This is a genomic window from Streptomyces sp. NBC_01750, assembly GCF_035918095.1.
Lineage (GTDB): Bacteria > Actinomycetota > Actinomycetes > Streptomycetales > Streptomycetaceae > Streptomyces.
The window spans coordinates 8,748,501-8,806,171 of sequence record NZ_CP109137.1 but is presented as its reverse complement, the minus strand read 5'-3'; the positions used below and the strand labels follow the sequence as shown (position 1 = coordinate 8,806,171).

Here is a 57,671-nt window from a genome sequence, read left to right as displayed (position 1 = left end):
GCCCATCTTGTCGGTGAAGAGCTGGGCACACTGGTCCCCGTTGGTGACCTGGTTGACGCCGCCGGGGAAGCCGCCGCTCTCGTGGGTGGAGGCCATGGCGTACTCGTCGCAGTCCACCGAGCCCACGGAAGCGTCAGAAGGATGCGCGGTCCAGTTGCCGCACACCTTGTTGCGGCTGTTGTCCGACGTCCACGGCTTGCCGGTATTGGGGTTGGTGACCGTGGTGTCCGGGCCGAGGTAGTGCAGGAGGGAGTCCCACTTCACCGAGCCGGCGTGGTCGGGCATCTTCTCCTGCATCAGCCAGTAGTACGCGCCGGCCGCCGGGTACAGGTTGGTGTCGACGGTGTACGTCGGCTTGAAGAACGGCAGCACACAGCCGGGCGCCACACCCTTGAGGATGTCGTCGCAGCGGGGGGCGAGTTCGCGGACGCGCACGTCACCGCTGGTGCCGAAGTTCGCTGTTGCGGGGTTTCCGCCGGCGTCCACGGTGGCGGTGATGGACCATCCGAGGTCGATGGTCTCCTTGCCCGTGCCGGACCAGGTGGTCTGGATGGTGCCCCACCGGCCGCCGTACCGGCCGTCCATCTCGATGGGCCAGTACGCATCAACACCCGCAGGGTTGTTCTGGTCGTCCGCCCACCTGGTGTTCGACGTCACACAGGACTTGCACGTCGATCCGACGTTCCACTTCATGTGGACGCCTTTGAGTTCGGGGTCGATGTGCGTCGGGGCCAGCATGATCTGCTGGTCGAACTCGGCGAAGTCGGAGCCGCTTCCTCCCTTGTTCGGGTAGGTCTTGACGCGCTGCTCGATGTTGAAGGTGGCGGCGGTGTCGGTGAAGATCAGTGTGCCGCTGCCAATGAGCCGACGCTGACGGCGCAAGCGCATCGGGGTGAACTCTCCCGCCCCTCCACGTATCCGCGTCCCCGCGGCCGTGGGCACCCTCGACGCGAGCGGGATGTCTGTGAGCGGTGAGCATGTGAGCGCTGACGGCCATGGGGCTGGCCGACCCGTCGTCTGCTTCCTCAGTGCCCTGGCGTAAGACGTGGTGATTCAGACCGTCAACCACCGTGCCTGAACGAGGCGTCCCGTACCGCTGGTCGTGACACCCGCGAGGCTCGTGAGCGGCGCGCTGACGGTTTTCAGTGGCGTGGTCGGGGCGACGATCATGCGGAATCCGCCGATTCACCGTGCAGCATGCAGGAGTGCGGGCCGCCTTGTCGCTTGTGGTCCGCACCCGGCCCGCTCGGCACCGGATGACGAACCGCATCCCGTCCACCGGGGCGGCCCCATGCCTGGGCGAGGCGGATGGATGCCCGGGCTCTGGATCAGCGTGGCGTTTGTTCGGCTCCCCCGCGCAGTGTTCCGGGCCGGCGGTGGTGGTCGGTCGGCCCGGAGACATGGTGGCGGTGGGGTCAGCTGTCCTTCTTGTTGGTGTGGGTGTTGTCGAAGCGGGCGTTGGACTTGTGGAAGCCCTTGCTGCGTTCGATGGTCTTTGTCTTCTCCTTGATGATGATGGTGCCGTCGGGGCGGATGATCGTGGTGCGCTTGGTGACGGTGGTCTTCTTGGTGCTCTTGCTGGGCTTGTCTTTCTTCTTGAACCGGTCCTTGTGGTGGTCGTCGTGCTGGTTGCTGATCTTGGTGGTGTGGGGGGCCGGGGCGGCGTGGGCGGTGGAGGAGAGCATGGCCCCTCCGGCGGCGAGGGCGGTGGTGGCGGTGATGACGGCCAGGCGCTGGGTCCGAGTGGTGCGGATCATGGCGGGCTCCTTGAGGTGAGGGGGTGGGGGGTTCCAGGTGGTCCGGCTGCTCCGGTGAACCCGTGCATCCAGTAAGCCCTGAACCGGGCGGACCGGTCATGACCCTGCATTTCGGGACTTGACGGACGAGAGGGGCCCTGATAGCGGCCAGACTCCGTCGGCACGGCCGCAGAGCGGCGAGCACCCCGCGCGGCTCCCCGTACGTGCCGGAGGCTGCGGTGCGGGTGGTGTGCGTCGCGGTGGGAGCGGGTCTACGAGCGGCACGGGCCGCACGGGCGGTACGGGCGGTACGGGGCCCCGGCAACCCGGGCCCGCACGGCCTGGGCAAGACCCTGGCCAGCGAGGTCGGCCACTGGGTCGGCCTTACAACACCTTCCAAGGCGGGTGCAACGCACCGGGCGACTACGTAGACGACACCCCGTACGAGAGCAGCCCCGCCTCGGGACGCCCGGCGGGGAGGGACACCTGCCCCGCACCCGTGCTGGACCCCATCCACAACTACATGGACTACAGCGACGACGCCTGCAAGACCGAGTTCACACCCGGCCAGAGCCAGCACCTGCGGCAGGCGTCCGCACCTTCCGCGGCATCACCACCTGACCTCCCCCCGGCCGGACGCGTCGGTGATCTTCTCAAGATTGCCGGCCCGGTCGTAGGCGTAGGTGGCGACTGTGCGGCTTTGGCCGGTGTCCTGGTCGCGGCGTGGCGGGAGGCCATGGCCATTACCGAGGCCGAGCGGGCCGTGCTGGAGCCGGCCGCCCACCGTCAGTGCGATGGCCGCGGGTGCCGGGTCAGCGCCCCTCGTACGACTCAGTGGCGCGGGCGGCTCCGTGCGTGGCCTCCTGGTTGGCCAGGACTGACAGCAGGTCGGCGACAGTGGCGCCCGTATCTGCCGGATGACGCAGAAACGTGCCGGGGGCGATGCGGTAGACGTTCGACCGACCGTGCCGGACGTGGGTGAGGTATCCGCCCTCTTCAAGGTCGGCGATGATCTTCTGCACGGCGCGTTCAGTGAGCTGACAGCGGACGGCGATGTCACGGACGCGGATGGCGCGATTCTCGAAGATCGCAGCCAGCACCCGGGCGTGGTTGGTCAGGAACGTCCAGCCTGCATGCGGTTCCGGCGCTCGATCCATGCCCCCACGATACGACATCTAGTTCACGCATTCAAAAGGGCGAATTGTATTTCGTGTAACGGTTGACGTGAAAGCGGGGTCGGGTGATGCTGAAAGCCCAGAGACGACGGAATGCGCCGGGAGCTCCCATGTCCCACCACGCGACACTCCCCCGACACGAGGGACCCTGCACCGAGTGCGGCACCGCCCTCAAGCAATCGCAGACGCCGGTACCTGTGACACTGAGCGTCGACACGGCCGGCGACCGGCTTGTCGTGACCGTGTCCGGTGAGCTCGACCTGGAGAGCGACCAGGTACTGCAGCAGACACTGAGCAACGCGCTGGACCACGCTGCGGGCGGCCTGGAACTGGATCTCGCAGGGGTCGACTTCTGTGACTGCTCCGCCCTCAACGCCCTGCTGCGAGTGCGCCACCGCGCCCTCCAGACATCCAAGAGCCTCATCCTGCGTGCCACCAGCCCGGCCGTGGAACGCCTGCTCGACCTGACCAGCACCCTTCCACTCTTCACCACCGGAGACGGGGCAGCCGAGCATCTGGCCGCCCCATCCAATCCCGCGTACACCAGACGGCAGACCCGGCAGACTCCGCCGTAGATGAAAAGACGGCCGATACCGCCACAGCCGGACACCACACGCCGCCCTCGGAACAGCCGCCACGAACAGCACCGCCGTGAGCGGTCCTGCCCGCCGCGGCTCCGGCAGCGGCTCGGTGACGATCGCCACCAACGTGGACCACGCGGACGTGCGGCAGAACGGCGAAGTGCCCTCCACGGCCGCGTACAGCGTCATGCCGAGCGACCAGATGTCCGACGCGGGACCGGGCTCCCTGCCCTGCGCGCGCTCCGGCGGCAGATAGTCGAGGGAGCCGACGATCTGACCGCTCTGGGTCAGCTTGGTCATGACGTCGTCGCCGGAGGCTTCCATGCTGGCGATGCCGAAATCGGTGAGCACGACACGCCCACCGTGAACAGCACCCCCCGGTGCCCGGCGCCCGCCGGGTCGGCGATCCGGTCCTGTGCCTCAGCGATCTGATCCCGCAACAGCGTGACCGCTCCGCCAGGTCCATCCACTCCTGATCCGAACCGCTTGCGTTGCCCACCACAATCCCCCTCTTCTCCACCCTGCCTGCTGCCGTACTCAGCAGGCATAGCCGGCTACACGAATTCTCTCGGCACGAACCAGCGGAAACCATGCCGAGGTCGTCGTATTTCCGAGAACCTGACACGCCCCGGCCCGGCGCCGCCGCGGATCGAGGGGTAAGAGGTGATCTCAATTGGTGCTGCAGTGCCTAATGCTGCGTGTATCCGGTTGGTAGGCGCGAGGCGCTGACTGAGCTTCAGGGAGGCGTGGCGTTACCGACGGACGGGGGTTAGGGCGGTTCAGTCGCCAGACCACGTCGATCCCGCTGTCTGAAGGCGCCGCGGGCGGTGTGATGATTTCACGCCTGACCTCGGAGAATCCCAGGCGGCGCGGTATGGCGCCGCTGGCGGTGTTGGCCTGGTCGTGCGCTATTTCCAAGAACTGCACGTCCGGCAAGGCGAATGCCTCAGATGCCGTTGCAGCCGTCGCCCGGGTTGCGATGCCCTGGCCGGTGGCGCCGGGGTGCAGCCAGTACCCCATGACCAGACCCTGCGGCTTGATCGCGCGGCGCATCGTGCAGCTGCCTATGAGCGTGCCCTGCCGGGTGATTGCGTAGTTGTACGCCTCGCCGCTCTGCCACTTCGGGTCGCAGCCGGCGAGGAAGGTGCGGGTGGCCTCCCGGCTGTGGCGGGCGACCCAGGGCATCCACGGCGCCAGGTGGTCGAGTGATTCCTCGATCAACCGGAACAGGGGCTCGAAGTCGTTCTCCGCCTGCCAGCGCCGCAGGGCGAAGTCTCCGCAGTCAATGGTCTGCAGCGGCCGCTCCATGGCGGTCATGGTCGCCTGACGGAATGGATCACCGCAATGGGATATCGAGCGATCGGCTATGCCGCCTACCTGGCAAGACGGCGGTAGCAGATCAGGGTGGCGGCGATCCCGGCGAACGCGAGGAAGTGCTCGGCCTTGCGCTCGTAGCGGCGGTGCAGGCGGCGGCACCCGGCCAGCCATGCCATGGTCCGCTCGATCGTCCACCGGTGGCGGCCCAGCCGTTGGGAGGACTCGACTCCCCTGCGGGCGATGCGGTGGAGGATGCCTCGTTCACGGAGCCATCGGCGCAGGTGGTCGTAGTCGTAGCCCTTGTCGGCGTGGAGTTTGGCAGGCCTGCGCCGACGTGGGCCGCGGTGGGACCGGACTGGCGGGATACCGCGGACGAGGGGTTCGAGAACCTGGCTGTCGTGCAGGTTTGCACCGGAGATGCCGATTGAGAGGGGCAGAGCGGTCCGCTCGGTGATCAAGTGTATCTTTGAGCCCTTCTTGCCCCGATCCACCGGATTCGGACCCGTCAGATCCCCCCTTTGAGCGCGCGCATGTTGACCGAGTCGATCGCGCATCGCGACCAGTCCAGCCCGCCCTGGGAGCCGAGTTCGTCCAGGAGCAGGCGGTTCAGCTTGGCCCATACCCCTGCCCGGCTCCATTCGGTGAATCGACGGTGCGCGGTCGGCCCAGACGGACCGAAGACCGTGGCAGCTGCCGCCAGGTGCAGCCTGTCGTGGCCACGAACATTATCGCCGCCAGCACCTCCCGGTCCCCATGCCGCCGTCAGCCCCCCCTTGAGGCCGCACCGGCGCAGCTGGAACATCACACGCTGGAACAACTCCCACAACCCGTCCGGAACCAGACGCCCCACCATCGCCATCACGGCAAACAGCCTAGGGCTTGTCCGGCGGATCTTGTGACCGTCGTGGCTTGGGGTCGTTGGCATGAGCATGGGGCGGGGAGATTTAACGCATGCGGAGTGGGCCCGGCTGAAGCCGCATCTGCCGAAGTCCGGGCAGCGCGGCGGCCGCTGGGCCGGCCACCGCAGGGTCATCAACGGGATCCTGTACCGACTGCGCACGGGGGTGCCGTGGCGGGATCTAGCTGCGCGTTTCGGTCCTTGGAAGACGGTGTACGAACGGCACAGACACTGGTCGGCGGACGGCACCGGGGACAGGATCTTCGCGGCCGTCCTGGCCGACGCCGACGCGGAAGGCCGGATCGACTGGTCGATGGTGAGCGTCGATTCGACCTCCTGCCGGGCCCATCAGCACGCCGCCGGGGCTCGTAGGAAACCGCCACGAGTGCCGGGAAAAGACGCACGCCCCGGCAGCACCGCCCCGACAAGGGACTCGGACGCTCCCGGGGCGGTCTGACCTGCAAGATCCACCTCGCCGGTGAGGGTGGACGCCGCCCCCTGGCCCTGCTGATCACTCCGGGCCAGTGGGGCGACGCTCCGCAGCTCATCCCGGTCATGGAACGCATCCGTGTCGCACGCCTCGGCGGCGGGCACCCGCGCACGCGGCCCGACCATCTCGGCGGCGACAAGGCGTACTCCTCCCGCCGCAACCGCCGCTACCTGCGACGACGCCAGATCAAGCACACCATTCCCGAACCGAAGAACCAGCGGGCCAACCGCCAACGAAGGGGCAGCAAGGGCGGCCGGCCCGCAGGCTTCGACAAGGCGATCTACAAGCGCAGGAACGAAGTCGAGCGGACGATCAACGCGTTGAAGAACTTCCGGGCCGTGGCGACGAGGTTCGACAAGCGCGGCTACGTCTTCCACGGCACCGTCACCGTCGCCTCGATCCGACTCTGGCTTCGCCCGTGATCTCTGCCGGATCTAGTCGCCGGTCGTGCCGTCGAGCATCTCGCGCAGGATGTCCAGGTGGCCGTTGTGGCGGGCTGTCTCCTCGGTGAGGTGGAGGAGGATCCAGCGCAGGTCGACATGGAGGCCGTCGCGGATGGCTCGCTGGGCCTGCTTGTCCAGGCCGTTCCCGGCGACCAGTTCGCGGTAGTGGGCGCTCTGTTCGGCGTATTCGTCGAGCAACTGCGTGAGCGGGAAGTCGACGGCGATACGCATCTCGCGGTCGGGGTCCTCCTCGGTCCAGGGGCCCTGGTCTTCCTCGCCGAGGAAGACCACCTGGAACCAGCAGCGGAGGTGGTTGATCACTCCGCTCATGGTCATCAGCGGTGAGCCCGGCAGGAGCGCCTTGTGGGCGTTCTCCGCAGAGACGCCATCGCACTTGGCGCGGGCGGTGTCACGTGCGTAGTCGAGAAACGTGGTGAGCTGGGTGCGCTCGTCCCACGCGGGCGGCGTGTCGTCGATTCTTGTCATCGCGCGAAGCGTCCCCGATCACCGCGCCCGATGTCGAGGCATTTAACGGCGGGCCTAACCTGCCCCACCAGCTCCTTGTCCGGTGGGTCGCCACAGCCAGTCAGCGCCGGTGGGCCGCCCGGCAAGATCCGCCGGACAGGCCCTAGTGATCAAGCCAGTTGAGATGACCTCTAAGCCGTTGTTCCTACACGTCGTCCTCCGTATCCGCGTCGGCATCAGCCGGGTCGCGCAGGGCCCACAGCATCCCGCCGCCGGGGACGGCCGGGAGGAAGCTGTACCGGCCCAGGACGTTGAGGTGTTTGGCCTTCAGCGGGGACAGCCGGGCCAGGTCCTCGTCCTTCACCTCCGTGCCGACCTCGCGCAGCGCGGTGACCGCGGCGTCGAGGTAGGAGGCGAGCTCGGGGCGCGGCTTCTTGATCTGGTTGAGGCCGTCCTCGAGCTGCGCCATCGTCAACGAGCTCGTTGTCGTAGAGCACCGATCCGTCCCGGCATAGGACGGTGATGCGGTCGGCAACCTGCTCCGTCTCGATGACCGCCAGCGTCCGAAGCATCTGCTTCGCACACGTGTCGTGGTTCTCCCACGACACGTACCGGCCGCCGCGGTCGACGGCTTCGGACAGGAAACGATCCAGGATGCCGAGCTGGCTCAGCGCCTCCGGCGTCGCCACCGCGACCACCTCGAGCCGAGAGCCGGCCTGCCGGTAGGTCGCAGCAGACGCACGGAACCACCGGTGCCGGGACTGATCGCGGATCACAAGCCGCCCGTGACACTGGCCCCAGTGCTCTGGACCGGCTCCAGCCCCTACCGGCCCCCGGCTGACCAGCGACAACGAACCTGTCCCGACGAGCACCCACCAACCGAGCAGTGAAACCCGGCGCCCGCCCGACGCGGATGTCGGCGACCAGCCCGCCCGAACAAGCAGAAAAGGGTCCGGCAGCAAGCTGACGGACCCTCATGCAAGATCGAGGCTAGAAGCCGACAATCCAGCGTTGTGCGAGGCTCCCGTTGCAGCCGAAGATCTGCACGGGCAGCCCTTCGGTCGACTGCCCGCCCGGTACGTCGATGCACAAATTGGTGGGGCGGTGGCCGGCCCTTGACTTCAGTGTCACGACCTCAGGGGGAGGCGCGGAGCTGATCCAGTCCTCATTGCTGACGTCTGTGCACTCCACCTGCGCGATCGGGGAGCCGGGTGCGACGGGGCCGTTCATGTACATGCACAGGCCGCTGAGCTGATTGATGAGGTGGTAGGCGCCTGTGTTTCCTGGGATCAGGAAGAACTGCCATTGCTGAGTGAGGCTGCCGTTGCAGGTCATCTGCACGATCGTCGCCTCGCCCGTGGATCCGCCTTCGGGCTGGAGGCACTTGCTGGTGCCGACGTTCTTGATGGGGTGGAAGACAGCGCGGAGAGAGGCGGGGGGTGCAGGCTGGGCGTTTGCCGGTGTGGCAGTCGCGGCCAGAACGGCGCCCGCCAGCAGGATTGCGGCGGCGCCACCAGCGAGTTTGTTGCGCGAGGTTAATCGCATGACCGGGAGACACTCCTTCGTGAGTTGGCTTTCCGGGAACTGGGTGCCTTGGCGCGATACCACGTGATCCTTGTTGCGATGGATGCCAAGGACTGTGATCGACGGTATTTCGGCATGTCCGAGCCGGACACGAGCGTCTTCCAAGCCCGTCTATGGTGGGCTGGGTTGGTGGCATTCGAGCTGTGACCGACAGTAGGCCGGGGCGGTGTGCCCTTCTAGTACTGGATCTGTACCGAGGCTCGCGCGGAGGAGAGCGCAGTCCTAATCTGCTTTCATGGGGGCTTCTTATTACCAGTTCTGTCCGGTGGCCAAGGCGATGGAGCTGCTCGACGAACGATGGACGCTTCTGATCGTGCGGGAACTCCTCAGCGGGAGCGTGCACTTCAACGAGATACGCCGCGGCGTGCCGCGCATGTCGCCGACACTGCTGTCCAAGCGGCTCAGCCAGTTGATACGGGCGGGCGTCCTGATGAGGAGCGACGATGACCAGGGGGTGCGGTATGTGCTGACACCCGCCGGGCAGGAGCTGCGGCCGGTGGCAGAGGCTCTCGCCGTCTGGGGCATCCGATGGATTGGCGAGCTCGGTGACAAGGATCTCGATCCCAAGCTGCTGCTGTGGGACATGTGCCGCAGCATCGACCGCGACACGATTCCCCGCGGGCGGACGGTGGTCCACTTCACCTTTTCCGACGTGTCCGCCTCTGTCCGTGACTGGTGGGTGGTGGCCAGCTCGCATTCCCGTACCGCCGACCTCTGCGATTCGGACCCCGGCTACCCGGTCGCGGTCACGGTGAGCGCGACCCTTCGGGCCATGACCGGAATCTGGCGGGGCGACGTGCGCTGGGCTGACACTCTGCGCTCCGGGGACGTGGCGCTGCAGGGGCCGTCCGAGTCGCGCCGGGCGGTGTCCGGTTGGTTCACACTGCCGCCGTTCGCGTCGGTTCCCCGGCCCGGGTGAGGGCCTCGGCCCAGCCGAGCATCCCCCATCGAGAGCCCAGGGGCGGCCATGCACATCCGCACCACACCCTCGCTGCCGTGAGGGTTCTCGCGCTCACCAGCTGCGCATCACTGCGCGCGGAAGGCCGAGGCGAGGACCGCGGGGGCATTCGGGCCGCGCGGAGCGCAGGGCATTGTGTACGTGCGGCTGGCTTTGTCGCGGGCTTGCGTCATCGGCCCTTGTCGCCGGCCGAATCGAGATCCTCAGCGCGTCCGGAGCTCGCGCCCATCGGCTATCTCAGACCTGCGGACATCGCCAGGGAGACCGTCGGCGGGCCGCGAGCACCGCGTACCGCGTATCCCATCGCCCACCGGCCAGGGAGTGCCCTGCAACCCCAGCGGACTCACGCCGTACACCCCAGATGCTGGGACGCCCTGCTCATCCGGCCCTCGCTCTCCGGGGGGCGTGACGCCACGTCATCGCGCAGCGGCCGGTCGGCGAGCGGTGCCAGGTGCTCCGACTAAGACGGTGTCCTACATGGTGAGGTTGCGGAAGCGTTTGTAGCAGCAGATGGCGGCTGCCAAGCCGAGAAAGGCCAGGTAGTTGCCAGGGTGTCGTTCGTATCGGTGGTTGAGTCTGCGGTAGCCAGTCAGCCAGGACATGGTGCGCTCGATGACCCAGCGACGCCGGCCGAGCCGTTCACTGGATTCGATGCCCTTGCGGGCGATCCGGACTCCGATGTGCTTGCCCCATAACCATTTTCGCAGATGAGGGACGTCGTAGGCCTTGTCAGCATGGAGCCGTTGGGGCTTCGATTCGGCCGCGTGGGATTCGTGTCCCACGCGGCATCGTGCTCCCGCTCGGCCTCCGCAAGACGCCTCAGCCGTCGCAGCAGGCCACCGAAGCTGCTGCGACTGCTGAGGGTGTCGGGGTGTTCGGGACCAAGGAGGCGCGTGCGGGTATCGAGCGCAGCGCGGTGCTGTTCTTCGGCTTCGTTCAGGCGGCCGAGTTCGCACAGTACGAGGGCGAGATCGGCGTGGCTGCTGAGGGTGTCGGGGTGCTCGGACCCCAGCACGTTGCAGACGGGCCTCGAGCACTGAGCGGTGGAGAGATTCTGCCTGGTCCAGTCGGCCAGGTCGAACAGACATGTGGCGTAGTGATTGCCTGCTGTCAGGGTTTGGGGGTGTTCAGCTCCGAGGATGCCAGCCATGCCTTCCATCGCCATGCGCGCCGAGGCTTCGGCTTCGTTCAGCCGGCCGAGTTGCCGCAGAATTACGGCGTAGCTGCTTTGGCTGACAAGGGTTTTGGGGTGCTGGGCGCCGAGGCGGGTGAGGTGCTTTTGGTGGGCCCGGCCATAGGCCTGGGCACCGATGGCGTAGAGGCTTTGGTTGTGCGCGGTCGACGCAAGTCGCTCGGCCTCGCTCGCGTCCGTGTAGGCCAGCGCGGTGGACAGGGCTGCGGAGTCGGCTCAACGGTCGCGGGGGCAACACCGGCCCTGGTCGACGTCCGCGGTGACGCTGGCGCCGCCGCCGGCGAGGTACAGGGATACGGATGCCCGGCTTTAGCGCAGTTGTGGTGTCCGTGAGGCGATGTCCACTTCGACGTGGCTTGTTGTGCCCTTCCGGGGGAGCTGGGCAGTGGGGAACGGTATGGGGACCTCGCAGGGCATGGAAGACGGCTGCGTAATTCGGAGAATTCGCATGAATGCCTGCACATCCGTCGCCATGGCCACCGCCGGCCTGGATGGGGGCTGGCTCTGCTCCTCTGATCGGAGGGCACCATGAACCACCGCTCCAGAGCCGCCGGGTTCCTCCTGGCCGGCGCGTTGTCCGGCACGGCGCTGCTGCTGACCGGGCAGCCCGCCCAGGCGGCCGTCCCGAACTACTTCTCCTTCACCAATTACGGCAGTGGGAAGTGTGCCGGGCTGTCCCCGGCCGAGTACTACGACAACGGGGCCCGGGTCATCCAGCAGACCTGCAACGGGCAGCCCGAGCAGCAGTGGGCGCCGGTCGGCCTGGGCGGCGGCAACTACCAGTGGGTGAACGCGCGCAGCGGTAAGTGCATGGACGTCAAGGACGGCAGGAACGCCGACCGGACCCCGATCCAGCAGTGGGACTGCACGAACACCGCGGGCATGGCGTGGAATGTTCCCGGAGCGATCCCGACGCCCCTCCCGGTCGCGGTGGTTTCCAAGATCGGCGGGCGGTGCCTCGACGTCGCCGCCGGATCGTGGCAGGACGGCGCAGCCATCCAGACCTACCACTGCACCAGCGGCAATCCCGCGCAAGCGTGGGTGATCCACCAGTAGTGACCGCGCTCCGGGGCCTGCGGCCACTCCGCCGCAGGTCCGGAACAAGGTCGGCCCGGCACAGACCGGTTTGCCGTGCCGCCAGGACACCAGGCGTGGTCTGCATGCGAGTTCGCGGCATCGCTGCATAGCTGGCGCCGCACCTGTTCGTCGCCGATGGCGAGTCGTCGGGCGGACTGGCCGTGAAGGGGCGTGACAGACCGCTCCCCGGAGAGGACGCTGTCTCTCGACGGTCTGTGGGTACTCGGGTATGGAGCCTGGGGCTGTCGTGGCTGGGCAGACCGTGCCTGCGGTCTTGGCCGTCTGCTCGGATCGAGGGAGATGCCATGGCCTGGTCGGCCGACGGCGCAATGAGCGGCGGGGCAGCTCGCCGGCGCCGCAGTGCGGCCTCCTATCGGCACGACCCTTTGGCCTTTCTCGCCGCGGAGTTCGACGGCACCCGTGATATGTGGCGCTCCGCATCGGGCCGTCTGTGCGTGGCCGGCCCTGCGGCCGCCCGCGAGGTGATGGGCAACCGGCGCGGCGCATTCATGGAGACCTCCGACTTCTTCCACGTGCGTAACGGGGTCTTGGGCCCCAGATCCGCACAGATCGAGATCGGCCGCGCGGCACGCTCCCTGATACGCCACCGGCTCGATGCGCACCGGGCGGACCTGCCCCGCCTGGTGGCCGGGCGGCTTGTGCCCACGAGCACCTGGCCGGATGCGGGCAACCTGCTTGTCCGCGAGCACCTGCGTGACGTGCTGCTGTGTCCAGATGCCCCGGCAGAACTCCACAAGGCAGTCGACGGCATCATCACCCGCGCGGTGCTGGCCGGTGCGCGACAGCGCCATTCGGTGATGTCGCGGCTCCTGTTCCGCCGCCGGGCGATGAGCGCCCTCGTCCAGGAGGTCCAGGCGCGCCGCCGTGCCGGTGTTGCTGAGCCACGGGATCTGCTCGATGTGGCCGTGGCCGGGGTCGGGTTGGCGGTGGATCCCGGCGAGGTGGCCGAGGTCTATCTGTCGTTCCTGTTCGCCACGGTCGGCTCGCTCGGCTTTGCCCTCGGCTGGTCGGTCTATCTCGTCGGCACGCACCCCGACACCAGCACAGACGAGCCGTCGTGGATTGTCCGGGAGGCGCTGCGACTGTGGCCGGTGGCCTGGCTGTTCGCCCGTAGGCCGAGCCGCGAGCACGAACTGGCCGGAGTCACAGTCGGTCCGCACGACGAGGTGAATGTGTGCCTGTACCTCGTGCACCGCCACCCACGGCACTGGGAGCGCCCCGACGAGTTCGAGCCGCGCCGCTGGGCGGCACCTCTCCACGATCCGGCTTTCATGCCTTTCGGATTCGGGCCGCACACCTGCGCTGGGGCGACCGTGACGATGACGCTCCTCGAGGACCTGATCAGCATCATTACCCGCGATTGGCACCTGTCGGTCACCGCCACAGGCAACGGACCCCATCTGGGCCCAGCGCTGGCACCGCCGCGTTTCACCGCGGAGTTGCACGCCCGGGGCGCCCACTGCGAGAGGAGGTGAATGACATGAGGAAGCTCTTCCGCACGGCCAAGTCGGCCCTCAACATCCGGTCCGGCTACGGCTCGCACCACTTCTGGTATCTGTACCACCACATCTGATCGGTACCGGCGTGGGGAGCCGCAGCTCTCCACGCCGGCCGTGAGAGGCAGTGCCATGACCACTCCACACCACGGCGACGATTTCCTGCACGATCTGCGGCTGCGCAGCGCAGCCGAGGGCGGTGTCTTCTGGCTGGACAACGAGCAGCTCGCCGTCTTCGAACCGGCCGCGGCACGCATGGTGAGCAGTGCGAACTGGAACGGCCTCGTCATGAGCGATCGCCTCGTCGACATGGTCCGGCGCCGTCGCAGCACGCCGATGCGGTGGTCCCGTATCCGCACCGCCTGGCTCACCCAACTGCACACGCTCACGACCGGCGAGCACAACGCCGATCTGATCACGCGGATGCGGCAGATCATTGATGCCCGGCTCGGCGACGACGTCGATCTCGTCCTGCTCGCTCAGGATGTCGCCGTGCAGTCCATCCTGCCGGTCGCACTCTCAGGTCTCACAGCTGGCGAATCGGCGCGGATCACACAGGACTTGAACCAGAAGCTGCTACGCCTGATCGATCGCCACCCCGGCCGCGGGCTACGCCATCACGCGCATTTCGCCGCCGTGCAGATCAGGGCCGGACTTGTCGTACGACGGGTGCTGAGCGAGCGCGCCTCCGGACGCCGCGCGCGGGAACTGGACCTCACCGACCCGATCGTCGACCTGCTGCCCGAGTTGGGCATGGACCGAGCGCTCGACGTCGTCACTGCGGTACTCACCGCGATCGGCGGACCGCCCGGCTCTGCGGCCGCGAGCGTGCTGTACGAGTTCGTCCGCAACCCGCAGTGGGCGCACCGGCTTACCCGCGAGCTGGGGAGCGTGGACCCGGTCGAGTTCTGCGCCGCACCAGCCAAGTCAGCGCCGGTCACCCACCGGTTCGTCAAGGAAGTGCTGCGTATGTGGAGCCCACCGCTGCTGCTGGTGCGGCGTGCCCGCGCCTCGTTCGACCTCGGCGCCACCCGGCTGGAGAAAGGGCAGAGCTACCTGGTGAGCCCGCACATGATCCACCGCCATCCCCGGTTCTGGCAGGAGGCCGACACCTTCGATCCCGACCGGTTCTTGCCCGGCGCGCCGCACGGGCCAGCCGACCGGGCGTGTTACGTACCGTTCGGCTGGGCTCCGAAGAAGTGCATCGGCGCCGACATCGGCACCATCCAGCTGATGGCGCTGTGCTACCTGATGTGCACCCGCTACCGCCTCAGCGTCCCGAACGCCGACACGATCACCATGGCCTGCCGCTTCGCCCCCGTACCCCAGCAATTCCGTGGACACCTCGCCCTTGCATGACTGGCGCCTGTCCCCTCCCGGAGACACCGCTGACGTGATGATCAACGCGCTGGGGCTGTCACCCATGCCCACTCCCGGCGGCTGTGAGCGCGCTGAGTAACTCTCGCGCAGGTGCTGGGTGACGCGGTCGTCGGTGGCCTCGTAGTTCAGCTGGCGCTGGAAGAACAACAGTTTCTTCTCAGCCGTGCCCAGGATCTCGCCCCACTCTTGACCCAGACCTCGTTGTCGTGACGGTCGTCGGCAAGGCCTTCCGGCACCGCCGCCGTTGCTCCGCCGGACGGGAGCAACCCCCCCGATGACGAGCTCCAGAGCGCGTTCGAGCTGACCGGCGCCCTCACCACCACCTCCCACGATGGGGCGACCGCGCTCGCCGTGATGAGCGAGCTGGAGAAGTGGTGGGCCACCTCCGGCGTCGGCACCCTCCGGCGGGCACCCGGGCAGCCGGGGGTGAAGGCCCGCGTCTATGCGGACATCCGACGCTCCGGCACCCAGGCGACCCAGCGCACGGATGACGGACCCGACGTAGTGCAGGTCGGCCTGGGTCACGGTGCCCGGTGGAACTTGGACTTGAACTTGGTGCGCAGCATCGAGGCACTCCCCGATCCTGGCTCCCTGCCTGCGTTCTTGCAGGTCAAGGGCGGTTTCCATACCCTACAACGACTTGTCTGCGCGGTCAGCACTCCGTGGTGTTATTCACGACTCAGTACCCCCGGACCCGGGGTGGCGGGGCGCGCCGCGCGGCCGTACTCCCCTCTACGCCAAACGTCATACGGCGCCACGGGCCGACTTCACGGCCGCACGCCGTACAAGCCGGCCGCCCCGCTTGACGGCGTCATATCCCCGCCGTTGCATGGGCGGAGAGTAAATGTCGGGGGCTTCGTCCCGAACTGCCCGGCAGTGGGGGACAATTCAGGGGGGATTAATGTCGCGCGCCGTCGCCGAACTCCAGCAGATTCCGTTCTCGCAACTCATCGGAGCACCACTCAAGGCCGCTGTCGAAGCCCAGGACCTGGCCGCCCAGTCGACGATCGAATTTATTCACAAGGTCGGCTTCCAGCAGGAGGCGCAGCCCGACGACCTGGTGTTCGGCGATGTCACCAAGGACGCGTCGGCGGGCAAAGTGCGGTCGGTCACCTTCAGCTACACGAAGAAGGACGAGAACGACGCAAAGAAGGAATTCTCGCTCACCGTTCCGTTTCTCGCGATTACCCCGATTCCTTTCATCAGGTCGACGAGGTGACGATCGACTTCAACGCCAAACTCACCGACTCGATCGAGCGCAAGACCAGTTCCGAATTCAATCTCGACTCGGAGGTCAAGGGCAGCTACGCCGCATTCTGGAGCCCGATCAAGATCGAGGCGCGGGTTTCGGCGACCTACAACCAGAAGTCGAGCAGCAGCGAGCGCCAGCAGCGCGAGTACACCCTCCAGATCCATGTCCGAGCGGTCCAGGACGAGATGCCCGCAGGGCTGTCACGGGATGCTCGACATACTCGAGCAGGCCATCCAGGAACAGCCGACCTCCGCCACGTCGTGACGGGGCTGGGGGATGTCCTGGGGGCGCTGCTGACCGATGTGGTGCGGGCACGGCTCGCGGCCGACGCGCTGACCGCGAGCGCCGTGGCGGCGTACCGGGACGATCCCGTGCTCGCGTCGCTGTCCGTGCCCCGGGTCACCGTCACGGGCATGACGGTACGGCTGGCGTTCTCGGCAGCCGAGGTCGCGGTTCCCGATCCGCAGCCGCTGGATGTCGCCCGGGCCGCCCGGGAGTGGAACATCACCCTGCGGGACCGTCTGCTGCCGGGGTTGCTGCCGGGGCGGGAGGAACTTGGCATGGACGAGGCGGTGCGGCTGTGGCGCGGCGCGCTGCGGCGCGCTCCGGTTGTGCTCGACGCCGTTGCCCTCCAGCGGGCCGTTGCCGGGGACCCCGGCAATGTGGTGGCGTCGACGCTCGATCAGCTCCTGGAGCGCGTACGGACACTGCCGCAGCACGCGCAGGCCCGGCTCCAGCAGATCCGGCTGAAGGAGGAGTTGCAGCGGGAGGTGCCACGGGAGGTGCCGCCGCTCGCGGAGCGGGCGCGGCAGTGGCAGGCGGCTGAACAGGCGCTGCGCTCTCGGGTCAAGGTGGAGGTGACCGCCGACGAGCTGGAGCGGCGGCGCCCGGAGACGCTTCAGCACATCGAACTGGCCGTCTCCCTCGCCGACATCGAGGAGTTCATCGGTCCGGCCACCGACACAGAGAGCTGAGCCATGCCCATACGCGACGTCTCCACGCTAGGGCTCGATGAGCTCCTCGGTGCCCTGCTGTCGGCCGTCATCGGCGGCCAGCGCGAGGCCACGGCCGGAACGCTCGCCCTCGTCGAGCAGATCGGTCTGCTCCGCGATGCCGAGGGCCATGAGCGCTTCCGCACGGTGACCATCCGGTACACCAAGCTCGACGAGAATCAGCAGCCCGCCGAGTTCGCCCTCGAAGTGCCGCTGCTGGCCATGGTGGCGATCCCCACCCTGACCGTGCGTGAGGCCCCTTCACGCCTGACCGTGCGTGAGGCCAAGATCTCCTTCACGTACGACGTGACGCAGACGGCCGTCGAGCGTCCGGCCGAGCAGATCCGCGGGGCCCGGGCCCCGGTGCCGCGGGCGCTCACCGGGGCCGAGCTCCGCCCGGTCGTCCTCAAGGGCTTCGTGCCGCGGGCCCGCACGGTCAGCAGCAGCGAGACCCGAGAGACGGCGGGCATCAACATCGAGGTCACGGTCGAGAGCGTGCCGCTGCCGGTGGGCCTGGAGCGGCTGCTCGACCTGACGGAGCTGACGGTGTCCCGGCCCGTCGCGGCTAAGCAGACCGGGCGGGACGAGCAGACCGAGCGGGACGAGCGGGACGAGCCGAGATGACGGAAAGTCATGTGGCGAGCAGCGTGGAGGCGGCGGCGCTGGCGCTGGACCGGCTCGAACAGTCGCTGCGGGTGGGCGGCTTCGCCGAAGGCACGACCGCGTATCAGCGCATGGCCGATGTGCTGCTCGCCCAACGGCTGTTCCCCGGCGACGACTCCGCCGGACCCGAAACCGATCCGTCGGTGCTGCGCGGTTTCGAGCACATCGGCGAGACCTCCGGGCGCATCTACGGGCTGCTGGAGCCGTACGCCGCCGTGATGCGGCGCCTGGCGGCCCTGGCTCCGGCCGCTCCCGGCGACGCGGGCCCGACCGCCCGGTCCGTGGGGCCGGCCGCCCCCGCGGAGCCCGGTGTCACCGCCGCGCCCGCGGTCACCGAGGCCGCATGCGCCACCGTCCTCGCGGCCCTGCGCCGACGCGGCCGGCGCGGCGCGTCGGTGTCCGTGCTCTGCCGTACGACGGGCCTGCCGTCCGGTATGGCCGAGGCGGCGCTCGACGCCCTGGTCGGCGACGGCACCGCCTGCACCCGGGACGCCGGCGGCGTCCGCTCCTTCCTTCTCCGCGACACCAGGGGAGCCAGAGGATGACCGCATCCACCACCGTCCCGCGCATCTCCGCCACGGTCGGCGCCGGTGGCACCAACACCGCCGCCGATGTCCGGGTCGTCCAGGACCTGCTCAACCGCGCCGCCGCGCGGAGCTCGCGGTCGACGGCGACTGCGGCCCGGCCACCTGCGGGGCCATCAGGTCCTACCAGTCCGGCTTCCTCAAGGCCCCCGACGGCCGCGTCGACCCGGACGGCCTGACGCTGCGCCGCCTCGCGGCGGACGCCGGGGAGCGCTCCGAGGCGCCCCGCAGTGACCCCGCGACTGCGTCGGGGCCTGCGGACGGCGCCCGCCTGACCCAGTTCGCCCGCCAGGGCCCGGGCCACTACGCGTACGCGGACAGCGAGCGCCAGTACGGCACCGACGCCATGCTGCAACTCCTCACCGGCACGGCCGCGGCCCTGCACCGCGCCGGTCTGGAGATGGGGGTCGGCGACATCAGCTTCGTACAGGGCGGCCTGATGCCCCCGCACAAGACCCACCAGGGCGGGCGCCACGTCGATCTGCGTCCGCTGCGCACGGACCACGCCCGCGGGCCGGTCTCGATCGGTGACCCGGTCTACAGCCGGGACGGAACCCGCGCCCTGGTGGAGAGTCTGCTGTCCCATTCGGCGCGGCGCTGCAACGCCTCAAACGATAACCCGTCCCCCGACCACGAGGAGGAGGACAGCGGCCGGCCTCCGCGACAGGAACGGAGCGGACGGGCTACCCCGGACGCAGCCTTCCGGCGGCTGCCGGCAGGGCGGCGTGAACGACCGCGCAACCGGTCAGACACACCCCGCCGGGAGACCGGCGGGCGGTCAGCCGGCGCGTGGGCGCTCGTGTTCGCGCCGAGCGCCCTCCAGCACGCTGCGCCAGGAGGTGACACCAGGCTTGCGGCGCAGCAGCGTGCGGCGTTCCCGCTCCGTCATGCCGCCCCACACCCCGAACGCGACCCGGCTGTCCAGCGCTTCGGCCAGACAGTCGATCCGTACCGGACACGCGACACAGACCGCTTTGGCCTTCTTCTGCTGCGGTGCCTTGGCGAACAACTCCTCCGGATCCGCACTACGACAGGCCGCCCGTTCACTCCACCGCAGCATCATCGCGTCCTCCCCCGTCAAGGCCCTGTGCGGCGAGCTCCTGCCGCTGTCCAGGTAATACGGACCCACAGCGCTGCCGGTTCAACCCCCGGCAAATCCGGCCGACAACACCACGCAGGCCAGAGCCGACCACGCTCGGCCAGGCGTTCAACCACTGGTCGATCCGTGCACTCGACGCCCGACTGCGCCGCGTGCTCGGCCGCGTCCGCGGCGAAGCCGCAGGCGTGGCGGGTCGCAGATCGTACGCAGGAGGGTGCCCAGGTCCGGGCCATAGTCGCCCCAGCACGTCACGTCCCCGCCGTCGGAGACCCCATCACCGAGTACCAGTGGCCGGTGCCGGCCCGCACCACGCAGATGCCGTCCAGGTCGATCCCGACATCGGTCCGGACAGGCTCGCCGTGCAGAGTGACGGTCCCGACGGCGGGCATCAGACGGGCCTCGGGACAGCCCGTGACGCGCTGGACCTCCGCGAGAGTCCAGGGCTCGGGCAGGTGGCCGTCCCGCCGCTCGCTGGCGGGGAGCAGCTCGACAACGGCGTGCCCGAGCCTCGGGCTAATCCACCTGTCCTGTGCGTCGATGCCCAGGACACCGCCCAGGAAGGCCATGTCGAAGGTGCCCACCAGGGTCTCCCAGCGGAACGGGACGCGGGAGACGTGGCAGGAGTGGCAGAACGCCCCATGGGGGCGCCCCAACACCGCAGGATCACGGCCTCGCCGTCGATGACGACGTCCTCGCCCAGCGCCGCGGCGGCCGAGGCTATCTAGCCGGTCGTGGCCTGGGGCATGGAGGGCAGTTGTCCTGACGCGACGGACCCGGGCCGGGTGCGGCAGCTGGGACAGGGCGTACTGCCGGTCCGACAACACCGTCGGCGGTGAGCCCATAGGTCTGCTGCCACCGTTTGGTTGCCGCTTCGGTTATCGGCCCGAACTGGCAGTCGGTCCGCGAGCGCACGCTGCGCGCAATGGCCACCTGATGGGAGCCTCGGCGTCACGAATCGGCGCCATGAGTATCGAGAGTCCCGGACCGATCGTGGCCACGTCCTGTCATTTCGCAGCCGGTCCGCGCGCCATCCGCTGGTGCCGCGGTCAGGCGCGCGGGGGCGACCAGGCAGTGGGCGTCCAGAACGAGGTCCTTCACGCCGGTCCAGTCGACGGCGACGTCGAGGTAGACGCCGATCCAGCCCCGGTGGCCGACGTAGGGCGGGCGGAAGAAGTGCACCGGGTCGGTGGCGACGAGGTGCTCCTGGACTCCTGCCGGTGCCGCGCACCAGAAAGCGAGCCGGTCGTCGTGGTGGTGGTCGGAGAGGGTGAGGAACATCTTCTTCGCGGCGAACCAGCTGGGCTCCCCGTGGCTGAGCCGCTCGTCCGCCTACGGGAGTGCCAGGCAGATCGACCGGAGCCGGGCGGGCGCTGAAAGTGTCATGGCGGGATCAGCTCGGATCCGCGGCCTTGCTGGGCTCCCCGCGATAGGTGCCGAACGACCACCGGTTGCCTTCGGGATCGAGGGCGGCGAAATCTCTGGAGCCGTAGTCGGTTTCGCGCAGCTCGGAGGTGATCTCAGCCCCTGCGGCCTTCGCGCGGGCGTACAACCTGTCGGGGTCGGCAGTGACCGCATAGGCGCCGAAGCTTCCGGGGCACAGCGGCCAGGCGTCGTCCTCGCCGTCCTGCTTCGCCGAGCCAAGCATGATCCCGCCGCCTTCCGGCCAGGACAGCTGGGCATGGTCGACACGGTCACCCTCCCCGTGGACCACAGTCTCCTCGAATCCGAACGCGTCGATCAGAAACCGGATCAGCGCGCGGGCGTCGTGGGCACGCAAGGTGGGCCACACCTGCGGTGCCGGTGTCGTGTCGGCCATGTCCACCAGGCCTCCTCGGCCAGTCCTTCAGCAGTGGTTGGGCTCTTACTGCATCCAGCCTTCCGCTGGTTCGCCGCTGGGGGCTTGGACGTTTCGGAACTCCTCGGCCAGCCACGTGCTGGGGGCGCAGCCGGCCAGGGACCGGAACTCGCGCGCGAGGTGTGCCTGGTCGAAGTAGCCGCACTGCGCAGCCACGTCGGCGAGCCGGGGAAGCTCCGACCGGCCAGTACCGGCGGCCAGCAGTCTGCGGGCGCGGTCGAATCGGACCACCCTCGCGGCGGCCTTGGGCGTGAGCCCGGTCTCTCGGCGGAAGCGGTCCGCCAGATGGCGTCCGCTCCAGCCGACTTCGTCCGCCAGTGCCGACACCGGCAAGGCACCGCCGGTACGGATCAGCAGTTGCCAGGCGCGGGCGACCTCGGGCGGAACGCCTGCGTAGGGGGAGGTCGCCCGGAGCAGCAGCTTGTTCAGCACGGCGAAGCGCTCCGGCCAGCTGTCGGCCGCCTGCAGCCGTGCCTGGAGCTCACCGCACAGGCGGCCCAGGACGGCGTCTGCGGGGAGGTCGGTGTTGGCCAGTTCGCCGGCCGGCAGGCCGAGCAGCGCCCGCGCACCGAGCGGGTGGAGCGCGATCTGGATACCCGACTGCCGGCCTTGGTGGGTGATCAGCGCCGGCGACGTGTGCAGGCCGCCGAGCAGGGTGTCGTAATTTCCCGGTGCCTGTCGGGGATCAGGGTGGCCGGCCATGGTGAGCACATCGTCGAGCGTGAAGATCAGCGTCAGGTAGGGCGAGGGCATCCCCCGGTGCTGTGTGGCCGGGAAGCCGTCCTGGCGGTAGCCGGTATACCAGGCCACGAAGGGCCGCAGCGCGGCGGCGGCGCGAACGCGGACGGACTCGTTGATCACTCCGGGGTGCGGGAAGACCGTAGGGACCGCGGCGACCCGCCCGCGCGGCGCTGAGCCGGCAAACGGCCCCCGGATGTCCACTCGCGGCGCGTTGTCCACGCCACCAGTATCAGCCCGCCAGGACCAAGGAGTCGCACAGGTCCAGCCAGCTCGGCAACAGGCCAGGGAGTCGTTCTGAGGTGCCTTACCGTTGGCGGTCTCGTGACAGCATGCCCTGCTCGTATAGGCAGGCAAAGTCGAACACGTACGGCGGCGCTGTGTGCGGCTTCTTCCTCGTGGAAGCCGTCGTTCGGGGGCCGGAGCAGAAGAGAGGTGCAGGTTGTCGATCCACATGGTGCCGGAGTGACGCTGCGGCTACTGCTGCGCGTCGAGTAGGCGGGTGGCGGTCTCCCCGCAGGAGTACGAACAGCAGCACCACGAGCAGGCTAGGCTCTCACTCGCAGCATGAACCCCTGTGTCCACACTCCGGGGGTCACCTCAACGCGCCCGTGCCCCTTGTCCGGCCCCGCCCTGACGAACCACCGCCAGAGGATGCGGCAGGGGCGTCGGAGAGTCCGATCCCCTGTCGTTCTCAAGCCGGCATCCCGGCCGAGATCGTCGAGACGACGTCCGCAGCGTGCGTCTCCAGATAGAAGTGCCCGCCCGGCCAGATCTGCAACTCGAAAGTGCCGTCGGTGTACTCGCTCCATGCGACGGCTTCCTCGGCCGACACCATCGGGTCCGTGTCGCCGACCAAGGCCGTCACCGGGCAGGTAAGTTTCGGCCCCGGCGCGTACACGTACGTCTCCGCGGCCTTGTAGTCACTGCGGATCGCGGGGAGCACCATCGCGGTCATCTCGGGGTCGTCGAAGACGTCGAGCGCAGTGCCGGTCAGCGACCGGATCTGCTTGATGAGCTCTTGGTCGCTGCGCTCGTAGACACGCTGGTTACGGTTGAGGCCGGGGGCCCGGCGCGCCGACACGAACATATGGGCGAGCTTGACGTCGGCGGCCTCCAGGCGCCGCGCGACCTCGAAGGCCACGGTTGCGCCGAGACTGTGGCCGAACAGATACAGCGGTTGGTCCGCCAGCGGACGGATCACCTCGGTGATCTCGTCGGCCAGTTCGGCGACCGTCTCCCGGCGCCGTTCCAGCTGCCGTTCCTGTCGGCCCGGATACTGGATCGCGAGCACTTCGACACCCGGCGAGAGCGCCCTCGACAAGGGAAAGTAGTAGCTTGCCGCACCACCGGCGTGTGGCAGGCAGACGAGTCGGGCTGACGCGGGACCCGCCGGATGGAAGCGGCGAATCCACAGGTCGGGGTCGACGGCTTGCATGGGAAACGGGTCTCCTTGCCAGGTATGTCAGAGAGGGTGATACACGGCGATGCCATGTGCGCCCCGCAGGATCGGATGGCCCGGTGACAACACCGGCACCGCGCGCCGGCTCGACAGGCCCGCCTGCGGGCCGGCTGTCGGGCGCGTCGACTTCGACGTGATCAACTCCCCTCGCCTCGGGTCCGGTTGACTGCGCCCTCCCGCCTGGCTCTCACCGTGCATGAAGAGCCCACTTGCTGCCATCGACAGGCACCGCTCCGGGCAGTGCTATGAGTTCGGGTTTGAACAGCGGTGCCGAGTCCATCGCGGGCTCCCAGGTTGCCAGCTTCTCGTCCTGCGGCACCTCGATCCGCCTGCCCTCGGCCAGGTCGGCGACCACCCGCAGCAGCAACCGCACACCGAGCGGGGCCAGATGCTCGCGCCACAGGGTCTTCACAGTCGATCCCGGGGGTACGAGCAGGTGCTCCTGTGCGGCGATCGGGCCGGCGTCGGTACGCTCGGTGAGGTGGTAGATGCTCCCGCCCGTCGCCTTGTCACCGTCGCGGATCGTCCATCGGATCGCGTCCCGGCCACGGTGCAACGGCAGCAGGCTGGGGTGATAGCCGATAGTGGCGACGGCTGCCTTGGCACGCGTGTGACGGCCGATGAAGGCGTGTGAATGCGCGGCGACGATGATGTCCACCCCGTCCGGGATATGCATCGCGCGCAGCTCGGCCGAGGCCGTCCACGGGATGTCCCTGGGGTACGCCCAGGCACGCAGGCGGTCCCAGGACATCGCGTTGCTCTCGTCGGAATGCCCTTTGCGCAGACGGGGGGCGGCTGCGCCAACTATCTTGTGGCCTTCGTCCAGCAGGGCATCCGCGACCTCCACCGCGAATCCCCCTTGTCCTGACAAATAGATGTTCACTTGAACTCCCGGCGGTCGCTGTTCGGTACGGGTAAGAGCGCTTGTCCAAGGCACAGGACTGGCAGAGAGCGGCTCCGGTACCGGGCTCCGGTGCATTGATGCTCGGCTCGGCCGACTTGTCGTGCGACAGATGGCCCACATCCACCGGCGGGTCCTGCTGGAAGACAGTCCGGACAGGGCCATGGCGCCGTCGGCGGCAAGCAGGTGCAATGCGGCGCTCTGTCGTGCGGCTCCGGCGTCGTCGCGCACCGGCCGAACACCGGACGGCAGTGCACCGTGCGCGTCCAATGGGTAGGCATGCGGCTCCAGATCCAGGCTGTCACTCGACCGTTGTGCGTGTTCCAGGCACATGTCCGCGCCTGGCATCGCCGTGTCCGGAGCAACGGATCAGCCGGTGACCACAAGCGTGATCGATCCCGCCTTCTCCTCGCCGGTCGGATCGTCTCGCCGCTCCGGGCGGGCACATGGCCGTTGCGGTGGTCGTGATCCGCTCTGTCGTCCTCGGAAACGGCCCCCGGCAGGCGGATGGCGGTCGTCGTCGGCGCCTGCCCGCCACCGGCACAGCGACACGCGCCAACGGCGTTTGTCGCGGGTGGTGAGAGGAAGCAGGTTCGAATCCCGGGCGTTTCCATCATCAGGGTGGGGTTCTGCTCGACTTGGCCGACGGAACCGCCACGGTCAGGGCAGGAGCGGACGGTGTGCCGACCCTTCCGCACGTCCGTGTGCTGCCGCCGCAGCGCATGCTGTCCGCTGGTGCTCATGGCGACCGGTCGGTCGCCCTCGCCGCCGTCGAAGGGATTGCCGCTCATCAGTCGATCTCTTTCATTCCGAAGTGGTCGGGCCGGAACCGCACCGGCAGCACGGCAGACCCTGTGATGAAGTCGGATCGGATGCACAGCGGCTCAGCGGTGGTGCCGAAGCCCCGAAACGCCATGAGCGGCGAGGCGATCTCCGCCTCGGCGGGGTGTGGCCGAGGTCGAACGCCCTGAGCCGGTCAAGGATCCGCTCCTCCCGGTTTCCGAAGGCGCGCCAGAGCATGCGTCCTCGGCGAGAGCACCGGATCTCGTGCGACTCGTGATGCAGGTGCCCGTCAGCGGCGGCCTGCGGCGTGACGAGCACGTTGCCGTGCTCGGACGGCGGCCCAAGTCCAAGGCCTCCACCGCCGGTGTGCTCATGGTTACCAGTCCGTCCGCCAGAACCGGCGTGGCTGGAACGGGTACGTGGGCAGGGGCACACGGTGGCTGGCCTCCCCCAGGTGCAGGGAGTCGAAGTCCACCCGCTGGCCGGTCACCCAGGCGGCAGCCAGATCGGACAGCGCCTGCCCGTCGTTTCCGGACGGCACTATCCCGTTGCTGTTGCGCTGCAGGGAATCCGCGTCCACCTGCGGCGCGGCAGCGGTCTGGGTGGTCAGGCCAAGCAGTGCCGCGATCAGCTCCGCACGGCTGCGGACCACGGCTGCCCAGCGGCGGTCCATCACCTTGCGGCCCAGGTTGAGGCTGAAGCAGACGTCGTCGAGACGCAGGTCGGGGTTGGCGACCAGCCAGTCCTTCAGCCTCGCGCGCTGACGGGCCAGCGCTTCGTCGTCCAGGGCGGACAGCGTCGCCAGTCGCGGCCTGCCCGCTGCCTCGGGGGCGCGCTCGGCGGCGGTCGGCGCCTCCTCCAGCACCAGGTGCGCGTTGTAGCCACCCCCGCCGATCGAGGTGATGCCCGCACGGCGGATGCCTGCCTCCGTCTCCCAGTCCGCCGTCTCCAGCTGTGGCACGAACGGGGTGCTGGAGAAGCCGAGGTCCTCGTTGATCTCGGTCAGGTTGATCGTCGCCGGCAGCTTCTTGTGGTACAGGGCCAGCGCGGCCTTCACCGCGCCGAAGCCGCTCGACACCACACCGCCGTGGCCCACGTTGCCCTTGACCCCGCCGATCGAGGTGGTGCCGGACTGCTTGCCGAACGCCATGCTCGCCGCGTGGATCTCCAGATCGTCGGTGATCGGCAGACCGAGGCTGTTGGCCTCGTACATGGACACGGTGTCCGGGGTGACGCCGCTGACCTCCATGGCGTTGGCGATGCACGCGCTCAGCCGCTCGGGTTGTGCCAGACCGTAGGCCACCGCGCTGACGCCGTTGTTGTTGATGGCCGAGCCCTTGACCACGGCGTAGATGTGGTCGCGGTCCGCGACGGCGTGTGCCAGCGGCTTGAGCAGCACGGTGACGACGCCGCTGGACAGCACGGTGCCGGTGCCGTTGGCATCGAACGGACGGCAGTGGCCGTCCTTCGACAGGATGCGGTTCTCCTCCCACATATGACCGCGGGGGTGCGGCAGGCGGACCATCGAGCCACCGGCGATCGCCATGTCGGTCTGGCCGAGCAGCAGCGACTGGCAGGCCAGGTGCACCGCGTAGTGGAAGCCGGAGCAGACGGCCGCGAGCGTTACCGCCTCGCCTTTCAGCCCCAGGTAGTACAGCGCGTTGGACGTCATGGTGTCCGGCGACCACGCCGCGCCGGCCTCCATCGCTTCAGGGCCGGTCGACACCCGGTCCGGTGGGGAACTGTAGAGCGCGGCGGTCTGCGCGTTGTTGGCACCGTAGATGCCCACCTCGCCCTCGACCCGGTTCGGGTCGTAGCCGCCGTCCTCGAGCGTCTCCCACACGCTCTCCAGGAACAGCCGGTTCTCCGGGGTCATCGCGGCCGCCATCCGGTCGCTGATCCCGAACACCGACGGGTCGAACTTGTCGTACGTGTCGAGGACGCCACAGGCCGGCACGTAGAACGGACTGTTGATCAAGGTCTCGTCGACGTGGATGTCGTCCTTGTCGAGGAGCGACACGGACTCCCTGCCGTGTACGAGGTTGTCCCAGAACTGTTCCTTGGTGCTGGCCCCGGGCGCCCGCAGGGACATGCCGATGACGGCCACGTCACCCGGGTCGTAGTCCTGCTCAGGGCTGTCGGACATAGAAGGCTCCTGCCTTGAGGGGGTTGGCGACTCGGGACGGCTGCTCGGAGTGATGTCGTCAAGTGCCAGGTCGGGCTGTGCTATCGAGCCGAAGAGCACAGTGCGGTAGAGCGTGAGCAGTGCCGTCACGGTCTCCTTCTCCAGGTAGCTGGGTTTGTACTGGACATGGCCGACCACTTCACCGGAGATGTCTGCCATCGAGATCTCCAAGTCGAACTTGGCGATGTGCCTGCGCACCGGCAGCGGTTCGAGCGGCAGGGCGCTGTCGGGCGCGATCGTGTCGCCCGTGCCGTGGAAGAGCTTGGTGGAGCGGGGAAAGGCGTCCGAGGACAGCCAGTTCATCGCGACGTCGAACCACGGCGGCCGGCCTTCGGCCCTCGGCGGCTTCAGGATGGACGCCAACCGGTCGAGGGGGTAGTTCATGTGTTCGAGCAGGCCGAGCGAGAACGCGTGGACCTCACGCAGCAGATCCCGGAAACTGCGGTCGCCGGCGGGGTTCGCTCGTATCAGCACGGTGTTCAGGTAGTAGCCGATGGCGGATTCCCAGCCGGGCTCACCGCGTTGGGCGATGGCGGTGGCCAGTACGGAGTCCTCGACGCCGACCGCGCGGTTGAGCGTGGCGAAGAAACCGGCCAGCACGACGGTGCTGATCGACACCCCCTCGCCCACCGCGAACTCCCTGAGCTGACGGGACTCCTCGGCGCTCCAGCGGAACCTGAGGTCGCGGCCCTCGTAGGTGACACCGGGAGGGCGCTCCATGGTGGACAGTTCGAGATGGGCGGGCGGGTCGGCCAGCCTCTGCGACCACCAGTCGAGTGCCGCGTCGGCCGCCGGGCCGGCCAGCCACTGCCGCTCCCACTCGACGAAGTCCGTGTACGGGGGAACCGGGTTGCCGGCGGCGGGGTCGGCACCCTCGTAGAACTCCTGGAGTTCACGGAACATCACATCGGCCGACGCCGCGTCCGACGCGATGTGGTGCACGAGCACCAGCAGGTAGTGGTCCGCCGGCCCACGGGCTATCAGCACGACCCGCACCAGCGGCCCGTTGTCGATGTCGAGGGGCAGATGCCCGTATGCGGCCAGTTCCTCGCGGGCCTGTTCGTCGTCGCGGTCCGAGCTGTCCACCACGATGAACTCGTACTCCGGTTCGTCCAGGATGACCTGGTAGGGGTGACCGCCGGCCTCGACGAAGATCGTGCGCAGCGCGGGATGCCGCTCCATCACGGCCCGCACGGCGCGCTCGAGTGACTGTTCGTCGACCGCGGTCCGGATCCGGGCGGCCACCATGAAGTTGTAGGGCACCGCGTCCGGATCGACCTGTTGCATGAACCACAGCGATGCCTGGCCGTGCGACGCCGACGCCAGTTCGAGGCCGAGACCGTCGGCGCGCAGCTGCTCCGACGCCGGTGCGTCGGTGGGATCGAGCAAGCCGCGTGCGGCCAGTTCGTCCACCAGTTCCTCGGCGTCCAGCTCGGACAGGTCGTCCAGGAACGCCTGTGGCGACCTGGCCTCGGGCGTCGGCTCGGCCACCGCCTTCGGCGTCGAGGCCGACTGGGCCGCCGCGGTCGCCGCCGGCTCACCGACGATCTCGACGAAGTGGGCGACGACCTCGGATATGGTCCGGCCGTCGAGGAACACCACCGGCGACACGCGCCGCCCGATCAGCGCCTGGAGCCTGTTGACGAGGCGGATCGCCAGCATCGAGTCCAGGCCGAAGTCGCGCAGGCCCGCGTTCTCGTCGAACCTGCTGACCGGTACGCCCAGCGCGTCGGCGATCTCGGCGAGGACGATCTCCCCCACCGACCTGTCCGCGGCCGGCTGCATCGCCACCGGCGTGACCCCGGCTTCGACCGCGATCTCGGCGGCCGGGGCCGACACGACTTCGCGGCGAGGCGTGGTGTCCAGCCAGTAGCGGTCCTTCTGCCATTGCACGAGGGGGGTTTCCACGACCTCGACGTCATCGGCGAACAACGGGTCGAAGGTCAGCGGAAGACCCCTGACGTACAGTGACGCGGCGGCTCCCAGCAGGCAGCGGACGTCACTTTCGTCGCGTCGCAGGGAGTTGATCGCGTGCACCTGGACACCACGGGTCAGCGCGATCTCCTCGACCGCGCCGCACAGGGTCTCGTGCGGGCCGATCTCGACGAAGGTGCCGACGCCGTCCGCGACCAGCGCACCGATGGTGTCGGCGAACCGGACCTGGTCGCGCAGGTTGTGTACCCAGTAGTCGACGTCGGTGACCGGGTTCACCGTGTCGGCCAGTGCCGTGGAGTAGAAGTCGATGGTGCCGGTCAGCGGGGTGATGCCGTTGATCATCTCGCGCAGTGGCGGGATCAGCGGATCCATGCCGGGGCTGTGCGCCGGTCGCGCGATCTGGACATGCCTGGTCGAGATCCCAGCCTGCTTGAGGCCGGCATCGAATGCACGGATGGCGTCGGGCGGGCCGGTGACCACCGTGTTCGTGGGGCTGTTCACCGCGACGACGGTCACTTGTCCGGCGTACGGGCCGATCCTGCGCAGCAGTTCCTGCTCAGGCAGTTCGACGGAAATCACGGCGGCGGCGGCGGCCTTCCGCTCGATCAGGTGCGACCGCGCGACCACGACACGGGCGGCGTCCTCCAGTGACAGCCTGCCTGCCACGCAGGCGGCGGCGACTTCGCCCATGCTGTGACCGACGACGGCGGACGGTTGGAGACCGAGTTCGAGCCAGACCCTCGCCAGCGAGACCTGCAAGGCGAACAGAACGGGTTGCTGGACATCCATTTCCTCAAGTCTGGTCCGGTCGGCCGGGGCGGCGAGCTCATCGAGCACCGAGCCGCCGCCCGCCGCGCGCACGGCGGCATCGCAGGCATGCATCCACTCGCGGAAGCCGGCGTGCGAGCGCATGAGCTCCCGGCCCATACCCACCCAGTGCGTACCGCCGCCGGAGAACACCAGCGCCACCCGCCGGTCGCTGTTGCCGGCGACCGTGCCCGTGACGACATCGGGGTGCGGCTGCCCCGCGGCGACCCGGGCAAGTCCGTCCAGGACTTCCTGACGGTTGCGAGCGAAGAGCGCCACCCGGTGGTTGTGGTGGGTACGCCTGGTCGCGAGCGTGTAGGCGAGGTCGGACACCCGCAGGCCCGCGTCGCGTTCGACGTGGTTGGACAGCTCACGGCAGGTGTCGGCCAGCGCAGCCGCCGAGTGCGCCGTGACGGGTACGAGATGCATCGGTTCGTCCGCCGCGACGCCACCCCGCTTCGGGGGGACGTGTCGTCCCCAGTCACCCGCGAGGAACGGGCCGACCGTCACGGGGTGGCCGGCCGCGTACAGCGCGCCGAGCGAGCCCAGCAGGGTCGAGGCTTCGTCGGCGCCACGCCGGAGTGAGGGCAAGGTGACCGCCGACAGGACCTCCGCCACCGACTTGAGTAGTACCGGATGCGGGCTGAGTTCGATCACCGCGTCGATGTCGTGGCCGCGCAGGGTCGTCAGGGCGTCGACCACCCGGATCTCCTGGCGCAGGTTGTCCCCCCAGTAGTCCGGCCCGAGTTCGGCGCCGTCGACCAGTTCGCCGGTGACCGTCGAGATCATCGGGATGCTGGTGGTCCGGGGCTTGATGTCGGCGAGTTGGGCCTTCAGGGGGGGGAGGACGTGGTCGACCAACGGCGAGTGCGGTGCGTGGCCCATCCGCACCCGGTGGTTCGTGACGCCCTCATCGGTCAGCCGCTGGACGAGGTCGTCGATCTCCTGCGGTGTGCCGGTGACCAGGGTGGAGTTCAGGCCGTTGTAGCCGGAAACGGTGAGCTGACCGGTCAGGTGCTGCTTGACCTCGTCCGCGGCGGTCATCACCACGATGCCGTCGCCGCGTCCTACGGCCAGTTGCTGGAGGAGCCGGCCGTGGTGGGCGGCCAGGCGGGAGGCGTCGGCGAAGTCGAGTGCGCCGGCGATGTGGGAGGCGGCGAACTCACCGACGCTCTGTCCCAGCACGACGTCCGGCTCCACTCCCAGCGAGCGCCAGGCATCGGCCAAGGCGACCTGTATGGAGAACAGCAACGGCTGAAAGACGTCCATGTCGTCGATGCGGCCGTCCGGATCCAGCAGCTGGTCGACGAGCGAGAAGCCCAGCAGCTCCCGCATCCGCTTGTCGGACCGCATCATGGACCGCCGGAACACGGGCATACCGGCAAGCAGCTGCCTGCCCATGCCCACCCACTGCGATCCATTGCCGGAGAACAGGAACGCCACCCGCGGCTTGCGTTCGGTCTTCTCCCCGACGCTCAGCCCGGCAGCCGTCGTGCCAGCAGTGAAAGCCTCCAGTTGGGCCCTGAGTTCGGTCATGTCGCGGGCGGCGGCCGCGAGCCGGAACGTGCCGTCGCCCGGTGCCCGCCCGCAGACCGCCCGCAGGTCGGTCTCGGCAATCAGCGCCGAGGCCCGCGCGACCAACGCCTCCTGGGAGTCCTCGGCCAGCAGCACGAGTGCCCCTTCGGGGCGCGGCAGCTCCTCGACTGCGAGGTGGCAGATCGCGCCGCCGAAGCCGAACGAGCTGACGCCCGCCCGGCGCGCGTCCGACCGTCGCGGCCATGGCGTCAACCGGTCCTGGACCGTGAGGTTGTACTCGTCGAACAGGATCTGCGGATTCGGGTTGGCGTAGTGCAGGCTCGCCGGCAGCACGCCGTTGCGGATCGACAGCGCGAGTTTGGCCAGGCCGACGACGCCGGCCGCCGCCTCCAGATGCCCGACGTTGGACTTGACGGAGCCGAGTCGCAGCGCCTCCCTTCGGTCGCCGCCCAGCACCGCACCGATGGCGTTGGCCTCGATCGGGTCACCGAGGGGCGTCCCGGTGCCGTGGCACTCGATGTAGTCGACAAGAGAGGGCTCGATGCCGGCCCGCCGGTACGCGGTGCGGAGCATCAGCTCCTGCGCCTGGGGATTCGGGGCGGTCAGGCCGCTGCTGAAGCCGTCGTTGTTGGCCGAGCTGCCCTTGATCAGGCAGTACACCGGCAGATCCCGCTCCAGCGCCACCCTCAACGGGGCCAGCACCACGGACCCGCCGCCCTCGCTTCGCACCATCCCGTTGGCACGAGCGTCGAACGCCTTGCACCGGCCGTCCGGGGAGACCGCACCCAGTTGTTCCACCGCGGTGAAGTAGTCGGAGACGAAGCTCAGGTTCACTCCGCCGGCCAGCACCAGCTCGCTCTCGCCCAGCCAGATCGACTGGCATCCCAGGTGCACCGCGACCAGCGACCCCGCGCAGGCGGCGTCGATGGCCATGCTCGGGCCCTGTAGGCCGAGGGCGTAGGAGACGCGGTTGGCGATGAGGCCGTCGTGCATGCCGGTCGCGGTGTGCGGGGTGATGCCCTGGTCGGGGCCGCGGTAGTGGGCCAACGCGGCGTAGTCGCCGTAGCAGGAAGCCATGAACACGCCGGTGTCGCTGCCGGCGAGGCTGAGGGGCGCGACACCCGCGTCCTCAAGCGCCTCCCAGGCCAGCTCCAGCGCCAGGCGCTGCTGCGGGTCCATCTGGACGGCTTCGCGGGGTGAGATACCGAAGAAGAGCGGATCGAACTGGTCGATGCCGTCGATGAACCCGCCCCAGCGCACCTTGTCGCCCAGGAGCTCACGCCGCGCGGCGGGTACCGGTCCGACGGCGTCGCGGCCCTCGACCAGCAACTGCCAGAACGAGGACGGATCCGGTCCTCCGGGGAACCGGCAGCCGATGCCCACGACCGCGATGGGTTCACGCGGTGCCAAGCGGCGATCGGTGCTCGGGGCGGCCTCCGCGGCACGTGGGCCCTCGACGAGCGCACGGGACAGGGCGTCGACGGTCGGATACTGCCACATCCATGTGGCCGGAACCCGCCAGCCGAGGAATTCGGACAACGATGCGGCAAGAGCTACCGACCTCGCCGAGTCCAATCCGTACTGATGCACCGGTACCCAGCGGTCCAGCTCGTTCCTGGACACGTCCAGCAGCTCGGCGATACGGGAAAGCAGATAATCTGTTACAGCATGCAGATCTCGCACTACACGCTCTTGCGGCATTTCAGCTCCCCAGCAGGACTGATGGAATGCGTTCACGGAGGTTGCGGTCGGCCGATCGAGGGGTCGGAAAGAGATGGGAAAGCATCGGGGTGGCCACCCGTGGGAGATCGCACAGGAACCGAAAGACTCACTCCGCCGTTTCGCGTGCTGCAACGGATCCGATGGGCAGCGCCAGGAGATGCTCCTCATCGACCCCGGCGACGAAGAAGCCGTAGGGATCTTGACGGCGGCACAAGGATCTACGGCGTGCCGCTCGGTCGCTCCACCGGGCCGAGGCTCGTCCAGTTCAGATCGATGTAATTCAGCGCAATCTCCCGGTCCGCCTCGGAGAGGATGACGTTCCAGCCGGCCGGGAGGTCGAGGAACGGTCGCCAAAGAGCATGCTGACCCTGGTCGTTGACGACCACCTGCCAGTCGCCGCCATCCGGTTCGAACGGATTGCCCGTCATCACTTCGCTCCGTTCAGTTCGTTTGTCGCGTGCCAGTCCGGCATGATCCGGCCACATACGTACCGGCAAGCTGTGAAAGCCATTCAGAAGGTTCGAGCGGACCCGCAGCGCTTCGCCGGTCTGCTCGATATTCAGGGCGAAGTCCCGCAAGGCCATGAGGAGTTCAGATATCTCGATCTTGGCGAGATAAGAGCCGACGCAGAAGTGCGGGCCGTAGCCGAACGAGATGTGTTTGTTGGGCCGACGTCCCAAGTCGAACACCTGAGGCTTTTCGAAGACTCGCTCGTCCTGGTTGGCGGAGATGTGCCAGAGGGTGACAATGTCGTCCTTGGCGATGCGGACACCGTGGATCTCTGTGTCCCGAACGGCGCTCCTGCCGAAGTGCATCGAGGGGGAAGCCCAGCGCAGTACCTCGTCGACGGCCGTCTCGATCGAACAGTCGCCGTTCTTCAACCGACGCCACTGGTCCGGGTGCGCGGCGAGCGAACGCACGCTGTCGATCATGGTCAGCCGGCTGGTCTCGTCGCCACCGATGATCAGGCTGTAGCAGTTGAGCACGATGTCCTCGTCGCTCAGTGCGGCCCCTTCGACCGTGCTGGAGGCCAGCGTGCTGATGAGGTCCTCACCAGGGGCCCTTCGCCGCTCCTCCACCAGGTCCAGGAAGTAGAGCAGGATCTCGTTGCGCGCCATCGCCGACTCCGTCTCGTCGACTTCGTCGTCATCGGCGCTCAGCGCGGTCTTCGTCTGCTTCAGGAGGAAGTCACGGTCGCTCTCGGGTATGCCCAGCAGATTGGAGATGGTGGTCATGGGAATCCGGCTGGCGATCTCCAAGGCGAAGTCGCACTCATCACGCGAGACCGCCTCCCGGACCAACTGACGCGTGTTCGCCCGCACAGCTTCCGCCACAGGTTCGAGTACACGCGGCCCCAGGGATCTCAGCAGGATCTTCCGCAACTGCTCGTGTCGCGGGCCGTCGGTGACCGCGAGCATCTTGCCCGCCCCCGCGTCGCCGCCCTCCAGCAGGGTCACAAGTACGTTGCCCCGCTCCGAGGTGAAAGCCTCGTCGTCGCGGTGGACGGCCATGATGTCCTCATGACGTGACAGGACCCAGAACCCGCGGCGGTGTCCCGTGGGCGGGTTCCAGTGGACGGGGCGGGTGTCCCTCAGTCCCCGCCAGAACCCGGAAAGATCGTGCTCCGCGAACGTGGCGGGGTCGCCGAGGTCGAGGGCGACATCAGTCCGGTTCGTTCCGCCGCTCCGGTCGGCCCGAATCGAGGAGGAGCCGACGTGCTGGGCGCTCACCACTCCGTCCGCCGGAAAGAGCGACCCACGAAGGGCTGATGCGGCATCAGTGTCCGCGGACCGGCTCCCCCGCGGATGACCACATGCCCGGACGACACCATCGCCGCCATCCGGTCCCGGATGCCGGGAACCGCGAGATCGAACTCATAATGACCGCCGAGCGTCGCACACGCCTGTACGCGGGACGGATCGCTGATCAGCGCCTGGTTCACCTGGATCTCCTCCTTGCCCAGCAAGGCAACGGACTCCCGCCTGTTCAGCGGGCTGTCTCAGAAGTGCTCTTCACCGACGGCTCCGGGAAGCCGGTCTGGGAACCCGGTAGCCACGGAACCGATTTCGTCGTGGTCTTCCTCTGACGGACCCCGCGCCGGCGCGGGCGCCTGCAGTGCAGGCCGATGTCCGTGCACGGGCCGGCTCAGTCGGCCGACGGCCGGCCCCGGCCGCGGACCAGGGCGCGACGGGCAGTCGCGCGACGCTTCGCCTCCGTGACGGCGTCGGGCTCGGTGCCGTCACGGTTGTCCAGCCAGCCGGCGAGCGAGGTGATCTCGCGGAACCGGAAGAGATCCGACACCCCGACCCTCGTCCCGAACCGCCGGGTCATCTGCTTGGCCAGCCGGATCAGGAGCAACGAGTCTCCGCCGAGGTCGAAGAACGTGTCGCGCACACCGATCGTCTGCGGGTCACGGTCGAGAAGCTGCGCCCACAGCTCGACGAGAGCTGCCTCGGTCGGGGTGCTCGCGGGTTCCTTCGTCTCGGACGCGGCTGACGCCGGCGGCTCGGGCAGCGCCGCCCGGTCGAGCTTGCCGTTGGGTGACACCGGAAGTTCAGCGAGGAACACCATTTTCTCGGGGACCATGTAGTCAGGCAGCAGCGCGCTCAGCCTCTTGGTGATACGGGCCTGGAGAGCCTCGTCCGACCAGAGGTCCTCACCGTTGCCAGCTGCGGCCCAGGGCTCGTCCTGCACGACGTACGCCACCAGTGACCCCGTGTGCTGCTGCCCGCCACGCGCGTGTACCGCGACGGCCGCCTCGCGTACCTCGGGGCATCCGGACAGCCATGACTCGGCCTCCTCCAGTTCGATGCGGTACCCGCGCACTTTCACCTGGTGGTCCGCACGGCCGACGAACTCCAGTTCGCCGCCGGGCAGGAAACGGCCGATGTCACCTGTGCGGTACATACGTTCACCGACGAGCTGCGGATCCGGTACGAAACGTTCCGCGGTCAGCCCCGGCCGGTTCAGGTAGCCCCAGGCCAGGCCCTCGCCTCCGAGATAGAGTTCCCCCGCCTCCCCTTCCGGCAGGGGCCGCAGCTTGTCGTCCAGGACGTGGATCCGGGCGGTGGAGCTGGGGCTGCCTATCGACGGCTCGCCGGACTCGTCACTCGGGACCAGCTTGAAGGTGCAGAAGACGGTGCCCTCCGTCGGGCCGTACCCGTTGAAGACCCGCTCCACCTTCGTCTCGGCGTACACCCGGTCGACGAGCCGACGGCGCACCGCCTCCCCCCCAAGGACCACGGACCGCAGCCCGGCCGGCATGCTGCCCCCGTCCAGCAGGCTCGCCATGACGGACGGCACGGAATTGATGTGTGTCACCCGGTTCAGATGCGGGCTCTCCGGAAGGTGGACCGCGCTGTCGACCAACACCACTGCGCCGCCCCGCGAGAGCGGCACGAAGATTTCCATGACCGCCAGGTCGAAGCAGATCGAGGTCACGGCGGCCACACCGCTCAGATCGCACTCCGCGAAGATCCGGTCGGCCTCGGACAGCATCGCCGCGCAGCTGCTGTGCCTGACCGGCACAGCCTTGGGCCGGCCCGTGGAACCAGAGGTGTAGATCACGTATGCGGTGTCGGCCGGGGCCGTGGCGGCGGGCGCCTGGGCTGTGCCGGAACGCAGCTCCGCAGCACCGGATCCACCGAGCACCAGCACCTTGGAGCCGACCGGGCAGCGGTCCGCCGAGGCGGACGTGGACAAGATCAGACGAGTGCCGCTGTCCTCCTTCATGAAGCCCAGCCGTTCCCCCGGGTACTTGGGATCGAGCGGCAGGTAGCAGGCGCCCGAGCGGAGGGTCGCGAGAACAGCGACGAACAGGTCCGGCGTACGCTCGACACAGATACCCACCGGTACCCCCGGCCGCGCACCTTCCGCCACCAACTGTTCGGCCAGCAGCGCAGATCGCCGGTCAAGCTCTCCGTAGGTCATCACCCCCGTGTCGTAGTAGACCGCCGGCGCATCCGGACTCAGGGCGGCGTACTCCAGCAGCCTCCCGTGCAACGTTCCCGTACTGGCCGTCACAGCTCGATCCCTTCCTGCCCAGACTCCGCAGTGACCCGGCGGAGCTCGAAATCCGGATTGCCGACCGATTGAAAGAGCACAGAGCGGAAACACTCGAACAATGCAGCCACAGTCTCCCTTTCCATAACGCTTGGCCCGTACTGAGCACAACCTGCCGCCCCGTCAGAGAGAAACAGCCATGCAGCTTTTCAGGTCAGAAAACTTGCCGTGAAGCGGAATGCGCCTGTCAACCCCGCCCCAGCAGACGCACGGACGACCAGCACAATGCCAAGCATGGAAAATGGAGCTGCCCCACCCACTATCCGACAGCAGGAGTCGATCTCCAAGCGTGCTTTATCGATGCGCGGGAACACCTGATGCGATCCTCGATCCACCACATGATCAGGAGAAACGGGAGCTGCCGAGGCCGAAGGGGCCGGGCGGTCCGAGCGTGGTGATGACGCGGTGATGCCGATCGCGAAGAACCTGCTGGCTACGGAGCGGACGGTGTGGCTACGGCGCAAGGTCTGGCGCGAGGGCGGGGTCGTGGCGCAGAGGCCGCAGGCGGGCCGAGGGCGTTCACCCGGCACGGGTACCGTGGCTCGGTCATCGCCGCCCATCGGCAGTTCAACGCCGACTGGTGTGCTGCCGGGAGTGGCAGAGAATCTCCCCGGATACCGTCCCGCGCCCCCATCAACAATCAGTCCGAGTGCCACGGGAATAGGCTCCAGCGGTATACGAGCAGGGCCGGTCTGGACAACAGGCGAGCGATACTGCAAAGCTGCGAAGTATGAAAATCGTGGAACCTGAGCTGTCGTCGTCCGGACATTCTCCAAACCGTTTCTTGGCCACGCTGCCCGACACGCCTGTAGCGGGTGAAGTACCCGCCCTATTACGGCTCAGCCACCGGCCTCTCCAGACAGTCGTCGGCCGGATACGTGACGGCGGGTCGGCCACCCAGCCGTCGGGCTCCAGCAGCGGCATCCGGATACACCCCAGCCCCCGTCGGCCGGTCGGCGGCGAGTTCCTCGGGGGGCCCGCATGACAAGTACCGAGGTGACGCCACGGCACAGGCCGGGACTGGCACTTGGGGTGCTGGCCGGTGCGCTCGCACTGGACGTGAGTGGTCTCGGGGTGCTCAATGCCGCCCTGCCGTCGATCGGAGCACGTTTCGACCTGGAGGACACCACACTCCAGTGGGTCATGATTGCTTACGCCGTAGCGTTCGCCGGCTTCCTGCTGGTGGGTGGCCGCCTCGCCGATGTATTCGGCCGGCGTCGGATGTTCGAATCCGGTGTCGCACTGTTCACGGTGGCCGCGTTGGCCGGGGCCGTTTCGCCGACCATCGGAGTGCTGCTCGCTGCACGGGCGGTCCAGGGCATCGGCGCGGCCCTGTCGGGTCCGGCCGCACTGGCCCTGCTGACCGAGGTGTTCCCGGCCGGTCCGGCTCGCAACCGGGCGCTCAGTGTGTACGCGGCGGTCGGCGCCGCGAGCTTCAGCGGCGGAGTCCTGCTGGGCGGAGTACTGACCCAGTTCCTCGGCTGGCGGTCGGTGCTGTGGTTCTCGGTGGTCATGGGGGTGGCCGTGCTGGCCGCGACGCGCGCCGGGCTGCCCGGCGGTGTCGGGCGCGGTGGCCGGCTGGACCTGCCCGGTGCGGTCTTGGGCACGATCGGCCTCATCCTGCTGGTCGTCGGCGCGAGCAGCAGCGGCGCGTCGGCATGGGGTTCGCTCTGCGTCGCAGTGGTGTTCCTGCTGCTCTTCGTCGCGCGTGAGCGCCGCACCGCCGACCCGGTGCTTCCTCTCGACCTCTTCCGGGCCCCGTCGATACGGGCCGCGAGCCTGGCGGCGTTCCTCCAGTACACGGGCTCGGTCGGGATGCTCTTCTTCGCTCCGCTGTATCTGCAGGGAATGCTGGGGTACTCCCCGCTCGAATCCGGTCTCGCGCTGGTACCGATGTCGGCGGGTGTGTTCCTCACCGCCAACTTCGTCACCGGACGCCTGCTCGCCAAGTACACGCCGCGCATGTTGATGGCCGTCGGGCTCGTCCTGATCGGCGGAGGAACAGCGCTGTGGATGGGCACACCGCACCAGGGCGGCAGCTATCTGCTGCATATGCTGCCCGGCCTGGTGATCAGCGGCATCGGCCAAGGCCTGAACTTCCCCTCGATGACGTCCGCCGCGCTCACCGGCGTTGAGCCGGAACAGCACGCGGTCGCCGGCGCGGTGAATGTCGTGGCGCAGCAGATCGGCTCCAGCATCGGAGTGGCGGTCATGGTCCTGGTCGCGGCGACCAGCATCGACCAGCTCGCCGGCTACCACCTCGCCTACCTCACAGCCGGCATCGCCTGCGGGCTCGGAGCAGTGATCATCGCTGTGACAGGTCGTCGGACAAGCACCGCCTGAGTGGTGCTCGTGTGAGATGTTCGCGGGATGACGGGCCACCCGGCGTGGTCGGCCCGCGAACTGCCGATCGGCACGGAGGCCGCCGGGAGCCGTGGGGCGTCGGTCTCACCCGCACACGACCGGCAGTACACCTGGGCGGCCAAGACCCGGACCGTTCTCGGGCCAACGGCCTCCCAGGTGGTCCATGAAGGCTCGTTCCGCTGGTCGGCGACCTGCATGGCCGGTACCACCGACAGACGAGGAACCTGCTTGGCCGGCCGCGAAGACGGCCTCGTGATGCGGCTTCCCCTCTTCGGCGAGGGTGCCGGGGTGCCGGCCGTGGACGATGGCGTGTCCGCCGCGGAAGCCGTGTGCGCAGATCTCGTGGTGAACGTCGAGCGTCGTCACCCGGCCCTCGGCCCCGGCCCCGGCGTTGCGGGGTGCGGGTTCGGCCTGAACGGGTCTGGTTCACAGGGGAGTTGGGACCTGCGGCCCTCAACCGATTCCTGCCGACGGGCGGCACGAGCGCACCGCTGCGCCGCAGGCTCATGCCCTGGCCGAGGAGGGCGTGGTGAGCGCGTGCGCGTTCGGTGAACTCGCCGATCGGGGGGCGCGCCCCCGCTCGTGGTGTAGTGGCGATCTCCGCAGAGGTGACCTCTGCGCCGGTCCTGAGGAGAGGGACTGCGGACACTCACGCCGACCGTGCAGGCTGACAGCCTGTCAGGAAGCGAAGGCCAGGAGGCGCCCCGGATTCTGACAGAACCTCTACGTTCAGGGGCGCGGGCGCTCAAGCGCGAGCTGGTCGCCTGCCTGCGCACCGGGCGTGCGCTGTGTGTCCCACGAGCACGCTCCCGACACCGCGCCAAGGGCCACGTCACACCCGAGGCGATGATCAGCGAGCGGCCTGCCGAAGCGAAAGACCGCGCGGCCCCTGGCCGCTGGGAGGGCAACCTGATCATCGGCACCGACTGGTCCGCATCGGCACGCTGGCGGAGCGCACGACGCCGTTCACCATGTTGCTGCACCTGCCACGGACGGACGGCTACGGCGCGGCCCACGGGTCAAGAGCCCGGCGCCGGCCGGCCGCGGTGCAAAGGCCGTCAAAGACGCCATCGCCGCCACGACCACCACGCTGCCCGACCATCTGCGCCGCTCGCTGACCTGGCATCGTGGCAAGGAGCTGGCCCAGCATGCCCAACTACTTTCCCAAAGGCACCGACCGGTCGCGATGGCAGGCTGATGAACTCGAAGCCGTTACCCTCGCGCTCAGCGACAGGCCCCGCAGGACCCTCGGTTGGAAGACGCCCGCCGAAGCCCTGAACGAACACCTACCATCGGTCCAGGAAGCCGGGGTTGCGACGACCGGTTGCGTCCGGGGAGTACACCTCTGCCCAATTCCACGACAAGCATGGGGAGTTGGCGCTACGGCAGAGCACACGCAGGACAGGAATCCGCTTCGACAACGCCGCCGCCGAGGCTTTTCGCGGTACTCAAAGACGAAATCGGCGCCCACAGCCGGGCCGACCAGGCCGGCGCGCGAGCCGGCATCTTGACCTTCATCGAGACCTACCACAACCGCAGGCGCCTGCGCAGGCATCCGGAACGGGGGCTGCCTCACGCCCCAGAGACCCGTCGGCGGCCCACCAAGGAACGAGACCGGCTCACACCCTTGGGGTGTTCGTCGCTCGGGCACCAGGCTTCGAGGTCTCGTCCCGCCACAACCCGTCCAGCCGGTCGCGCACCCAGGCCATGTCTCAACGGGTGGTGCAAGCGATCATGTGCTTCTGGTTGCGGCCTCCGGCTTTCGACGACCTCTCCGGCGGGCGCGGCCCGCAAAGCGCCCTGGTGAAGCGGCGGACGAGTCCCCGCCGACGGCTTGACCGGCCTCTACCCGTGGGTTCCGTCCTGTTGACCGGCTACACCACCTGGCGGGATGTCAACCGCACCATGTCGCTGTCCGGGGGCCGGCGCGGGAAACAGGCACCTCAACGACAGCCGTACCTCTTCGCGACCGAGCCGAGCACTCCGATCCGCCGGGGATTCCCAGAATCCTCGCCAGAGCGGCCCCTCGGCGCCGCCCTGGCGGACGCGTGACTACGCCGACCTCCGGGGACATCCCGATACGAGGGTTCACAGTGACGCGACCGGGCCGTTCGGCTGTTGCCAGCGTTGTTCAACCATCTCGCGGCTCAAGGCTTCTGTCTCCTGTGCGGAGAGGCGTTCGAAACCGTCCTCGGTGATCACCGCGACGATGGGGAAGATCCGGCGGCTCAGGTCCGGGCCACCGGTGGCCGAGTCGTCGTCGGCCGCGTCATAGAGAGCCTGGAGCGCGGCGAGGGCGGCGTCACGGCGGGACATGCCCGGACGGTACAGCTTTTTCAACGCGCCCCGGGCGAAGGGCGATCCGGAGCCCTCGGCGTAGAAGTCGCGCTTCTCGTACGGACCGCCGGTGACGTCGAAACCGAAGATCCGGCCGCGCTCTCCCTCGGGGGCGGACTGCTCGTACCCGGCGAGCAGCGGAACCACGGCGAGCCCCTGCATGGCCTGGCCGAGGTTCTGTCGGACCATCGTGGCCAGCCTGGTCGCCTTCGCATTGAGGGACATGGGGATGCCCTCCATCTTCTCGAAATGCGTCAACTCGACCTGATACAGCTTCACCAGGTCGATCGCGAGGCCCACAGTGCCGGCAAAGGCGACGGCCGTGTGGTCGTCTGTCGGGTGGACCTTCTCCAGGTCACGCTGGGTTATGAGGTGTCCCATCGTCGCCCTGCGGTCGCCGGCGATCATCACTCCGTCGCTGTAGGTGAGCGCCAACACCGTTGTGCCGTGCGGCACTTGGTCTGGCGCGGCCTGAACGCCTTCGGGGAGGGCCCGGTCTAAGCTAAGCAGCTCCGGCCGGTGGGCGCGGACGAACTCGGTGAAGGAGCTTCCAGGAGCGAAGAACTCCGCGCCCAGACGACCCGCGGACTCATGCCGAGTCATGTTTCTCCTCCCGGAACCCCTGCAGACGGTCAACTACTACCATGAACGACTCACCCGAAAACGCTGTTCGCGTGCCCAAGTCACCGACAGCAGACCGCTCTCCCGCACTCCCCCACCCAGCCCCGTGATGCCATCGCGCCGGACCCGCCCACCGCACTCCGGGCCCTGATCGACGCGCTTGCCACAGGACACGGCCTTGAACCCTGCCGCCGGCTGGCGGCGGTGACCAGCACGGTCAGCAGCAGGCCGAGCGTGCCGCAGCTCTCGGGCTGGCTGTGCCCGCACAGTGGCTGGCGCCGAGGGCCGGTGGTCGCCGCACTGCTCGATGGCGCGATGCGCACCGGCGGGGATCCGGTGAACTGTCGACAGGCCGTCGGCTCGGGGGCCGTCGCGGCGGAGGCGGGGGTGTGACCGACGTCGCGGTCCGTCGCGCCCGCTTCTGCATCGTCGGCCCCGCCTTTCCGGAGAGCGTCCCGCAGCCATGTCCGCCGACATGGTTTGGCGAGGCGAACAGGTCCGCGGGCCTGTGGGGGGACTTCCGCTCCGGAGGCGCCCTGCCGATCGAGCGCGGTGGCAGCGTAGGAGCTCCTGTCACCGCAGGTCAGCACGCACCTCATCCCGGATCCCCGTCAACGGGCAGGCCGTCACGTGATGGATCGAGGATCACACATCGACAGTGCCACGCACACAGGTGAGGGAGCGGCCACCGACCCACACCTCGTCTTCGTGGGCCTCGACAGTCACCACGCCCTGCCGATGGAGACGGCTACCCTGGCCGACGCGGTAGAGGCGGGGGGCGGCGCCGGTGCGGATGAGCCACTGGGCGATACCGGCGTGCAGACTGCCGGTCACCGGATCCTCGCGTACCCCAGCGGGCATGGCGAAGGCTCGGACCTCGAACGAGAGCGGCGAGCCCTCGGGGTAGGCGCCGACCACGCCGAGCATCAGGTCGCCCATGTGACGGTTGTCCGGGTCCAACGCCAGGACCTCCTCGGCGGTGGCCAGTTGCACGGCGGCCCAGCCTGGCCCGTTGTCCACCCATTGATGGGCGACGATCCGCTCGCGGCTGATACCGAGCCCCCGAACAATCCGGTCGAGATGCGCGGAATCCAGTGGACCCTCGCGCTTGAGGTCGGGCGCGCGGAAGCTCAGACCGCTGTCGGACCGCCGAATGTCGATCAGCCCGAGTGAGCATTCCTGGACGAGTTTTCCGGGTGTTCTCGGGGTGCCTCCCGCCTCCAGCCATGCGTGGGCGGAGCCGAGTGTGGGATGTCCGGCGAAGGGGATCTCGCTGCTTGGCGTGAAGATGCGCAGTCTGTAGTCGGCTCTGTCGGAGGAGGGCGGCAGCAGGAAGGTTGTCTCGGAGAGGTTGGTCCAGTTCGCGAGCCGGGCCATGTCCGTGTCGGTGATCCCGTCGCCGTCGAGGACGACTGCGACGGGGTTGCCGAGGAGGGGCTTGTCGGTGAATACGTCGACCTGGGAGAAGGGCCGTGCACTCGGGGTCGCTGGGGTTGTGGTCACTCGCCCTCCACGAGGACGAGGTCCATGTGGGTGCCGTCACGCAGGGGGACGATGGCGCGGTACTCGGGTGAGGCGTACCACTGGCGGGCCTGGTCGGCCGTGGGGAATGCCATGACTGACATGTGTGTGGGTTTCCAGTCGCCTTCCAGGACTTCGAACTCACCGCCGCGGATCATGAATCCGCCGCCGTAGAGTTCCAGTGTGCGGAGTACCTTCGCACGGTATTCCGCCATGCGTTCTAGGTCGCCGATGATTCCGACGTTGCCGATCAGCAGCGCGGTCATGAGCAGACTCCTTCAATTCCGGGGGCTCAGCAGGTGAAGTCGGCCACGGTGCCGATGCCGAGGCGCTGGGCGGCCCGTACGATGGCGAAGCCGGATGCGACGTCCTGGGCCGCCATGCCCAGTGATTTGTAGAGCGTGCGTTCGGTGGGGTCTATGCGGCCGGGGTGTTTGCCCAGCAGTACCTCGCCGATCTCGGGCAGTGGCCGGTCGGCCGGTACCAGGCCGTTCTCGATGGGGGCGGCGAGTTCGGAGGACTCGCGCAGGGCGCCTTCTCTGCTGTCGACGAAGACTGTGCAGGATGCCACTGCCGCGGCGTCGAGTTCGCGTTTGCCGGGTACGGAGGAGCCGACCGCGTTGACATGCGTTCCCTCGGCCAGGTGCTCGGCGTGGACCAGGGGCTCGGCTGTGTCCACCGTCGTGCACACCAGGTCCGCGCCGTGCAGCGCCTGGGCGGCGGTGTCCGTCAGCTCGACGGTGATGCCGGCTTTCGTACGCGCCCATGTGACGAATTCCGCGGCGCGCGCCGCGCCGCGGTTCCACAGCCGTACCCGGCGCAACTCCCTGGCCTCGGCGAGGGCGAGGAGGTGGCTGCGGGCCTGGGTGCCGGCACCGATCAGGGCCAGGTCACCGGCGTCCGGCAGGGCCAGCGCGTCGGTGGCGACGGCGGACGCGGCGGCCGTACGCAGCGCGGTCACCGCTGCCCCTTCCATCATGGCCAGTGGCTGACCGGTCTCGGGGTCGAACACGACCACCACGCCTACGTGCGTGGGCAGTCCCCGTGCCGAGTTGCCGGGCGCGTGGAGCACGGCCTTCATGCCGTAGCCGGAGTCGGGCTCGCCGCTGACATGGCAGGGCATGACGGCGAACAGCGACGTGTCCTGTCCTGAGGACAGGACCGTGCGTACGGGCTGGACGACTTCCCCGGCGCTGTAGCGGCGCATCACATCGGTCACCACCCGATACGCCTCCGCCACCGGGAACGCCTCTCGTACCTGGTCTCCGCTCAGCAGCAGCATGGAGTCCCTTCCTGGCTCGTTTCGTGTGCCATGGTGCTTATGCCGTCGCGGCGGCCGGCTGGGTCCGGGTGAACACCGACCAGACCATCAGGATGGGGCGGGTGGCGGAGATGAATTCCAGGCCGTGCCGTTCGGCTGAGGGAACGGTGGTGAGCGCGAGATCGGCGATGCCGTCGGTGACCGCCTGGGCGGCGGCACTGGTCGAGGTGGAGTGGATCACCTTGTAGGTGGAGTGTTTGGGGGACAGCAGCTGGCCGATGATCGGTTCGGGTGCGGGGTGAGTCGCGATGGTGGGTGAGTCCGGCACCGGGCCGTCGTTGTGGGGCGCGGCGATGCCGTACAGCGGGGTGTCCATCACGAACACGTTCGTCAGTGCCAGGCAGGGGTCCATGTAGAACTGGTTGACCGCACTGTAGGCGTTGGCCACGATCAGATGGGTGACGTGGTCGGTGCGGAGAGCGGCTCCCGCTTCCTCATAGGTGTCGAAAAGGTGGATGGCGGGCTGCGGGCTGTCGGATCCGGACAGGCGTATGAAGTGTCCGGCGGCGGCCTCGCTGCTTGTGCCGGGCGGTCCGAGAGTGCCTACGGCCGACACTCGGTCGGAGTCGCGCAGCAGGGCCGTGAAGCTCCACAGCGTCATGCTTTTCTCCCTGAGGGCTGGGGATGATGCATGGTGGGGGTGGAGCGGGTCTCCGGAGGGTCCACGGGAAAGCGCCATTCTGGGTGGGGTCCGTCGGCATGCCGCGTGACCGCGTCGTAGAGTGCGGCGAGCCGGTGGGTGACCTCGCTGGCGGCGCCGTTTCCGATGGCCCGGCCTGCGAGGGAGACGACGGGGACCACGCCCTTGCCTGTCGAGGAGAGGAAGACCTCGTCGGCGGTGAACACGTCTGACGGGCTGAGCGCACGCTCGATGACCTCCGTACCGGACTCCCGGCACAGCGTGATCAAGGTGTCCCTTGTGATGCCGGGCAGTATGTCGCTCGTGTCGGGAGGGGTCAGTACCCGGCCGGCGGCCACGGCGAAGACGTTCGCGGTGGTCGCTTCGGCCACGTGTCCGGAGTTGTCCAGAAGAAGCGCGTCGTCGAACCCGGCGGCACAGGCCTCGTCAGAGGCCAGCGCGCTGGTCACATAACCGCCGGTGATCTTGTGCTGGGTGGGCAGGGTGTCGCGGGGCGGGCGTCGCCAGGAGCTGAGTCCGCAGCGCGCCGGCTTCGCGATTCCGTAGGGCGGGAAGCCGAACGTGGTGATGGACAGCCCGTCGGAGACGCCCGACAGCGAGACGCCGGGAGGCGTGTCGGGATGCAGGGCGAGCTTGTGCGCCAGCGGCCGCACGTAGACGTCGCCGTCGTGGTGGTTGCGCCGGATCAGCTCAACGGTGATGCCGATGAGTTCCTCGACCTCGGTGGGGATGTCGGTGATGCGCAGGATCCGGCAGGCACGGAGCATGCGTTCGTAGTGCTCGCGCACCCTGAACAGCTGAAGCCCCCGGTCGGAACGGTAGGCGCGGATGCCCTCGAAGGTGCCGGTGCCGTAGTGCAGCGCCTGAGTGGACAACGGCAGGCGTGGCTCGGCCGCCGAGACGAACTCGCCGCGGTCGTAGGCCCATACGCCAAGCGTGTTCGCCGGCGTGCGGCTGTCTGAGCCGGTTGTGGCGTGGTCAGGGTGATGGGTGGTCACCGGGCCCTCGCCGCCGCGATGCGCTCGGCCGACGTATTCTCGATCGAGGACTGGGCACGCAGGTCCACGACCCGGGCAGCTTTCCAGCTCACCATGGCACCCGTGCTCGCGATGAGGCCGACAGAACCGGACTTGACCGTCAGAGCGGTGTCCAGCTCCCAGTGGCAGTCCTCGATGGCCTCTTCGACGGCGTCCGCGTGGCCGCCGTCCGGGCCGGTTTCCAAGGTCAGCGACAATGTGTCCCTACCGAGGCCCTCTCGATCCACGGTGATCTGGTAGTTCAGATAGCCTCGGAACCGGCGCAGCAGCAGGTCTTCGAGGTCGTATCCGCTGACGAGATGCCCGTTGAGGCGGAGCCGGTCGTGTACTCGTCCGACAGCTTCCAGTGCCGGGGCCGGTACAGCGGCTTCAGAGCCGGGGTCGGTCATCCGGACCATGTCGCCGGTGCGGTACCTGACGAGCGGTTTGGCTCCCAGGTAAAGGTTCGTCACGACGAGTTCGCCGCATCGAACCCCATCCGCGTCCGGAGCCACCGGCTCTGTGCCCTCTGGCTCGATCACCTCGTAGTAGTTGATCAGGGGGGCGGTGCGCAGCGAGCCGTCCGCGCTGGCCGCCGCGAGCACCGACGCCTCCTGCGAGGCGTAGAGGCAGTTGCGCGCCTCGGCACCCCACAGCTCGCCGATGTTCCGCAGCAGACTGGGCGACATCAACTCGCCTGTGAGCATCAGTACGTCGAGTGAGAAGTCCCGTTTGAGGTCGAACCCTGCGTCCACCGCCTCCTGGGCAAGGTTCATGGCCATGCCCGGAGTGCAGAACAGCCCGGTCACGGGCAGGAGACGCATGACCCCCAGTGCGCGTTCGAAGCCGACCATCGGAGAGCGCGGCCACATCTTGGCAATCCCGTGGCCCAGATTGCGGCAGACGTCGCCAAAGGTGTCCCCGGTCGCGTGCAGTTCGGTCGGACCCGAGACGCCGATGACCTGGCGGTCCCCGTACGGGGCGAGAATGTCGCGATAGTACGCGGTAAGGACTGTGTTGTTGTGAATGGAATCGGAGTTCGTCCGCGGGCACGGCGTCGCCGCTCCGGTCGTGCCGGTGGTCTCGTAGAAGACCCAGGCCCGGGAGACCGGCAGAGACAGAATATCGAACTGGGCTTTCCTCAGGTCTTCCTTGGTGGTGAACGGAAGGCCCCGCAGGTCGTCGATGCTCAGCGTGGAAATCTCATCGTCTGCGAGAGCCGCCAGTTTCTCCTGGTAGAAGGGAGATCTGGCCCGCACATATGCCACGACTTCGCGCAGCCGCTGCGTCTGATGGGACTTCAGCTTCTCCGTATCCCAGTCACCTGCAGCAAAGCTGTCGAACTGGTCGCGCAGCTCGCTTGCGAGAGCCCCCGCCTCGGGGTCGTACTGGGTGAACATCCAGGCCTCCAATAGTTCGACTCGGAAAGCGGTGGTTCACGCGTCGTTCAGGTCAATTACCACCCAGTCGGAGATGGCCCGCCAACGCTCCACCGAGAGGCGATGGAAAGGATTGGCCTGATATTTTTCCAATGCCGCCAAGTTGGGTAATATGCCGATGACGGCGAAATCGTAGGAGATGTCGCGGTCGACCGTGTTCCAACCTGTGCGCCAGGTAAGAAGTTCGGGCACGTTGCGGCAGACATCCTTGGCGGATTTCTCGGCTTCAACGACGGCTGGCGAGCACCGCTCGAAACCGTCCTTGAGTTTGAAGAGAGCTATGTGCGTGATCATCGACACCCTTCACGTCAACCCCTCCCGGATAATGGGGAGGGCGCGCTTTGGTCGCTGCGGAGCAAAGCTCTGACGGAACTTTCTGCGGAGTCCCCATACTGCGAGCATGCCGACATAGTCGGCGTTGATCAATCACACATTATCGATGATGTGGATCGAGGAATTGGGTACAGGGGCGACGCGTTCTCGGTTGACGGGACGGGCCGATCACCTATACGGGCCCTCCATGTGGTTCGCCCGGTTCGGCAACGAGAGCGTGCCCCTGATGACCAAGGTTGTCGAAGCCTTGACCACGAATAGGGGGAGTGTTCACACGTCATCTTCCCCGATCGGTGTTCCGCAGCGCCACTGCGAGGACACCGACTTCACCAGGTCTCTTGCGAGGAGGCTCCGGCGTTCGCGCCGGGGAGGAACCGCATCCCGTGACAGTGCCGCGAGGCGCCGCCCACCCTCAACCGCACCCGGCGCGGTTTCCGGCTGAAGGGCGGAGAGCTGCACCTGGCGGGCGGGATCGCTCTGACCATGGTGTGGTCGCGGGAGCTGCCCGCCGCCCCGTCCAGCGTCCGCGTCTACCAGGACAGTACCGGCCACTGGTACGCCAGTTTCGTTGTCCCCGCCGCTGTCGAGCCGCTGCCGGAAACCGGTGCGGTGATCGGTATGGACTGGGGCGTGAAGGAGACCGCGACCACGACTTCCGAATCCCACGACCTCCCGCACGCCGAGCATGGCAGGAAGGCAGAGGCGAAACTAACCCGGTACGACCGGATGATGGCGCGCCGCGGGCAGAAGAAGGGGCAGGCCGGATCGAAGGGTTACCGCGAGGCGAAGCGGCTGCGCGCCAAGGCGCACAAGAAGGTCGCCCGCCGGCGCCTGGGCACCGGCCGCAAATGGGCCAAGTCCGTTGTCCACGACCATGACGCGCTGGCCGTCGAGGACTTCAAGCCGAAGTTCCTCGCCAGGACCACCATGGGCCGCAAGCACGGACGCACCGTGCATCTGGTCCACCCCGCGCACACCACGATGGACTGCGCGCACTGCGGAGCGAGGGCCAAGCACGCACTGCCGCTGGGGACGTGCACCTACACCTGTACCGCATGCGGAAGCTCCTCTCCGAGAGACAAGAACTCCCCGCCCGCGTGACGCTCGTCCGGGCTGGTCTCAACCCGGCTGGTGCCGAGGGCGTAAGACCGTGTGGGGCGCTGTCCCAGATGGCCGCCTGAGCCAGGAATCCCCTCCCATCAAGGAGGGCAGGATTCAAACATACGATCGCCTCCGCCCGCATCCGGCTCTGGAGATGGCCGCCCCGGCCGGCCCGTTCCATCCCAGCCCGCAGCCCGAACCGGTCAAGGCCGTCCCGCTCGGCAGGCCGAGGCCGTGCCCGCCCTGACCGAGCTGGTGCTCGCACCCTCGACATGGCCCTGTGGCGTCGCGACCGCGCCCGAAGTCCCGCTGGCCCGAGGCGCGCTCACTGCGTACCTTCTGCGCATCAGCACGGACGCCTTGGCCGACACCGTCGGTGATGCCCTGGACAACGCACTCATGAAATCCCGGAGCGGCCGTTGCGCAACCCAGCCGATCAAGCCCCTTCGGCCCGGCGCAATGGACGATCTTGATCGTGAATCAGTCCGCCAGGAGTTTCTTCACGTTCGGATCCGCCCTCCAGCCTAACTGCCCCCTTCCGACCGGATGGAAACGGACTGTTCACCCATTCCATCGATCCACACCATCGGCAACGCGTGATTGACCGGCACCAGTTATATCGGCATGATCGCCGCAAGGGAACTCCGCGGTTGCGACGGATGCCGGCTGCCTGCTCTCCCTCTGAAAAGGCAGGAAATCTGATGTCGCATCGGATTCTTGGTTCCGATCGGCTGCCGGACGAGAACGGCGGCCGATCCGTTGGCCCACGCGGGCAGAGACGCGCCCTGCGACGGACGCAATTCGGCGGCCACCGTCTCGCGGGAGCGCCTTCATCGCCGGCTGGAGAATTCGTCCGCAACGGTGATGGACTGATTCACTCGACACGTCACGGGATGGCATATGGACGAGATCATCGGCGCTCTCCTCTCCGAGGATGTCGCCTCGCGGGATGTGACGGGTCTGCGCCTGCCTGACCACTACCGGGGCAATGCGGTGCTCCGGGAGAACACCTCGATATTCGAGGGCATGGACTCAAAGGAGAAGGATCCTCGTAAATCCCTCCGGGTACAGGAGATCCCGACGCCGCGGCCGGGACCCGGTGAGGCCCTGATCGCCGTAATGGCGAGTGCCATCAACTACAACACGGTATGGTCCTCGATCTTCGAGCCGATACCCACCTTCAGGTTCCTGGAAAGCTACGGACGCCTCAGCGAGCAGGCCAGACGCCACGACCAGCCCTACCACGTGCTGGGCTCCGACCTGGCAGGCGTGGTGCTGCGCACCGGGCCCGGCGTGAACCGGTGGCGCCCCGGCGACCGGGTCGTGGCGCACTGTCTGTCCGTCGAGCTGGAGAGCCCCGACGGCCACGACGACACGCTGCTCGACCCCGAGCAGCGCATCTGGGGCTTCGAGACCAACTTCGGCGGCCTCGCCGAATTGGCGCTAGTGAAGTCCAACCAGCTGATGCCCAAACCGGAGCATCTGACCTGGGAGGAGGCCGCCTCTCCGGGGCTGGTCAATTCAACCGCCTACCGACAGCTGGTCTCCCGCAACGGCGCACAGCTGAAGCAGGGTGACAACGTGCTGATCTGGGGCGCGAGCGGCGGGCTCGGTTCGTACGCCACCCAACTGGCGCTCGCCGGGGGCGCGAACCCCATATGTGTGGTCTCGTCGCCGCAGAAGGCGGCCATCTGCCACTCCATGGGGGCCGAGGCGGTCATCGACCGCAACGCCGAGGGCTTTCGGTTCTGGAAGGACGAACGCTCCCAGGACCCCAAGGAGTGGAAGCGGTTCGGCAAGCGCGTTCGGGAGCTCACCGGCGGCGAGGACGCCGACATCGTCTTCGAGCACCCGGGCCGGGAGACGTTCGGCGCGTCGGTGTACGTGACGCGCAAGGGCGGCACGGTGGTCACCTGCGCGTCCACGTCCGGGTACATGCACGAGTTCGACAACCGCTATCTGTGGATGTCGCTGAAGCGCATCGTAGGCTCGCACTTCGCCAACTACCGGGAGGCATGGGAGGCCAACCGGCTCGTCGCCAAAGGCAAGGTCCACCCGACTCTGTCGAAGGTCTACCCGCTGGAGGAGGCTGCGCAGGGGGCGTACGAGGTCCACGCCAACCTTCACCAGGGCAAGGTCGGCATCCTCTGCCTGGCCCCGCAGGAGGGCCTCGGTGTGCGCGACCACGAACTGCGTGCCCGGCACGTCGACGCCATCAATCGCTTCCGAGAGCAGAAGGACTGAGGACCGCCATGACGACCGATCAGTACGCACTCGGCAGCGATCTGCAACCGCCCACCGGCGATCCGCGACCCGTCACCGGCATCGTCGGCCTCGGCACGGTCGGCGAGGCATTTCTGCGCCTGGCCATCCGGGCCGGCCATCGCATCGTGGCCGTTGACACCGACCTCGACGTCCTTGTCCGGGTCGGCAACCACCTCAAGACCCTCGCCGAGGACGCGGTGGAGCCGCCGGTCGTCCTCACGGACGACATGGCGGAGCTCGCGGACGCCACCGTGGTGATCGAGGCCGTCTCCGACGACCTGGCCGTCAAGACGGACGTTCTGCGTCGTATCGGCGAAGTTTCGGGGGCCCCGGTGCTCACGACGACCTCCGCTCTCTCCATCCCGCAGCTCGCCATCGTGTCCGGTCGGCCGGAGTCGGTCTCGGGCCTGCGCTTCCTCGTTCCTCCCTGCCCCGGAGGGGCGGTGGAGCCGGCGCCCACAACGCTGACTTCCCCGTCCACCGTGGATGTCGCGGACGCGCTGATCGCCGAACTGGGCCTGACCCGGGTCGAGATCGGCGCCGGACCGGCCGAGGACGCCACCGCGCTCGTGATGGCCTATCTGAACCAGTCCGTGGCCTTCCTGGACGCCGGTCACTCCACCCGCGACGACATCGACACCGCGATGCGGCTCGGCTGCGGTCTGCCGACCGGGCCGTTGCAACTGCTGGACACCCTCGGGCTGGACACGGCCCACGCAACCCTGACGGCCCTGCACGAGCGCACGGGCGACGCCTCCTTCGCCCCCGCTCCGCTGTTGACCCGTCTGGTCGAATCCGGGCGCCTGGGACGGAAGACCGCCGCGGGCTTGTACACCTACGACGGCGAGGGCGGAACGTCACGGGACACGCCCGTGGGCCACACCGCCCCCGTCGGGCGCCCGGTGCATACGGTCGCGGTCCTGGGCTCCGGTGTCATGGCGCGCGGCATCGCGGAGGTCACGGCGACCGCGGGGCATCCCACCGTGCTGGTGGCGCGCAGCCCGGAGAAGGCCGAGATCGCCCTCGCGGCGATCTCCGACTCTCTGACCCGCGCCGTCCGCCGAGGCCGAATGACCCCTGGGCAGAAGGCCGCGGCCCTGCCGTTGCTCAGCTCTGCCACGGACCTGGAAGCCGCCGCGGACTGCGATCTGATCGTCGAGGCGGTGGCGGAGGACCTCGACGTCAAGCGCCAGCTCTTCACCCGGCTTGGCGCGTCGGCCAAACCGGAAGCCATCCTGGCGACCACCACGTCCAGCCTGTCTGTGACCGCCTGCGCGGAGGCTGCCGGGCGGCCTGCCGATGTCGTCGGCATGCACTTCTTCAACCCGGCGCCCGTCATGCGACTCGTCGAACTGGTCCGTGCCGACGGCACCTGCGACGAGGCACTGGCCGGCGCCCGGGCCTTCGCGACCGGGCTGGGGAAGACCACGGTCGCCTGTCCCGACCGAGCCGGCTTCATCGTCAACTGCCTGCTCTTTCCCTACCTCGTCGCGGCGGTCGATCTGCTGCAACGCCCCGGCACCGACATCGAGGCCATCGACACCGCCGTCCAGAACGGCTACGGCTACCCCATGGGTCCCTTCGCCCTCCTTGACACGATCGGGCTGGACGTCTCTCTGGCCATTCAGCACCGCCTGTACGACCAATTGGACCGCCCGGAGCAGAAACCGGCCGCCCTCCTGGAGAACTTTGTCGCCGACGGCGCACTGGGCCGCAAGAACCAGAGAGGCTTCCGCACGGCCGGCCAACGCTCCGGACGGTGATGGGCGGCTTGCCGTACAGGGCCGCTGAGCTCCCGACGGTCCGGCCGCAGTCGGGCCTCGGAAGCTCAGCGCAGTGGTGTCGTGCCTGACGTCATGCCGTCGGCGAACCACCCGGCGCGCAAGGACGAGGCCGTCGCCGGTCGGGCTGCCGGGGCCGCGTCGTCGTGCGTGGTCCGGGGCCGACGGGACGGACCCGGGGACCGACCGCGGCATCTCCCCGTTGACCTGGTGCGGCACGAGGCGCACAGCCTCCCGGCCCGACCCCGAACGCGTCGGGGGTGCCTGCGACCGTCTCCGGCAGCTCCCGCTCCACGAGCCCCCGTACTGAGCGCCCTGCGTACGGGAGCTGCGATCGCCTTGGGCCAGGGTCTTCTCCGAGGCGGGCGGCGCCGTGCTGCCGCCGCAGTGACACCGATCAGGCGACGGGTCCCGGTCACAGCGATCAGAAAGTCATCCGCTTATGCCGTGTGCCGGGTTATGCCGACTGCGGCGGCGACAGCATGACGAGCTGTGTGCCTGCTTCGGAGTGGTCGGCATAACCCGTGTCCTCCAACTCAAAGTGTCTGGAGGAACGCCAGCAGGTTGTCCGGAGCAGTGAAACGTCCGGGGGTGCTGCCGGCGGGAGCCGTGCGCGCGAGCGCTCGTTCTTTGATGCTCATGTCGGCGTGCAGATAGATTTGCGTGGTTTCGGTTGATTCGTGGCCGAGCCAGAGGGCGATCACGGAGACGTCAACTCCCGCGTGAAGGAGTGCCATCGCGGTGCTGTGCCGCAGGGTGTGGGGGGTGACGTGCTTGTCGGCCAGCGACGGGCAGGTGACTGCGGCGGTCCGGGTGTGCTTGGTGACGAGGTGTTCGACGGCATCCCGGCTGAGCGGGGTGCCGCGGCGGCTCGGGAACAGCGGATCGCCTCGCTCGCCGCCTCGTTCCTTCAGCCAGGTCTTGAGCACCTTGACGGTGTCGCTGGTCAGCGGGGTGCACCGGTCCTTGCGTCCCTTGCCGTGGCAGCGCAGGTGAGGGCCGGAGCCCAGATGGACGTCCTGGAGCGTGAGCCGAGTCATCTCGCTGACCCGCAGTCCGGTGTGGATACCGGTCAGGAGCAGGGCGTGATCGCGCCGTCCGGTCCATGTGGTGCGGTCCGGTGCCGCGACCAGGGCGTCGGTCTCCGTGGTGGTCAGGTAGTTGACGATGGCCCGGTCGAAGCGTTTGGGCGGGATCGCCAGCACCCGCTGGATCACCGCCGCGTGCTCGGGCGCCCGTAGGGCCGCGTAGCGGAAGAACGAACGGATCGCGGCGAGCCGGATGTTGCGGGTCGCCGCGGTGTTGCCGCGGACGGTTTCCAGGTGCTGGAGGAACGCGCCGATCGTCGGTGCGTCCAGGTCGGCGATGCTCAAGCGGGTCGGCCGGCGGCCGGTGCGCTGCTCGACGAAGCCGAGCAGGAGAGTGAAGGTGTCGCGGTAGGCCGCGATGGTGTGCGGGCTGGCCTGGAGCGGGAGCATCAGCTTGTCGGTGAAGAAGCCCTGCAGCAGGGGTGCAAGGTCGCTCATGGCCGGCCTCCGAAGCTGTGCTCCAGACGGACCGCGGCCAGGGACAACAGTTCCGGTGAGCCGGAGAGATACCAGTAGGTGGACTTCGGGTCGGCGTGACCGAGATAGGTGGTCAGCAGCGGGAGCTTCGCCTGCACGTCCGCGCCGTCGCGGTACCACTCCAGCAAGGTCGTGGTCGCGAAAGTGTGCCTCAGATCGTGCAAACGGGGCCTGCGGCGGCCCTCACTTGCGGTGATATCCGCCGCGGACAGCAGCTGGACGAAGGTGCGCGGGAGGTTGTGGGAGTCGAGTCGGGTGCCGCGGGTGGAGACCAGGAAGGCCGCCGTGCTCGGGGCGGGCCGCTGGAGATCGCGCTCCCGGGCATACCTCCGCAGTGCCGTGATGGTGCTGGCATGTACCGGAACCTGCCTCGACTTGCCGAACTTGGTCTCCCTCACGGTGAGAAGACCGCCAGCAAGGTCGACGTCGGTGCGGTCCAGACCGCAGGCTTCCGGACGTGCGCAGGCCGCTCACGGCCAGCAGGCCGATGAAGGTGTGCCAGGTGCGGGCCCGGAAGGCCGGACTCAGGGCACTCGTCGCCGCGAGCAAGCGGGCCAGTTCGGCGGGGGTGAACAGGTGCGGGGTGATGCGCCGGTAGTGGTGCGGCAGGGCATCATCGGGCGGAATCTCGGTCGCCGGTTCCAGGGCCTTGAGGTGCCGGGCGAAGATCCTCACGACCATCAGCCGCCTGCTCCAGTGCACTTCATCGCTGCTGCGAGGCGTACTCGTCGCCCAGGCGAGCGCGGCTCGGGTGGTCAGGACGGTGTTGCCCGTGTGTTCCAGGTAGCTGATGAAACTCATCAGCTTCTCGCCGAAGGTGGTCAGCTTGAATCCCAGCCGTCGGCGCATGGCCAGGTACTCCTGCGCGTGCTGTCGAAGCGTGGTCACCGTGCACCGCCTTCCGGCCACGGCTGGGCCAGGGACCGGAGGGCTTCATGGTCGACTTTCGCGTAGATGGTGGTGCTCAACTGGCTGCGATGACGGAGCACTTGGCCCACTTCAGGCAGCGGCGCCCCGGCCCGCAGGATGGTGGTGGCCAGACTGTGGCGGAGCCGGTGGGAGCCCAGTCGCGGCAGTCCCGCCCTCTCGCAGGCCCGCCCCATGATCGCTCGGATACAGGCTCCGGTGAGCGCCTGACAGGGAGCCCGGGCGGTGAGAAACACGGCCGTGGCCGAACACCTGGGGCGGTCTTTCATCAGGTACTCCGAGAGCGCCTCGCCGACCTCGGCTGTCAGCGGCAGCCGCTCGACGCGGGAGCCCTTGCCCCGCACTGCGATCTCCCCCGCATGCCAGTCGATGTCGCTCAGCTGGAGGGCGGCGACTTCCGAGCCGCGCAACCCGAGACGGGCGAGCACCGTCAGTACCGCCTTTTCCCGCCGCCCCGCCGTGGACTCCGGGTCCGGTGCGGACAGCAGCGCGGACACCTGCTGTGATTCCAGTCCGCGAGGCAAAGAACCAAGCCGCCAGCCCGCCACCGCGGGAACCGACCCGGTCAGCGGCACCGGGATCCGGCCGTCCACGTGCAGGTAACGCAGCAGCGATCGGACCGCAGTCACCAGGGCTTTCGCCGACCAAACACTCTCGGCGTCCGCAGCGTGCCGCACCATGAACGCGGTCACCTGCGCGGCATCCAGCCGAGCCAGCGAGTCGTCCAGCGGATCCGGCAGCGCAACAAGGAACTTGCGGGCCTGGCCGCAGTAGCAGCGGACCGACTCAGCCGCCAAACCCCGCTCCCCGCGCAGGTAGGCGCCGTAGTCCGCCAGCACCTCCTGCACCGCGTCGCCGTCGACCTCGTCCGGAACCGGAACCGCGCCGACGTGCCGCAGCACCTTGATCACCGCCCCCAGAGACCGCCGGGCCACCGGCTCGGAGGAGCACACTGCCCGCCGGAAGGCCAGGAACTCTTCCACCCTCGTCGGCGCCAGTCCGGCCGCGACGAGCTCACGCCGATCCATCCACAGGCTCAGGCGCCGCATCA

General features: G+C 68.4%; 40 protein-coding genes and 11 pseudogenes (2 of these 51 cut by a window edge). 16 read left to right on the top strand and 35 right to left on the bottom strand.

Features of this window, described 5'->3' with window-relative positions:
- From OG966_RS39700 to OG966_RS39690, 3 genes are all read right to left on the bottom strand, one after another.
- On the bottom strand, positions 1-888 hold the 5' portion of the coding sequence (locus OG966_RS39700; protein ID WP_326654973.1) for a hypothetical protein. Its footprint begins 237 nt before the window's first position; 888 of the gene's 1,125 nt are visible here — the first part of the coding sequence; it begins with the start codon at positions 886-888; the stop codon falls past the left edge of the window.
- 527 nt (positions 889-1,415) lie between these two features.
- Positions 1,416-1,757: a hypothetical protein gene (locus tag OG966_RS39695; protein WP_326654971.1), complete on the bottom strand. Its 342-nt coding sequence runs from the start codon at positions 1,755-1,757 to the stop codon at positions 1,416-1,418.
- A gap of 791 nt (positions 1,758-2,548) precedes the next feature.
- The gene (locus OG966_RS39690; RefSeq protein ID WP_326654970.1) at positions 2,549-2,893 is read right to left on the bottom strand and encodes a helix-turn-helix transcriptional regulator; all 345 of its coding nucleotides are present in this window, start codon (positions 2,891-2,893) and stop codon (positions 2,549-2,551) included.
- 215 nt (positions 2,894-3,108) lie between these two features.
- On the opposite strand from OG966_RS39690, the gene OG966_RS39685 reads away from it, so the two are divergent.
- Positions 3,109-3,486: an STAS domain-containing protein gene (locus OG966_RS39685; protein WP_326654969.1), complete on the top strand. Its 378-nt coding sequence runs from the start codon at positions 3,109-3,111 to the stop codon at positions 3,484-3,486.
- Between the two features lie 66 nt (positions 3,487-3,552).
- Here the strand turns inward: OG966_RS39685 and OG966_RS39680 are convergent.
- The 3 genes and pseudogenes from OG966_RS39680 to OG966_RS39670 form a co-directional block, all read right to left on the bottom strand.
- A pseudogene (locus tag OG966_RS39680) lies at positions 3,553-3,852 on the bottom strand (protein kinase domain-containing protein); the annotation flags it as partial.
- A gap of 309 nt (positions 3,853-4,161) precedes the next feature.
- The gene (locus OG966_RS39675; protein ID WP_326654968.1) at positions 4,162-4,809 is read right to left on the bottom strand and encodes a GNAT family N-acetyltransferase; all 648 of its coding nucleotides are present in this window, start codon (positions 4,807-4,809) and stop codon (positions 4,162-4,164) included.
- Positions 4,810-4,865: 56 nt separating this feature from the next.
- Positions 4,866-5,662, bottom strand: a pseudogene (locus OG966_RS39670) (IS5 family transposase).
- Positions 5,663-5,738: 76 nt separating this feature from the next.
- Between OG966_RS39670 and OG966_RS39665 the strand changes: the two are divergent.
- Positions 5,739-6,619 (top strand): IS5 family transposase gene (locus OG966_RS39665; protein ID WP_326655548.1). Its coding sequence is split into 2 segments (ribosomal slippage): positions 5,739-6,102 and positions 6,102-6,619, totalling 882 coding nucleotides; the frame shifts between segments, so codons are not numbered across the junction.
- 12 nt (positions 6,620-6,631) lie between these two features.
- Here OG966_RS39665 and OG966_RS39660 read toward each other — a convergent pair.
- From OG966_RS39660 to OG966_RS39645, 4 genes and pseudogenes are all read right to left on the bottom strand, one after another.
- Entirely contained in the window at positions 6,632-7,126 is a 495-nt protein-coding gene (locus OG966_RS39660; protein WP_326654966.1) for a DinB family protein, read from the bottom strand.
- 184 nt (positions 7,127-7,310) lie between these two features.
- A pseudogene (locus OG966_RS39655) lies at positions 7,311-7,514 on the bottom strand (Tn3 family transposase); the annotation flags it as partial.
- 82 nt (positions 7,515-7,596) lie between these two features.
- Positions 7,597-7,881: pseudogene (locus OG966_RS41075) on the bottom strand (zeta toxin family protein); the annotation flags it as partial.
- A 214-nt stretch (positions 7,882-8,095) separates the two neighbouring features.
- Positions 8,096-8,794, bottom strand: a complete 699-nt coding sequence (locus OG966_RS39645) for an RICIN domain-containing protein (RefSeq protein WP_326654965.1) — start codon at positions 8,792-8,794, stop codon at positions 8,096-8,098.
- Positions 8,795-8,924: 130 nt separating this feature from the next.
- Here OG966_RS39645 and OG966_RS39640 point away from each other — a divergent pair, with 130 nt between their 5' ends.
- Complete coding sequence (locus OG966_RS39640; protein WP_326654964.1) at positions 8,925-9,608, top strand: winged helix-turn-helix transcriptional regulator; 684 nt, start codon at positions 8,925-8,927, stop codon at positions 9,606-9,608.
- A gap of 512 nt (positions 9,609-10,120) precedes the next feature.
- Here OG966_RS39640 and OG966_RS39635 read toward each other — a convergent pair.
- Together OG966_RS39635 and OG966_RS41070 are read right to left on the bottom strand one after the other, a co-directional pair.
- Positions 10,121-10,402 (bottom strand): annotated as a pseudogene (locus tag OG966_RS39635) (transposase); the annotation flags it as partial.
- 101 nt (positions 10,403-10,503) lie between these two features.
- Positions 10,504-10,839 (bottom strand): annotated as a pseudogene (locus OG966_RS41070) (tetratricopeptide repeat protein); the annotation flags it as partial.
- Positions 10,840-11,367: 528 nt separating this feature from the next.
- On the opposite strand from OG966_RS41070, the gene OG966_RS39625 reads away from it, so the two are divergent.
- From OG966_RS39625 to OG966_RS39595, 7 genes and pseudogenes are all read left to right on the top strand, one after another.
- Positions 11,368-11,895 carry an RICIN domain-containing protein gene (locus OG966_RS39625; RefSeq protein ID WP_326654962.1) on the top strand — a complete coding sequence of 176 codons (528 nt, stop codon included), beginning with the start codon at positions 11,368-11,370 and terminating at the stop codon, positions 11,893-11,895.
- A gap of 326 nt (positions 11,896-12,221) precedes the next feature.
- Positions 12,222-13,412: a cytochrome P450 gene (locus OG966_RS39620; protein ID WP_326654961.1), complete on the top strand. Its 1,191-nt coding sequence runs from the start codon at positions 12,222-12,224 to the stop codon at positions 13,410-13,412.
- 153 nt (positions 13,413-13,565) lie between these two features.
- On the top strand, positions 13,566-14,792 hold the full coding sequence (locus OG966_RS39615; protein ID WP_326654960.1) for a cytochrome P450: 1,227 nt from the start codon (positions 13,566-13,568) through the stop codon (positions 14,790-14,792).
- A 321-nt stretch (positions 14,793-15,113) separates the two neighbouring features.
- Positions 15,114-15,260: pseudogene (locus OG966_RS39610) on the top strand (DUF6207 family protein); the annotation flags it as partial.
- A 397-nt stretch (positions 15,261-15,657) separates the two neighbouring features.
- Positions 15,658-17,039: pseudogene (locus OG966_RS39605) on the top strand (DUF2589 domain-containing protein).
- 3 nt (positions 17,040-17,042) lie between these two features.
- Entirely contained in the window at positions 17,043-17,681 is a 639-nt protein-coding gene (locus OG966_RS39600; RefSeq protein ID WP_326654959.1) for a DUF2589 domain-containing protein, read from the top strand.
- Complete coding sequence (locus tag OG966_RS39595; RefSeq protein ID WP_326654958.1) at positions 17,678-18,265, top strand: hypothetical protein; 588 nt, start codon at positions 17,678-17,680, stop codon at positions 18,263-18,265. The genes OG966_RS39600 and OG966_RS39595 overlap by 4 nt, the downstream gene beginning before the upstream one ends.
- 817 nt (positions 18,266-19,082) lie before the next feature.
- Here the strand turns inward: OG966_RS39595 and OG966_RS39590 are convergent.
- From OG966_RS39590 to OG966_RS39540, 12 genes and pseudogenes are all read right to left on the bottom strand, one after another.
- Entirely contained in the window at positions 19,083-19,367 is a 285-nt protein-coding gene (locus tag OG966_RS39590) for a WhiB family transcriptional regulator (RefSeq protein ID WP_326654957.1), read from the bottom strand.
- 284 nt (positions 19,368-19,651) lie between these two features.
- Positions 19,652-20,056, bottom strand: coding sequence for a hypothetical protein (locus tag OG966_RS39585; RefSeq protein ID WP_326654956.1), 405 nt, complete (start codon positions 20,054-20,056; stop codon positions 19,652-19,654).
- Between the two features lie 64 nt (positions 20,057-20,120).
- A complete protein-coding gene (locus OG966_RS41065; protein ID WP_442806829.1) occupies positions 20,121-20,315 on the bottom strand; it encodes a peptidoglycan-binding domain-containing protein in 195 nt (64 codons plus the stop codon).
- 36 nt (positions 20,316-20,351) lie between these two features.
- Positions 20,352-20,717, bottom strand: a pseudogene (locus tag OG966_RS39580) (MmcQ/YjbR family DNA-binding protein); the annotation flags it as partial.
- Positions 20,718-20,793: 76 nt separating this feature from the next.
- Positions 20,794-21,219 carry a VOC family protein gene (locus OG966_RS39575; RefSeq protein WP_326654955.1) on the bottom strand — a complete coding sequence of 142 codons (426 nt, stop codon included), beginning with the start codon at positions 21,217-21,219 and terminating at the stop codon, positions 20,794-20,796.
- Between the two features lie 45 nt (positions 21,220-21,264).
- Positions 21,265-22,218, bottom strand: a complete 954-nt coding sequence (locus OG966_RS39570; RefSeq protein WP_326654954.1) for an AraC family transcriptional regulator — start codon at positions 22,216-22,218, stop codon at positions 21,265-21,267.
- Between the two features lie 472 nt (positions 22,219-22,690).
- Entirely contained in the window at positions 22,691-23,434 is a 744-nt protein-coding gene (locus OG966_RS39565) for a thioesterase II family protein (protein ID WP_326654953.1), read from the bottom strand.
- 211 nt (positions 23,435-23,645) lie between these two features.
- On the bottom strand, positions 23,646-24,341 hold the full coding sequence (locus OG966_RS39560; protein WP_326654952.1) for a formyltransferase family protein: 696 nt from the start codon (positions 24,339-24,341) through the stop codon (positions 23,646-23,648).
- Positions 24,342-25,518: 1,177 nt separating this feature from the next.
- The gene (locus OG966_RS39555; protein WP_326654951.1) at positions 25,519-33,306 is read right to left on the bottom strand and encodes a polyketide synthase; all 7,788 of its coding nucleotides are present in this window, start codon (positions 33,304-33,306) and stop codon (positions 25,519-25,521) included.
- A 239-nt stretch (positions 33,307-33,545) separates the two neighbouring features.
- Positions 33,546-34,784, bottom strand: coding sequence for a cytochrome P450 (locus tag OG966_RS39550; protein WP_326654950.1), 1,239 nt, complete (start codon positions 34,782-34,784; stop codon positions 33,546-33,548).
- 269 nt (positions 34,785-35,053) lie between these two features.
- Complete coding sequence (locus tag OG966_RS39545) at positions 35,054-35,293, bottom strand: hypothetical protein (RefSeq protein WP_326654949.1); 240 nt, start codon at positions 35,291-35,293, stop codon at positions 35,054-35,056.
- A gap of 179 nt (positions 35,294-35,472) precedes the next feature.
- Positions 35,473-37,350, bottom strand: coding sequence for a non-ribosomal peptide synthetase (locus tag OG966_RS39540; RefSeq protein ID WP_326654948.1), 1,878 nt, complete (start codon positions 37,348-37,350; stop codon positions 35,473-35,475).
- Between the two features lie 1,020 nt (positions 37,351-38,370).
- Between OG966_RS39540 and OG966_RS39535 the strand changes: the two genes are divergently transcribed.
- Both OG966_RS39535 and OG966_RS39530 read left to right on the top strand, forming a co-directional pair.
- On the top strand, positions 38,371-39,732 hold the full coding sequence (locus tag OG966_RS39535; RefSeq protein ID WP_326654947.1) for an MFS transporter: 1,362 nt from the start codon (positions 38,371-38,373) through the stop codon (positions 39,730-39,732).
- 736 nt (positions 39,733-40,468) lie between these two features.
- Positions 40,469-41,075: pseudogene (locus tag OG966_RS39530) on the top strand (transposase); the annotation flags it as partial.
- A 766-nt stretch (positions 41,076-41,841) separates the two neighbouring features.
- Here OG966_RS39530 and prcB read toward each other — a convergent pair.
- Positions 41,842-42,693, bottom strand: coding sequence for a proteasome subunit beta (gene prcB / locus OG966_RS39525; protein ID WP_326654946.1), 852 nt, complete (start codon positions 42,691-42,693; stop codon positions 41,842-41,844).
- Positions 42,694-42,915: 222 nt separating this feature from the next.
- Between prcB and OG966_RS39520 the strand changes: the two genes are divergently transcribed.
- Positions 42,916-43,104: a hypothetical protein gene (locus tag OG966_RS39520; protein WP_326654945.1), complete on the top strand. Its 189-nt coding sequence runs from the start codon at positions 42,916-42,918 to the stop codon at positions 43,102-43,104.
- A 252-nt stretch (positions 43,105-43,356) separates the two neighbouring features.
- On the opposite strand, the gene OG966_RS39515 is transcribed toward OG966_RS39520, so the two are convergent.
- Genes OG966_RS39515 through OG966_RS39485 form a run of 7 tightly spaced genes read right to left on the bottom strand, consistent with a single transcriptional unit; the run spans position 43,357 to position 48,942 of the window.
- Positions 43,357-44,214, bottom strand: a complete 858-nt coding sequence (locus tag OG966_RS39515; RefSeq protein ID WP_326654944.1) for a PhzF family phenazine biosynthesis protein — start codon at positions 44,212-44,214, stop codon at positions 43,357-43,359.
- The gene (locus OG966_RS39510; protein ID WP_326654943.1) at positions 44,211-44,498 is read right to left on the bottom strand and encodes a DUF1330 domain-containing protein; all 288 of its coding nucleotides are present in this window, start codon (positions 44,496-44,498) and stop codon (positions 44,211-44,213) included. The genes OG966_RS39515 and OG966_RS39510 overlap by 4 nt, the downstream gene beginning before the upstream one ends.
- Before the next feature lie 26 nt (positions 44,499-44,524).
- Complete coding sequence (locus OG966_RS39505; protein WP_326654942.1) at positions 44,525-45,514, bottom strand: ornithine cyclodeaminase family protein; 990 nt, start codon at positions 45,512-45,514, stop codon at positions 44,525-44,527.
- 37 nt (positions 45,515-45,551) lie between these two features.
- Positions 45,552-46,154, bottom strand: coding sequence for a hypothetical protein (locus OG966_RS39500; RefSeq protein ID WP_326654941.1), 603 nt, complete (start codon positions 46,152-46,154; stop codon positions 45,552-45,554).
- Positions 46,151-47,191, bottom strand: coding sequence for an aminotransferase class IV (locus tag OG966_RS39495; RefSeq protein ID WP_326654940.1), 1,041 nt, complete (start codon positions 47,189-47,191; stop codon positions 46,151-46,153). Before OG966_RS39495 ends, OG966_RS39500 begins: the two co-directional genes overlap by 4 nt.
- Positions 47,188-48,609, bottom strand: a complete 1,422-nt coding sequence (locus tag OG966_RS39490) for a phenylacetate--CoA ligase family protein (RefSeq protein ID WP_326654939.1) — start codon at positions 48,607-48,609, stop codon at positions 47,188-47,190. The genes OG966_RS39495 and OG966_RS39490 overlap by 4 nt, the downstream gene beginning before the upstream one ends.
- A gap of 36 nt (positions 48,610-48,645) precedes the next feature.
- A complete protein-coding gene (locus OG966_RS39485; RefSeq protein WP_326654938.1) occupies positions 48,646-48,942 on the bottom strand; it encodes a Dabb family protein in 297 nt (98 codons plus the stop codon).
- A 432-nt stretch (positions 48,943-49,374) separates the two neighbouring features.
- On the opposite strand from OG966_RS39485, the pseudogene OG966_RS39480 reads away from it, so the two are divergent.
- From OG966_RS39480 to OG966_RS39470, 3 genes and pseudogenes are all read left to right on the top strand, one after another.
- Positions 49,375-50,162 (top strand): annotated as a pseudogene (locus OG966_RS39480) (RNA-guided endonuclease InsQ/TnpB family protein); the annotation flags it as partial.
- 820 nt (positions 50,163-50,982) lie between these two features.
- Positions 50,983-52,326, top strand: coding sequence for a crotonyl-CoA carboxylase/reductase (ccrA, locus tag OG966_RS39475; protein ID WP_326654937.1), 1,344 nt, complete (start codon positions 50,983-50,985; stop codon positions 52,324-52,326).
- Positions 52,327-52,334: 8 nt separating this feature from the next.
- Positions 52,335-54,110 (top strand): 3-hydroxyacyl-CoA dehydrogenase family protein, encoded by a 1,776-nt coding sequence (locus OG966_RS39470; protein ID WP_326654936.1) that lies wholly within the window; start codon positions 52,335-52,337, stop codon positions 54,108-54,110.
- Between the two features lie 554 nt (positions 54,111-54,664).
- Here OG966_RS39470 and OG966_RS39465 read toward each other — a convergent pair.
- From OG966_RS39465 to OG966_RS39455, 3 genes are all read right to left on the bottom strand, one after another.
- Positions 54,665-55,654 carry a tyrosine-type recombinase/integrase gene (locus OG966_RS39465; RefSeq protein WP_326654935.1) on the bottom strand — a complete coding sequence of 330 codons (990 nt, stop codon included), beginning with the start codon at positions 55,652-55,654 and terminating at the stop codon, positions 54,665-54,667.
- Positions 55,651-56,133, bottom strand: a complete 483-nt coding sequence (locus OG966_RS39460; RefSeq protein ID WP_326655547.1) for a tyrosine-type recombinase/integrase — start codon at positions 56,131-56,133, stop codon at positions 55,651-55,653. The genes OG966_RS39465 and OG966_RS39460 overlap by 4 nt, the downstream gene beginning before the upstream one ends.
- A 444-nt stretch (positions 56,134-56,577) precedes the next feature.
- Positions 56,578-57,671, bottom strand: the 3' portion of a protein-coding gene (locus tag OG966_RS39455) for a site-specific integrase (protein WP_326654934.1). The gene runs 139 nt beyond the window's last position; the window shows 1,094 of its 1,233 coding nt (coding positions 140-1,233); its start codon lies off the right edge, out of view — the gene reads right to left on this strand; it ends in the stop codon at positions 56,578-56,580.

Coding starts and splice junctions, on each gene's coding strand:
- OG966_RS39695 (WP_326654971.1), bottom strand. CDS start 1,757: ATGATCCGCACCACTCGGACCCAGCGCCTGGCCGTCATCACCGCCACC.
- OG966_RS39690 (WP_326654970.1), bottom strand. CDS start 2,893: ATGGATCGAGCGCCGGAACCGCATGCAGGCTGGACGTTCCTGACCAAC.
- OG966_RS39675 (WP_326654968.1), bottom strand. CDS start 4,809: ATGACCGCCATGGAGCGGCCGCTGCAGACCATTGACTGCGGAGACTTC.
- OG966_RS39660 (WP_326654966.1), bottom strand. CDS start 7,126: ATGACAAGAATCGACGACACGCCGCCCGCGTGGGACGAGCGCACCCAG.
- OG966_RS39640 (WP_326654964.1), top strand. CDS start 8,925: ATGGGGGCTTCTTATTACCAGTTCTGTCCGGTGGCCAAGGCGATGGAG.
- OG966_RS39625 (WP_326654962.1), top strand. CDS start 11,368: ATGAACCACCGCTCCAGAGCCGCCGGGTTCCTCCTGGCCGGCGCGTTG.
- OG966_RS39620 (WP_326654961.1), top strand. CDS start 12,222: ATGGCCTGGTCGGCCGACGGCGCAATGAGCGGCGGGGCAGCTCGCCGG.
- OG966_RS39615 (WP_326654960.1), top strand. CDS start 13,566: ATGACCACTCCACACCACGGCGACGATTTCCTGCACGATCTGCGGCTG.
- OG966_RS39600 (WP_326654959.1), top strand. CDS start 17,043: ATGCCCATACGCGACGTCTCCACGCTAGGGCTCGATGAGCTCCTCGGT.
- OG966_RS39595 (WP_326654958.1), top strand. CDS start 17,678: ATGACGGAAAGTCATGTGGCGAGCAGCGTGGAGGCGGCGGCGCTGGCG.
- OG966_RS39590 (WP_326654957.1), bottom strand. CDS start 19,367: ATGATGCTGCGGTGGAGTGAACGGGCGGCCTGTCGTAGTGCGGATCCG.
- OG966_RS39575 (WP_326654955.1), bottom strand. CDS start 21,219: ATGGCCGACACGACACCGGCACCGCAGGTGTGGCCCACCTTGCGTGCC.
- OG966_RS39565 (WP_326654953.1), bottom strand. CDS start 23,434: ATGCAAGCCGTCGACCCCGACCTGTGGATTCGCCGCTTCCATCCGGCG.
- OG966_RS39555 (WP_326654951.1), bottom strand. CDS start 33,306: ATGCCGCAAGAGCGTGTAGTGCGAGATCTGCATGCTGTAACAGATTAT.
- OG966_RS39535 (WP_326654947.1), top strand. CDS start 38,371: ATGACAAGTACCGAGGTGACGCCACGGCACAGGCCGGGACTGGCACTT.
- prcB (WP_326654946.1), bottom strand. CDS start 42,693: ATGACTCGGCATGAGTCCGCGGGTCGTCTGGGCGCGGAGTTCTTCGCT.
- OG966_RS39510 (WP_326654943.1), bottom strand. CDS start 44,498: ATGACCGCGCTGCTGATCGGCAACGTCGGAATCATCGGCGACCTAGAA.
- OG966_RS39505 (WP_326654942.1), bottom strand. CDS start 45,514: ATGCTGCTGCTGAGCGGAGACCAGGTACGAGAGGCGTTCCCGGTGGCG.
- OG966_RS39500 (WP_326654941.1), bottom strand. CDS start 46,154: ATGACGCTGTGGAGCTTCACGGCCCTGCTGCGCGACTCCGACCGAGTG.
- OG966_RS39490 (WP_326654939.1), bottom strand. CDS start 48,609: ATGTTCACCCAGTACGACCCCGAGGCGGGGGCTCTCGCAAGCGAGCTG.
- OG966_RS39485 (WP_326654938.1), bottom strand. CDS start 48,942: ATGATCACGCACATAGCTCTCTTCAAACTCAAGGACGGTTTCGAGCGG.
- ccrA (WP_326654937.1), top strand. CDS start 50,983: ATGGACGAGATCATCGGCGCTCTCCTCTCCGAGGATGTCGCCTCGCGG.
- OG966_RS39470 (WP_326654936.1), top strand. CDS start 52,335: ATGACGACCGATCAGTACGCACTCGGCAGCGATCTGCAACCGCCCACC.
- OG966_RS39465 (WP_326654935.1), bottom strand. CDS start 55,654: ATGAGCGACCTTGCACCCCTGCTGCAGGGCTTCTTCACCGACAAGCTG.